We start from the raw sequence: 57,671 nt of genomic DNA on the forward strand, positions 1-57,671 counted from the left end.
CCGCTACGAACGCAAGGCCGAGCATTTCCTCGCCTTCACCAGCATCGCCTGCACCCTCATCTGCTACCGAAGACTCACCAAATGAGATGACGTCTAAGCGGTCCCACCACCTTGCGGACGAGCAGCGAACGACGCCAGCAACGGGGCGGCCGACTCCGAGAGTTCATCAGGAACCAGACGCTTCGATAGATCAGCACCCACGACCGGCATCATGCCGCACGAACATCACGTCACGTGAGACAACCTCTAAGCCTTGATTGGTGCGGCCGACCTGGCGGCCTGCTCGATCTTCGCGCAGTAGGCTGCACGGGCTTCCTCGTCGATCTGCTTCTCGTGTTCGGCGCGCAAACCGGTCCGGCCGTCGAGGCCCTCGCGCAGGATATCGGCGTGCCCGGCATGCCGGATGGACTCGCCGAGGACATGGACCATGATGGCGAACAGGTTCGTGTCGGCATAAGGCTCCGGCCACCACGGCACGTGGCCGGGGGCGTCGAGGGGAAGCTCGTTGATCGTCGCGTCCGAGTGTTCCCACGTGCGCCGGTAGAACCCGATGATCTGATCGCGGGTCTCGTCCTCGGCCGCCCACAGATCGCTCCCGTCGGAGTCCTGCCACCGGGGCAGCGGTTCCGGGGAAGGGCGGTCGAAGACCTCGCCGAAGTACCTGGCCTCGACGGTGGCCACGTGTTTGACCAGGCCGAGGAGGTTGGTCCCGGTCGCTGTCAAAGGCCGGCGGGCGTCGTATTCGGACAAGCCGTCGAGTTTCCAGAGCAGCGCCTTGCGGTCCCGCCGCAGTCTCCCGTGCAGGTTGTCTTTCGCGAATTCATCGATCATGCGGCATGAGCCTGCCATGGGCTGCTCGTGGTCTCAAGATCCCGTACGTGGTCCGCAACGATGGCACAGCCGAGGCCTGGCCATGGCCGCCGCCCTGACCTGCTACAAGAAGCTCGCGAAACTTGCCACGTGAGACAACCTCGAGGCCGTCTCATTTGGTGCTGGGTAGGCTGCTTGACACGAGCACGGCGAGCTGGTGCAACCGCTGGCAGTACTGGGCTGCTGCAGGGTCATTGATCTCAGGGACGACTCGGTCCAGGTCCTCGATGCAGCTCTGCAGGAGGACGCTGTTCTTCGAGTCGAGAGTGCCGCCGTTGTCGAACCAACGAAGAACGCAGCCGGCGATGTCCAAGTCGAGCAGCCACACGTGTGTACCCCCGAACGTCGCATGTCGAAGGCTGTCGGGGAAGGGCTCGTGGCGGTGTTCCTTCCAGAGACGATCTGCGGTCTGCACCTGCTCAGTCGATTCGCTCATTTGAACCATCTTGCCTGGCTGTCGTGGAGGTTCGCCCCGGAGATTCCGATCGACAGGGGCAGACCGGTCCGCTCAGTGATCAAGTGGACCTTCGACCCGAACTTGCCCCTGTCGACAGGATTCGGACCTGTCGGGTCCCCCTTTTCAGGGCCCGCATGTTCACCGAGTCGATCGCGCAGCGGGACCAATCCAGCTCGCCGCGGGCGCCGAGTTCGTCGAGGAGCAGGCGGTGGAGCCTGGCCCACACCCGGGCCTTCGTCCACTCGGAGAACCGACGGTGGGCTGTCGCCCCCGACGGCCCGAACGACGCCGTAGGCAGCTGCTGCGAGGTACACCCCGACGTAGCCACGAACAGAATCGCCGCCAGCACCTCCCGGTCACCATGCCGACGCCGGCCACCGCCTTGAGGCCGCGATGGCGCCTCCGGCACCACCCGCTGGAACAGCTCCCACAACTCATCCGGCACCAGCCGCTCAACAATCCCCGCCACGATCGGCAGCCTACCCAAGTCGCCAAATGAGATGACTTCTAAGGCAGAGGTGCTCGACCTGTCCCTTCCAGTCAGAGGGGGGCCAGGACGGCGGGATGAGCGCGCACGTCGCTCTCGTGCTCATCGGCGGCGCCATTCCCGCATTCGCCCTCCTGCGCGAAAGCCGCCTGGATGGGGCGTGTCCGGGCAGAGCACGCCGCCGCCCGGGCAGGCCGCCACACACGGCCGGGAGGCGGACCGAGAGCCGTTTCGCCCTCGATCGCCTCCGCTACGACACCGACGCGTAGCGAGCGGTGTCGGGGTGCGGCCCCCGTCGCGGCCCTGATGGCCTGGGCCGCACCCCGTACGGCCGAACGTACCCGCTGCTGTGGGCAGCCGCGTACGCCGACGGGTCAGCCGGTCATGCCGAGCGGGTTCTCGGGGCTGCAGTAGGGGCACGGCTCGACACCCTCGGCGAGCGTTCGGCGGGCTTCCTCGCGAATGTGCAGCTCAGCGCCAGCAGACGTGAGGGAGGGCATCCATTGCGACAGGTGTGGTGCTATCGCCGGTTCGAGTGATGGCCTGAGGCGGCGACGGCAGCGGATGAGCTTGCGGGGTATCTGGCCGCAGTCCGCCTGCGCTGAAGATAAATGCGAGGACGGCGATGGCGCTGACGACCAGCGTGACCGCGCAGTACGAGCTCATCTTCAGCGCGTCGATGGTGGTCATGCCGAGGGCCTTGCCGAGCAGGAAGGCGATCAGGCTGACGAACCCTGACCCGATGATCAACAGGGCGACGACGATGATGGCGAGTTCAAGGCGATGAGACATGGCAAAGCCCTTCGCTGTGCGGATGAAGTCAGAATTGGTGTGGAAGGCGCGGAGCCTTCAGCGCCGTCGCGTGCGGCCCTCGCCGTGACGGCGGTGCAGCCCCAGCGCCAGGCCGCTGGCAATAGAGATCGGCGTCGTGATCAAACCGAACGTGTCGGGTCCGACCCTTCCGAAGCAGATCAGGGACAGGCCGACCGAGACTGCGACAACCGCGAAGAAGGCCGGGACGATCATCACGGCCCCGAGCTGCGGGCGCCGTGTCCTTCGCCGGCGCTCCGGCGGATTGGCGGTCAGCTGATCGGCGCTGCGGAAGATCTTGTCCAGGGTGGCCGACTGGTCGATCGGTTCCTGGGCGAGTTCGCGCTGCTCCCGGGCGAAGGCGTCCTTCATGAGCCCGAGCCGCTCATCCACGTGGTTGCGTGCTGCCCTCGTGGGCTTGGGCGGCATGGAGAGGTCGACGGAGATGGAGATGGAGACGGAGAAGAGTTCTGCGACCCACTGAAGGAGCGCGTGGACCCGGTGGCGGACCGACATGGCCTGCATGCGGGCGGGGCGGTGGGTCATGCCTTGCCTCCCTGGGTGCGGGCCGTGAGGGGGTACTGCTCGGGGTGGATGCTGAACTTCTCGAGCTTCACGCGGGCTCGTTCGATGTTCCGCTGGACGCTTTCCGGCCTGATCCCGTTGAGGATCTCGCCGATCTCCTCGTCCGCGTAGCCGAGAAGATGCAGCTGGAGGCAGTGGCGCTGACGCTCAGACAGATGCTGTTCGATTACCGCCAACGTCTCCTGAACGTCCTGCATGGCCTCAGGCCCCGCGGACACGTGGTGAAGATCGGTGAGGGGAACGAACCGGGGTGCGCGGACGGCCTTGGCCTTCCGGCGCTGGGCGAGCGCTTTGTTGATGCTGACCCGCTGGAGCCAGGCCCTGGGGCTGTCGATGGTCATGCCTTCACGGAGCTCGACGATCATCGTGGCGAGGGCCTCCTGGATGACCTCCTCAGCTTCCCCTCGATCGCAGTGCAGGAGCTGTCGGATCGTGCTCAGGAGCTTGCTCATCAGCCGAACGTTGCTGAGGAGTTCGGCCATCAGGTCCCGGATGCTTCCCTCCGGCATCGGGGGCCCCTGGCGCTTGGAGCGTGTCACCAGGACACCTCCGTGGCATCCGCCGGGCGGGGGTGAAACACCCCGGCGGGGGTGTGGTTCGCGTTGGCGTCTTCCCTCATGCCCCTATGGATGCAGTTAGGGCTCTGCCGCCGACATCGAGATCCGAAGTTTCTCGGATTTCTTTCACGGTCCTGGGGCGCCGGCGGCTCCTATGTGGTGGTTCATCAGGATTGGTTGACAGATGTGGAGTTCAGGGACCTGGTGAGCTCGCGGTTCGCGGCCCGAGCCGCTTCCAGCTCCTCCGTCCGCTCTTCAAGCTCGCCCCGCTTCTCGGCGAGGTCCTGTTCAAGGAGGGTGATGCGTCGCTGGAGCCGGTCGATGTCGACGGGGGCGCCGAGCCCGGACTTGGCCCACACGCTCTCGCCGAGCCGGGCCGACAGGTGCTTCTCCAGCTGCCGGATCCGTGCGGTGAGGCGCTTGTTGGCTTCCGGCGCGTTCGCAGGTCGCTCTGGAGCGACGTCCGGCTGACTGCCGCCATCCGTCCGTCTTGGATGGGCGTCTGGCAGCGACGTGGATGCGTTCGAGCAGGTCAGGATGGCGGTAGAGGAATATCCGGTCGACTCGGGCCGTGCGGGCGAGGCCGGAGACGGTGATGTCCCCGCCGGACTCACCGCGGCGGCATGACCTTGAATCTCGATGGGCTGACTGTGCCCCGGCAGACAATCATGCGCCGCACGGCCCTCCTGGCCGTGCGCGCGGACCGCCGTGGGGAGGGGCTGGGACGGCGGCTCGCCGAGACCTTCCTCGACTGGTACCGGGCGAGGGACTACCGGATTGCCGTGACCAGCATCGCGCCCGGTCGACACGAGCTCGTGTCCCTCTACCAGCACTGGGCTGGCAAGTAGGAGCTACCGCCGCGGGCCTTGGCATCCAGATCGGCAGTGACCCCGTCCTGATCAACGAAAAGCCCGTGCGCACACCTGGCTCCCGCTGGCGCCCGAGGCACGTCCGTCGCTCTCCGTTGTCCCCGGCACCTTGGTGGTCACCGGCATCTTCGACTGACCACGACGAAACCCGGCGCACCGCAGTCGCAACGCCGCTCCGCCGGAGCCCGCACCCGCGCAGACTCGTAGCCGGGTGCCGGGCGGCCGCCGTGGTGAAACGATCGTCCTCGGCCTGGACTGCCCTACCGTTGACGGGATGCGCAATCTCCCAGCAGGCCCGGCGGCTTTCGCCGCCGTGCTGCTCCTCGCTCCGGCCCCGGCGCATGCCGCCGTGCCGGCGCCCTGCATCGCGACGTCGGGGAGCGACGCCACCGAGACGCGTGAGGACAGCTCCGTCGATGACGGCGAGATCCGGTGGACCGCGAGCACGAAGTACAGGGCCGAGTACAGCCACCCCAACAGGGCGTGGTCATACTCCCGGGCGAAGATCAAGATCGCGCCGGATGCGGCGACCACCGTCAACGACCTGAACTACGAGGACTTCTCCGACCCGAAGAACTCCGCGGCCGGCGTATGGTCCCGCCGTCCCGGCCCGGCGGCAACGGACCTGATCCGCTTCAACAAGACGCGCATGGACACCCACGACCCGGCCACCCGCCGGATGGTCGCGGCCCACGAGCTCGGCCACGCGCTCGGGCTGTGCCACAAGTCGGGCAGCGGCAAGAACGCCGTGCACTCCGTGATGTGGCCGGACGTCGCCCAGTACCCCGACGTCCCGACCGACGTCGACCAAGCCAACCTGAAGAAGCTGTGGGGCTGATCATGCACGTGAAGGCATGGGTCGGCGGCTGCCTCGCGGCCGCCATTGCCGCAGCAGGCGCGGCCTGGTTCACCCTCGCCACCCAGGAAGTCGCAACCACGCACGCCGTGTGCGGCCCCGACCTCGCCCGCGACGACATCGTCGCGGCGAAGTCCAAGGCCGTGGCCGTCGTCGAAGCCGTCGAGAACACCCGGTACCGGGAAGACGGCGGCAGCGCCTGCCTGACGACCCGGGTGAAGACCCTGGAAACCCTCAAGGGCGAGTTCGGCGACGTCCTCCACGTCACGCAGGGCGTGAAGAACGGCGGCACCCCGGGCCGGTACGCCACGGAAGACCCGGACCGCTACGCGGTGCTGGAGCCCGGCCACCAGTACGTCATCGCGGTCCAGTCCGGATCGACGGCCGGCACCGCAGGCACCGAGGCATGGGCGTGGTACGCCGAGCCGGCCCAGCGGGGTCTTGCGGGGGAACGGCAGCACTGGCAGGAGGCCCTGGCCAGTCCGCCCGAGACCGCCGTGAACAGCAGCTGCGAAGACGTGGACGCGCCGACGGCCTGACGGGCGCTCACCGCGCCCGCGTACGACTGGAACCTGTCCGGCCGAACATGCGACTCCTCCGCGTTCACGTCATCGACGTGGACACGGGACCGGGCGGTCCGAGTGATGTCGGGCGGGAGCGGCCGTGGCCATCTCTGCCGGTCGGCAACAGCCGTTGTGCCAGGTGGCGGGACTGTCAGTGCCCGCGCCTAGGGTCCTCGACATGACCACGCTCACCGTCGATCAATCCTGGGCCCGCATCGAGACCTGGCTCGCGCAGCACGCTGCCGTCAGCCACGGGCTGCTCCGACCCCCGGCCCGCCCGCAGGACATAGCGGCGGCCGAACTCCGTCTCGGCGTGACCTTCCCGTCCGACCTGAAGGACTCGCTGCTGCGCCACGACGGCGTACAGCTCCAGGACGGAACAGCGACGCTGGGCTACTACGGACCGCTGTCCGGCGTCGAGGACATCGTCCGCAGCACCGAGTTCCTGCGGGACATCGGCGCGGACCTCGCCGAGTACGAGGCCGAACTCGACGAGGAGGAACGCGACCAGCACGCGTACTGGCCCCACGAACGGCTGCTGATCACCCTGGGCATCGGCTGGCAGTCCTCCGACGGACTCTTCCTCGTCTCCCGCCCCGGCCCGCACCACGGGCGCATCGGCCGGTACTTCGACGAGGACGGCCCGTCCTTCACCGAGTGGCCCGGCGTGCGCCACGTCCTTGCCGACTTCGCCACGGCCCTCGAGAACGGCACACCCTTCAACGGGCGGACACCGCTCGCCTTCGAGGGCCGGCTGATCTGGGACGACGGCGCAACGATCGCCCCCGATCCGCTCTCCCCGCTCGGCCTCGCCGCCGAGGCCACCGAGCCACTGGTCCCGCCCGCGCCCGCGCCCGTCCCGCCCGCCCCGCGGCCCGACGGGGCGTACGCCGTCATCACGTTCGAAGCCCCGGCCGCACAAGCACCGCCACGGCAGCCGGACATCGTGTTCGTGGCCGGTATCCCGCCAGAGGAACTGCTGGACAGGTTGGGCTGCATACCTGCGACCGTCCGGCCGCGCAGCCGGGAGCAGACGCGGCTGTCGGCCGCCGCACCCTGGGCGGCGTACCGTCCGATGGCCCGGGCCGGTCTGTGCGGTGACGGGTGGTCGTACGCCACCCAGGAGAGCGGCGACGCCCAGTTCGGCCGTCCGGAGGTGCTGCGCCGGCTGTCCCGTGGGACTCGGGTCGTGAGGCTCTCGAAGCAGGGGCCCGAGGTGCACGTCACCGTCTTCGACGACGGTGTGGAGCGGCCCGAGGCGGCCCGCCGGGTCGACTCACCCCGCGAGGACTACGTGACCGACGCCGACGGACAGCCGGTCATGGGATCGGACGGGCAGCAGTGGCAGCGGATCGGCGTCGATCCCTGGCCCGGCTCCACGGCCGCGTACGCCCGGCTGCTGGCCGGCCTGGCGCAGGAGTACGGCATCACGTGGAATCCGGAAGGCGACGGCGACGAGCCGCTGGCGAGTGCCCTGCTCCTGCCGGTCCTCGACGACCTGCCGCCGACACGGCACCCGGTCTCCTCGGTACGCGACTTCGACCTCGGCGAGCTCATCCACCGGACACCACCGGAGCGGTTGCGCTCCGCGATGGCGGCGCAGCTCGCCCGGCTGGCGTCCGAGACCGGCATCGACACCCACCCGGAGATCGCGCAGACGCTGGAGCGGATCCGCCGGGACGAGCCGGTGGACCTCCCGCCCGACGGGCCCCTCGACCTGCGTATGAGGACCCTCTCGGCGGAGGCCCGGGCGGCACGGGGACTGCTGGACGCGGCCCGACACCAAACGGACCTGGCGCCGGTCACCGCGGCCGACCACGCCGCGTGGGCCGTTCGGGATTCTGCGGCCGGCGCAATGCGCGAGTTCCTGCTGCTGCCCCTGCCGGCCGCTGCCGCGACGATCCTGAGCCAGCGTCTGTCCGTACGCTGGCGCGACGACCTCGCCGCGGACCTGGCCGGCTAGGACCTGTCCGGGCGATCTCTGAGACAACGGTGCCTGACGCCTGTGAACGAAGGCCTCGCCGCGAGATCCGCTGGCCGGATTGATGGTCTGCGGGGGAGTGCCGTCACCTGAATCCTGGTAGTTGGCGCTGACGGATAGTGCTCACCTGATGCGTTTCGTCTGGCGGGACACTGGCCGATCCGCTTCCCAGACCTTGACACGCTGCGTGCCTGGGGCAGCCCTACTGGAACGCGAATCGAACAAGGGTGCTTCAATTGAAGCGCCCGTTGCCGACGAAGGCGTCCAGGGCGCTGTCCCCGGCTCTCAGTGCCTGGTCGTGCTCAAGGAAGCGCTCAGAGCGCTTAACGCCGTCGACCGGAGCACCGACTCACCAGGCATCCGCCGCGACGTCATCCAGCGCGCCGACCACACAGAAGAAACTCCTACGCCTCTTCCGCCACCGGCGGGTTCGACGCACAGGAGTTCGCCCGGCGTACCGACGATGCAGGCGGGGACATCACTGCGGCGATTCACCAGTGGCTCGTGGACACCGAACGCATCCATCCCGACGCACGCATCCTCCACCTTGAGATCCGCACCTGGCGCCCCCGACACCGAGACCAACCCGCCGGCCACGCGGAGATCGCACCGCCTGCTTCGCGCGGCCCCCGCCCCGGCCATCCGGACGCCTTGTCAGTGGCGCGTGCAAGGCTGCCTCGGTGATCACCCAGAAGGTAGCCGTCCGGTATCTGGCCGATGAGACGAGCACCTGTGACGTGCCCATGGCTCCCGAGCGCTTCCACCGCAACCGCTTCACCCAGCACGACTTCGTCTTCTTCGGGCACGTACCCGTGCGCTCCTACAAGCACGCCGGCCAGTGGAAGTTCATGGAGCCGGACGTCCGCAACGCCGGACGCGCGATCGCCTCACTTCCCTGGGACCCCGAAGACCTCGTCACCCCACGCCAGGATGGCCCCCTCCTGCTCGACCCGTCGGCCACCGTGCGCTCCGGCTGGCGCGGCGAACTCAATCGCCTGATCGACACCGCGGCCCGCGCCCAGAACAACTGCCAGTGCAAGCCACCCCTATCCCCCTGCCGCAGGGAGGAGAACGACTGGGCCAAGCGTGCCGGCCTGCGGCATCTGCTGCGCTGCGACCGCTGCCGCACCCAGCGCACCCTCCCGCCGCACCATCGGCTCGCCGCGCTCCGCCTCCACCTGCACCAAGAGTGGGGTGCCGAAGGATGCGACTGGCCCATGCACTTCTGCGTGAGCATCGAGGCAAGCGGTGGCGCGTACGACTGCAGGGTCCGCTGCGCGAAGCAGGGCTTCGACGGTGCGCGCATTCTGAGCCTGCCAACGGGGGAAGCCGAGCGCATCCTGTCGCTGACGATGGAGAGGGGGATGGCGGAAACCGACTGACAACACGGGACCTGGCGAGCCTTGGCGAGTCCGGTGCTCCCAACTGCCTCACGCCTGCCGTAACCCCGGCAGACCTTCCTCTGCCGTGCCGGGCAGCACGCTCATCGCGCCCGGCCAGTACGTGCCGTGACCGCTGCCGAACCGACACCGGCCAACTCCCCACATCCGGCGCGCGTTGCGAGGAGTACGGGTTCCGTCCGCTGGTCTACCCTTCAGACCCCTGGCCCCGGAGGAGCGGCAGATGACCGATACGACGACTCCCGACCTCGGACCACAAGCCCGGATCGTGGCCCGTCTCGTGGCGGGCGTCCCGGACGCCCGCCTCACCGACCCGACGCCCTGCCCCAAGTACGCGGTCAGCGACCTGCTGGGCCACCTCGCAGGCCTCGCCGTCGCTTTCCGCGACGCCGCCCGCAAGGACCTGGGCTCCACGACGGACACGGCCCCCGACGCAGCCGCGCTCTCCCTGCCCGCCGACTGGCGCGACGAACTGCCCCGGGTCCTGGGCGAACTGGCCGAGGCCTGGAGCGATCCTGCCGCGTGGACCGGCATGACCCGCGCAGGCGGCGTGGACCTGCCCGGCGAAATCGCGGGTGCGGTGGCTGTCAACGAACTGGTGATCCACGGCTGGGACCTGGCCCGGGCCACCGGCCAGGAGTACGCACCCGATCAGGCCGCCCTGCGCGCCTCGCATGCGTTCCTCCTGGCGGCCGCAGAGGACGAGAGCCGCGGCGGGGGCATTTTCGGCGCCGTCGTGCCTGTACCGGACGACGCCCCGCTGCTGGACCGGGCAGTCGGGCTGAGCGGGCGCGATCCGCGCTGGACAATCGGTACGGGTTCCCGTATTTGAGCTGATGCTCGACAGACGGGTCCTCGGTCTGAACATGCGGCCAGAGGTTAGTGCTGAGGCCGGAGGCCCGGACCGAGAAGCCGGTGTGGAGGTGGCAGTTCGGGCACAGGCCGGGGGGACGAGGCCGTTCTGGTCAACGGTGAGGCTGGTCATGGTCCAGGGATAGCGGACCGCCGGGGTATCCGGCCGCGAGTTTTCCCGTCCCGGTTCACCACCCCGCTCTGAGCTGGGCGGTCAAACTCACCTGGCAACGGTCAAGATCGCCTGTCAGAGGACAGACGGAGTGTCTTCGGCGAGGCGTCTCACAGCCTCACAGGTTCACCCCGTCTACCTGGGGAAATGGGTTGTGAGCCTCACAGACCTCACAGGCTGGGGCTGACGTGAGAACAGGTGCGTGACACCTGCGGCGTTCAGGTCTGGCAGGCTGTGGTGCGCGGTGAGCTGTCGCGTCTGGCCGCAGGATGGGGGCCCGGGTGGGAGGGATCGAGCGTGAGCCGGCGGAGGTGCGGATACCTCGCGCGGCCGTCGATGCCATGGCCGCGGCCCTGAGCGTGCGCACGGTGGCGATGCGCACCTGGCCCGACGGCATCGAGTGGATGTACCCGGTGGGGACGTGGGAGGAGCCGCACCTGGAGGTGGCGCTCATGCCCGGCGGTGACGAGGTGTGGCTGCGGATGTCCACCGATCGCTCCAGCGTCGCCGTGTGGTCCATCCAGCAGTGGTGGGACTTCACCGGAGACTTGCCCGGGGCGACACCGCCGTAGGAACGCCTCATGAGCACGGCGAACACCTGGGCGCAGTGCCTCCTCGTACTGATCACCACCGACATCTACTGGAACGGCGCCTGGCAGAAACTCCGCTCCCCGCAAGTCCGCACCGGCCTCTACCTCGCCCAGTGGATTCATACCTACACCCAGGTCAGGGACCAGCTCCCTTACCGGCGCCAGCCGTCCCCGGCCTTGGCTTTATTCACGGGTAGTGAAGCCCGTTCGTCATGACTTCGGGAGGCACCCGCCGAGGCAGGATATCGATGTTCACGAGAACGGGAGGCAGCAAGCCACAGGGGGCCGTGAGACGCCTAGTGCTGTGGCCGGAAAGGTTCACCGGGTCACGGCCCCCGGCACGGCACCTCGCCGCGTTGTCGGACCGCGCCGGTACGTCCAGTACGAGCCGCGGCCCTCCGCCTTGCGATGCACCGCACCGGACGCCGCGACCCGGCAAACCTTTCCGGCCACAGCACCAGCGCGCAGGCGGCACGGAAGACTGCCTCGGTGGCGACCCTCGGGCGGCCGCCGATCCGGCCGCGCTCGCGGGCGGCGGCCAGGCCGGCCGCCGGGGGTGATGGCATCCAGGTTCTCGTGCAACGAGGTGAAGCCGATTCTGCTCACGCGGCTCGCCATCCTCGGGGGCCAGCTGCTCGACGCCACACACCCGGGCCGGCCGCTGGTGGAGCGGGCAGCCCGGGTGGACCTGCCCGGCGTCAGCCGGGCGCGTCGTGCGACCTGGTGGTGCGGGGGCCGTAAGCCCGTCTTAGTTGCCGATGCCGGAGCTGCCGATGCCTGAATTACCGATGCCGTGGCTGCCGATGCCCGTGTTGCCGATGCCCGCGTTGCCCAGACCCCAGTTGGCGATGCCCGCGTTGCCGATGCCGTCGTTGAAAGCACCCGCGTTGCCGATGCCGTCGTTGAAAGCACCTGCGTTGCCGACTCCTGCGTTGCCGACTCCTGCGTTGCCCACGCCGTCGGCGCTGGCCGCGCCGGCGCCGCAGATAGCCAGCACTGCCGCGGCACCCATCGCGGCCGTCACACGGAGAAGAGTTGTGCGCATCGTCGCATACCTCCTACTTTGGGACTATTTCCCCCTATCTCTAGCACGCGGCCGTACCGGATACGGGGATAAATGTCCGAAGCTGCCGTGTCGCCCTGATGCTTCGCCCGACGGCGTGCGGGTCAGGTCGGCGGCCCAGAAGACCCGCCCACCGCCGAGGCAGCCGTTGTCCCGGAGCAGCGCTGTACCGATGCTCCCCGAAGGCCGGACCCAGCCTGGGGGACGCCCAGACCGTCGGTACGACTTTCCAGCGGTGGGCGGTGCCTCCCGTCGTCATGGACAACGGCTCGGCGCCGACGGCCAGGGTGACTCCCGAACTGCTGTCGAAACGCTGCTCTTCGGCGTGTACAAAGCCACCGGCCTCGTCCGCCGCTACATGGGCAACCTTACGGACCGGGACGTCTGCCTCTGGCGCCTGGTCGCGGCCACCGTCATCGCAGCGGAGATCGCACTGCCCCCGCGCTTCTCATCCCGCAGACGATGCCGTACGCCGTCCTTGCCGGCATCGGGATGCACGCGGCCTTCACCTGCCTCACGCCCCGCCAGCTCCTCACCTTCTCCGGCCTCACGCTCGGCACCTACTTCGCCTTCGCCGCCTAACCCTCCCTCTCCCTCCGGGGCTAAGCGCCTTCAGCCAGCGAGGGGCCGCCATGTCGCATCGGGTCCTCTCGAACCTGTCACGCGCGGCCGGAGAGCCGCGGCAGCGATGCTTCGTGGTCAACAGAACATCCGTACGCGATCCGTACGGTGAACGTACGCTATTCGTACGCTTCATGGGGGTAGGGTGTCGGTCAGGAGGTGTTTCCATGTCCGAGTTGTTCGACGCGGTCGACGCGCTGGTCGCGTCCCGTGCACCGCTCCCGCCGCCGGAGGAGCGTAAGCGCCTGCGCCAGGCGCACGGCCTGACCCTGGACGAGGTGGCCGCCGCGCTGCGGGTGCGGCGGGCGACCGTCAGCGGCTGGGAGTCCAAGACCGAGCCGCGGGGACCGGAGCGCGAGGCGTACGCCCGGCTGCTCAACCAGCTCGCGGAGCTCTACCCCGCCCCGGCCAACACGGCCGCACCCGCCAAGGACACGGTGCCGGCCACGTTCACCGGGACGCCCGCTTCGGCCCCGGAAGCCGAGACTCTCTCCGCAGGCCCGGCGGCCGAAGCTGCGGCCATGGCTGCTTCCGAGAACACTCAGACCCGTTCCGCCGCCGCTTCGGTGGCCGTGCCCCGTCCGGCGCGCACTGCTGCGCCGCCTGCGACATCGCGCCGCCCGGCGTCGAAGAAGGCCGCCCCGGCCAACACCCCGGCCGGCGGCGCCGACCCGCGCTTCGAGAACGGGCCCCTCGCGGTGGTCGACGTCACCGACGAGGGCCAGGTCCTCGCGTACTGCACCGGCGGCCTGGTCCTGGACGTGCCCGCCAAGTCGATCCCGGCGCTGGTGGACTGGACCCTCAAGGCGGCGAAGCTCGGGCAGCCGAAGCTGTCCTGGCCGGGCAAGGACGGCGATCCGCTGCTCGTGCTGACCGAGGCCGCGCTGGAGCGCTACGGCCTCCCGATGACCCTCACGGAGGAGGAGCGGCTCGCCGGACGGCTCCCGGAGGGCCACAAGGTCATCAAGCAGCTGGTCCGTGCGGAGTGGAAGCTGACGAAGCGCGGTTTCGGGCCGTGGGCGCGGATCTACCGGCCCGCGCAGGGCTCGGAGCGCGCCTGCGTCCAGCTGTGCATCCCATCGTGGGACGCGCTCGACACCCGCCACTGGGGCGAGGCCGGGCAGCTTCCGCCGGCGGAACTCGCCCGGGTCTTGGGCGTGTACGCCGCCCGGGTGATGACGCCGCGCGGCTCCACAGCCGTGACTGGCCTGGAGCTGATGACCGCGCTGCACCCGGCGACCCGCGCCTCCGAGCCGGACGCCGACGGCAAGCGGCACTCCGAGCACAACCCCGGCAGCCTGGGGAAGGACCCGGTCGACTGCGCGCCGTGCGAGGCCCCCGACGGCCACCCGCTCCTGGCGGACCTGCCCCGCTTCCACGTCCGCGGCCCGGCGGAGAAGCTGTTCGAGGAGGCGTACGACTGGGCGCGGCCGATGACGGACGCCGAATGCATGCGCCGCCACCTGGTCGGCGTCGACGTGAACATGGCGTTCGCGGCGGGCGCCAACGGCCTGCCCGTCGGCCTCGGAGCGCCGGCGCACGTCACGAACCCGGCGTTCGACCCGAAGCTGCCCGGCAGCTGGCTGGTGGACCTCTCCCACGTCGACCTGTCGAAGGTGAAGGTCGGCAAGGAGCGGGTGGAGCTGGACGGCTCGCTGCTGCCCTCCCCGTTCACGGCGAAGGGCGAGCGGCCGCAGGGGCCGGCCTGGTACGCGACCCCGACGGTGGCGTACGCGGTGGAGCTCGGCTACGAGGTGCGGCCGCTGGAGGCGTGGGTGCGGCGCGAGAACGGCCGCTACCTGGACGGCTGGTACAACCGCCTGCGCGACGCCTACCTCGTCACGATGGCCGACCTCGGCGTCGCCGCCGACCTGTCGCCGGAGGACTTCCTTGCGGCGATGGACGGCTACAAGGGCCGTGACCCTCAGCTGGCGATCGTCGCATCGGCCATCAAGGCGACGGTGAAGGGCGGCCTGGGCAAGCTGCGCGAGCGGCCCCGGGGCGAGGGCTGGCGGCCCGGCGAGCCGTGGCGCGCCCTGTCCCGCCCGACGTGGCGGCCGGACATCCGTGCGGCGGTCATCTCCCGCACCCGGATCAACCTGCACCGCAAGATCGTCAAGCACGCGGCGTTCACCGGGCAGTACCCGGTCGCGATCCTGTCCGACTGCGTCGTCTACGCCGCCGACGGGCCCTCGCCGCTGGACTTCCTGCCGTACCGGGAGGGCAAGCCGCTGCCCGGCGGGTTCAAGCTCGGCATCAACCCGGGCCTGGTCAAGCACGAGGGCACCCAGAGCGTGCTGTGGGGCGAAGAGGTCCGCGAGCGGTTCAACGCGCCGGAGCTCAACCTCGCCCGGTACATCAAGGACGGCACCGTCACCGACTGTCAATTACCTGTGTAGTTGCAACATGGTCAGGCCTCTGACCTCGGGTGCTGCAGGTCTAACGGCAGGAACTGTGAGAGGCCGTGACCTGTAGAAATGGGTTCTGACTCGCTCGCAGAATCTTTCTGAACTGCGGTGCGGTAGATCGAGTGAGAGATGTTGCAACTGCACTGGTAATTCCCCGGAGAGTTGCCCAGATGGGCAGTCTCCGTCCTGGGCAGATCAAGCCTGGTTTCTGGGGGAGAGGGACTTTCGGGTGAGAGCCCTCCGCTGTGGCGGGGCCTGCCTGAGTGTCAGAGCTCAATGCCATACTCGCGCTCTGCGGAACTCGACCATGCAGGGACGTCTGTCGATCTGGTTCCGCCAGCCCGATGGTTTGAGAGGACACAGCTTCGTGCGTGGGTACGCCTGGACCACTGACTTCAGCATCGATGACCATGAGTTCCGGGACGTTCTTCTGACCGTGAGCTACCCCCGTAAGCGGCACCGTGAAGCCGCTACCCCAGGGTCTCGCATCGACATAGACATGCGCGCGGTCATGGAGATGCTCCAGCTGGTTGATCAAGACGTCATTAGCGCCACCGCGGCCCTCGCGACCCTTCAGCGCCTCCTGGACGAGGTGGAGAACGAGGGTGAACGCGAAGAAGAGGAGACGGCGGTGACCGTGATGGAGGCTCCGCCGCGCAGGACTCCTGCCGACCTGGTCCGCAGTGACTCACGGCTGGTGTATGCCGTGTCGTCGGAGGCGGAACCGAAAGTCATCAAGATCGGAGTGTCGAAGGACGTCCGCGTGCGTCACCGGACTCTGCAGGCTGGGTCCGGGTTTCCCTTGGTCGTGCGGTGGACGTCCGCCGGCGGGGGCTACCTGGAGGAACGTCTGCACGAATGCTTCGCCCCCAGAGCGGTGGGGCGCGAGTGGTTCGACTTCCGGGATGTCGAGAACCCGATCCGAGACATCGCCCAGGCAGCTGGGGCGGTACTGCGGGACGTAGGCCACTCCGACCTCGGAGTTGATGAGACCTTCACCCCTGAGGTCACGGCCTGATTGACCCCTTCGGCCGCTGGACACGCAGTCGGGTGGTGATGACGCCTGCTGGGCGGGTAGGGGGCATGCCACGTGTGATCATGAGATCGATGGGCGGAGAGGTGAGGTGGCTCTGCCGACGCGCAGAGCTACTACAGCACTTGAGGCTTCGTCGCCGGCGGATCCAGCTGCGTGGATGCACGCCCCGTGGTGACGGGACTGCTGCGCTGCCCCCTCGCTCGGCCACCAGGGACGTCGCTTTCCGCAGCTGGCGCGCCCGCTGCCCCGCCACGCACGTACGCGCACCATTGCAGCACGTGATGCGTGTCCTTGAGGTGTGCCCCATCCGTACAGTCCTCCGGCAGGAGGACGGCGCGGATGCGCGGTCGGCGGCCGCAGCGGCGGGCGCAGGGACAGGGTGCGCCCCTGCTGATGGGGGTGGCAGTCCGAAGCCGACTGTGTCCTGGTCGAGGGCAGGGTCGGGAGCGGGACGACAGTTGTCGAACACAAGAGCGGTCAGCTTGCTGGCCTGCGTCAAAGAGCAGACCCGCGGCGCGGCCACCTGCAGCTTCTGCGGCTGTTGGCTGAATGGCGTGACGTCGATCCAAGGCTGCTCGTTAGGAAGGGCGAGCTATGCGGCGCGGGCCGGGTGGGCGAATCAGAGGAAGGTCGTCCCGATCTCTGTCGCCAGCAAATGTGTCCGAAGGCAGGCGGCGGTACCTGTGTAGAAGGTCGGCGAGATGCTGGGGGTCAACCTCGACTGCCGACACCAGGGCGGCCAACAGCTCCGCGCGGGACGTGCGTTCGCCGGCTGCAGCGGCCGCGCGGACGAGGACGTTGACCCGGGTGTCGACGTCGGCGGGCCAGCTCACCGACGTCACATGACGCTGCTGCTGACACAGCAAGTCCAACGGTCCCCCTCGGTGACAGCCGACACATATCGAATATATATTGCTCCTCATGGTGATGCTGCTGCAAGACCGTCCTACGCCCAACCCCAACGGCACCGCTCCTGGGGTGGTGCGGGTGGCGGGGCGGACGCTGCAGCCGACGCCGGTGTTCGACAGCTACTGGCGATTTGCCTCCGCCCGGCAGGCGGTCTACGAAGCCCGTCTGGCCGGCCGGCCTCAGCCGTGGACACGGGATCCGATCCTGACGCAGTACCGCTTCACTAACTGCTACCGCGCGGCCGACCGCGTAAGCCAGAGCCTGATCTCCGGGGTGATCTACCAGGGTTGCCAGGAGTGGGACGAGGTGTTCTTCCGGACCCTGCTGTTCAAGATCTTCAACAAGGACTCGACCTGGCAGCTGCTGAACAGGGAACTCGGAGAGGTCCGCTGGGACACCTACGACTACCGCGCCTACGACAAGGTCCTGTCCGCGGCGTTCGCCAAGGGCGAGAGACTGTACTCGGCTGCCTACATCGTCCCGCCGCCGCAGCTGGGGGAGGGACGCAAGCACCGCAACCACCTGCGGCTGCTGGAGATGCTGATGACTACGGGCGCGCCTGACCGTGTCACGGACGCCGCTACCATGCGCGAAGCGTACGAGGTGCTGCTCAGCTACCCGGCGCTCGGGCCATTCCTGGCGTATCAGTTCACCATCGACCTGAACTACGCCTCTCAGATGCCGTTCTCCGAGATGGACTTCGTCATGCCCGGCCCCGGCGCCCGCGACGGCATTCGTAAGTGCTTCGGACGCAGGGCAGACGGCATCGAGGCAGAAGTCATCCGCTACATGGCCGACACACAGGAGCAGCACTTCACGCGCCTCGAACTCCCCTTTCACGGGCTCAAGGGACGCCCCCTCCAGCTGATCGACTGCCAGAACCTCTTCTGTGAAGTCGACAAGTACGCCAGGGTCGCGCACCCCGAGATTGCCGGGATCAGCGGGCGCAGCCGCATCAAGCAGTCCTATCGCCTTGATACCAAGCCGGTCAGTGCATGGTTCCCGCCCAAGTGGGGCCTGAACGCCTGACCTCGTCTGGCACAGGCGCGGCTGCCCTTCCTCTCACGAGAGAGGGCAGCGAAGCTCCCTGCGCACACGCAGCCTGGGCGAATCCGCGCAATGCCATGGAGTGAGGCGCACGTGATGACGCTCGACGGCTCCGAAGCAGCGAGATTTCCCCGTTGATGGCGAGCAGCGTGTCTGCGGATCCGTGCAGGTACGGCGCGCCACGGGAACGCCCGAGTTACGCCCTGGAGAGAGGCGGCAGGACCGTCACTCGCCGAGGCCGAACAGGGGAGGGTGGGCCACAGCATTTTGGATACGACTGAGCTCGGCTTTCGTGCAGTCCAGCCGTGCGCTGCCGGCCATGACGGTCAGAGTGCCCGGCTTCAGGCCCGCCTGCTGGGCTACCCAAGCGCACAGGTGCCCCAGTGCCAGATAGTTGCCGTAGGCGCGGTCGAACATGTAATGGCTGCGGTAGTAGGCCACAAGATGCACGGACCCCGCGGCGGCGTCGAACTGGAACGAGCAGTGACTCAGGCAGGGGAAGTCCCGCGGCCTGGTGTCCAGCGCGGCCGCACGAACCACGGCCTCCGTGTCCTCGGCCGTGTCCGGCTCTTCCTCAACGACTCTCTCGCAATCCAGGATGTGCGCGGTGCCAGCCTCGTAGACCGCGCTCCACTTGGCGCTGGTACGCAGCTTGTCCATGCGGCTGATGACCCGGGCGATCTGGTCGACGGGCTCGGTCTTCGCGCCGGCGCCGGGGTAGGCGATGAGACGACCGAAATAGGTTCCGTGCGCGTTGCGCCGGACTTTGCGAAGCCTGGGGTACATGGACCGGTAGCGCTCGGCGAGTTCCGCGTGGCTCTGGCAGGTCTTCGCGAGCCCCACGGGGAAGAGGGTGTTGACGACGGTGTCGATGGGGTAGAGCGGCGCGGTGCGGGCCGAGCGCAGCCGGTCGAGTTCGCCGCGCAGCTGCGAATCCTCCCGCAGCGGCTGCGCAATGCGGACCACGGTGTGGAAGGCCCTGGTTCCGGGGAGCTTCGCGAGCTGCTCGCAGGCTTCGAGCCATGCACGCGAGATGCTGGGGGCGTCGACGGTGAACGTCTGCAACGGATCACTCCTTGTGCGGCCAGGTGCGCGGACTCGGGCGTGGGGGAGGCAGGTCCATCAGGCAATGCGGCGCTTCAGTAGCGGTAGTGGTCGGCGCCTTTGCGGTCCGGTGTGCGCCGGACCGTGACACGGAACAGGCCCGTAGTGCCGGGCACCTCTGCAGTGAGGGTGCAGGCGTCGGCCAGGTCCTCACCCACCCAGACGGCCTGTGCCTGAGCGGGCTCGTGTGGACTGTCCGGCAGTGACATCTGGCCGCCGAACTCGGGGGCTGTGGATCTCAGGCCTGCTGGTACATGGTCGAAGCGACCGCCGGGGATCTGTAGTAGGAGACAGTCGCCGGCCTCTGCGTGCACCGTGGCCCGGTGCGCGGCACCTGTGAGCACATGCACGTGGTTCCGGGGCCCGACCGGCATCCCGTCGGCGAGTTCGCCCTTCAGCGCGCCGGGGGAGTGCTTGAGCCAGAGTGTCTCCATCGACCGGTCGATCATCTTCAGCCGCACCAGATGACGCACGGTGGTGGCATAGGGCGTTCCCATCCAGCGAGCTATCCGGTACACGTCGGGCGGGGAATCGGGCCGAACCAGCCCGCAGCGTGCCAGCGCAGCCCGCGCGGCGGGCCTGGGCATCAGGAACCAGGACGCGAACGCCTCGGCGTCCCGTTCGTGCTGCGGCCACCCCTCACCCCACCGGCCGTGCGCCTGCTGATGGTCGTAACTGGTCTTGTGGCCCAGTCGGTGATGCCCCAGCTCGTGAGCGGCAGTGTGTCGCATGCTCACCTCTTCCAGGCCCGCGTTGAGCAGACATGCCGGCCCGTTGTCCTCCGGTCCCACGTACAGGCCCAGCAGCCCGCCAAGTAACTGCCCCATGACTTCGACGCCTTCGGTGCGCAGGGCGCCGAAGACATCGACATATCCGTCGTCATGAGCGATCGCAAGGTCCTCGTGCGCCTGGGCGGCCGCGATCATCGCCGTGCCATGGGCGTTGTTCCAGCTCACCGCACCCGGCCGGGCCGCCGCCGCGGAGCCTGGCCGTCCTGCTGCTCGGCTTCCCGCTTGGCCTGCAGATACTGGATGAACTTCGCAACCTCGATGCGGTCACCCTCGCTCAGTGGCTGCTTGGTGCGGGGCAGGCCCGCAAACGCGTGCTCTCCGGCGTCGGCAGCCTCGTCCTCGTCGAGGAAGTAGGACACCGATAGGCGGTACAGGCGCGCGAGCTTCTGCAGCTCCATCACCTCGACGCGGCGCATGCCCCGCTCGATGTCGCTGATGGCCGACCGCACGATTCCGGTCCTCTCGGCGACCTGTTGCTGGGACAGGCCCAGGTACTCGCGCGTGTCCTTCAGCCGCCGACCGAGCAGGGCGCGCTGCTCCGCTTCGCCCCCGCCGCCGGTTTGTGCCCTGTCGATCATTCTTCCTGCTCCTTTGCCTGCATGGTGTAGTACACGGTCTCCGCGAACGCCCAGACCGATCGCAGCGAACGCCCCGCCTCGGCGTCGGCCGGAATCGACACGTCGAAACGCTGCTCGACCCGCGTCAGGATCTCCATCACCAGAACCGAGTCGACTGGCAACTCTTGTCCACGGGCGGCGAGTTCTTCGTAGACCTCGCCGACAGACCGGTTCTGGTGCTGCGCCAGGAGGCTGATGGTGATGTCGACGATCTCCTGGACGGTGTGCGGCGGCATGCTCTGAATTCAGCCCCTTCGCGCAACTCCCGGACGGATGGCCCGGCATGACCTACTGTAGAGCGTTGTCGGGAAATCCGACAGACTTGCCTGAAGATCCATCAAGGGAGTGTGTGTGCATCTCGCCCGCTACCAGGAAGCCGCGCTCAAGACGCTGCAGCCCTCCGCCGCCGACACTGATCCCGTCCTCGTGCCACTCCTCGGGCTGATCGGAGAGGCCGGCTCCGTCATCACCGCCTACAAGAAACGTCTGCGCGACGGCGCCGATGCCACACCGTCCAAGCAGCAACTACGCGAAGAACTCGGCGACACCCTCTGGTACATCGCCGCCCTCGCCCACCGGCTCGACCTCAACCTCGAAGACATCGCCGCCGCCAGCCTGGAGAAGGCCAAGGACCGCTGGCGCGCCACACCCGCACACGAACGCATGCGATTCGACGCCGACTACCCGGCCCACGAACAGCTTCCCCGCAAAACAACCGTCACCTTCACCCCCACCCCCCAACCCGGCGGGCGAACCGTCATCGTCGTCACCCGCGAGGACGGCAAAAACGCCGGCGACCCACTCACCAGCGCCAGCCACATCGAGGACGACTACCGCTTCCACGATGCCCTCCACCTCGGCCACGCAGCAGTCCTCGGCTGGTCGCCCGTCACCCGCTTCCTCCTCGACTGCAAGCGCCGCAGCCGCCCCGGCGTCGACGAAGCCGAAGACGGCGGCCGCGCCATCGCCATCGAGGAAGGCATCAGCGCCCTGGTGTTCTCCTACGCCAGCCGCCACCGCTACTTCGAAGAGGTCCGCCACGTCGACCACGAACTGCTCACGACCATTGATCACATGACGGCTCACCTGGAAGTCAACGTGCTGCGCACCGCAGACTGGGAGAAAGCCATCATGACTGGTTACGACGCGTGGCGACAGCTGCGCAAACATGGCGGCGGCAGCCTTGAACTCAACCTCGATGCACAGACTTTGACCTTCAGTAAACCCTGACCAGCCCCCAACGCCCGGCCATGACCGACTCAGCGGCGAAGCCCAACGAGGTCACCATGCCCTGTACGCCGACAGCCCGCGGCCCATGCCGACGCCGCTCCAGGAACTGTCCTGATGTGATCGTCGAGCCGCCGGTCCCACGGTAAGTCTGTGAGACCCCATTCACGGAAAGGAGGCCGAAGACACGATGCGAAACGGCTCCCGCTCGGCACCACTCACACCGGAGGAACGCTGGGGCGATCTGGGCTTGTACGGAGCACGCGGCATGTCCGGCGCCGAAGCACTGGCCCGACGGCTCGACTACCAGGCCGGCAGCCAACTTCCCTCGGTGAACACCTCGTACGGACTGGCCATCAGGCTGCGCTACCTCACCTGGGACACCCGAGGGGCCCAGCCGTTACGCAGCGCCGGGATCACCGCCACAGACCGGACCATCGCCCGATGGAAGAACGGACAACAGCGCCCCCGACCGGACAACCTGAAGAAGATTGATAGGGCGTTCTGGACCTGCCGCCGCACAAATCTCGCCGAGTACTACAAGCGGCGCCTTTGGGATGACGGCCGCGGCACACGCATCGAGATCTACCCGGTCGACCAGAAGCAGGTCGAGTCCAGCCGGCGCCGGGAACTCCGCATGCGCCACATCAACGTACGGTGGCAATGGGCGGCCATCGTGGATGCCTGGCACAGTAACGACTACGCCGCACTCGATGGCCTGTGGCAGTCGATCGTTCGCGACCTCGGATCCGACCACAGCGCGTACAGCTATGTATCCCACCTTGGGTTCGCCGCCTGATCCTTTCGCACTTCGCCGTACGCTTCCGGCAAGCCGCCAGACACATCTCCCTAAACGATCTAGATGCCGTAGTTGTCAGGGACGCGCTGGCAGCCCACCTTCAGTTCACCGATCACATGAACTCCGTCGGGAACGCAGCGCGGCGGCTTGAGGATACGTACGAGGAGTTCGGCCCCAGCTGATTCCGCTGGATCTCAACGGACCGCCCGCTGCGCGGGCACGCCGAGGCCGTCGCCCGCACCCTACGCACTCCGTAGGAGGGAATCCGTCAATGTCCGCTTCCAGGGCCCCCGGGGCGGGTACCGGGAGGTGACTACCCGCCGGGAGGACCAGGCGCGCAGCCCGACCACGCCCCCGTCACGCCGTACGCCCCCACGCCTGGGGCGCCAGCCGAACTCCTCGCCCAGCTGCGAATCGACCCGCGCGTCGGCACCTCGGTGCCGGCTTTGAGCAGCAGTGGGCAGCCGCCCTTGAGGAATCGCGCCGCACATTCTCCCTCGGCGGGCTGTCCGCGGTCGTCCAGGAGTGGCAGGGCCTCATCGCCTTCGGCTACGACGACAGCGACTTCATCGACATGGCGGAGCTCCGGAGAAGGCGCCGGCTACCGCGCAGCCCTACGCTGTCCGCCTCTCCGCCCAGCCGCCAAGGTTCTCGACGTCCTGCCCGAGCACGTCGCAGACACCGTGTGGGACGTCCCGGACGCCGCCTCGGCGGCCCCGTGGGGCTTTTGGCAACCCGCTGCTCGACCGGAAGGTCAAGAGGAATGGGGGAGGTCAGACGGGCCACGAAAGCCCTGACTATCCCGGATTGCTTACCAGGGGATGCCCGGCGGTCAAGGGATCGGAGCAGGTGGGGTCCGTCGGAGATGATCAGAAGCGCGGCGGTGGTCAGTCGGTGAAGAATGGGCCCGACGGCACCACTGCGATTGTGCGAAGGCGGCATGGATTCTTTCGACTTGGGACGCCTGACGGATCACGACTTCGAGGTCGTCTGCCGGGATCTTTTCGGTGAGATTCTTGGCGTGCCGCTTGAGCTCTTTCCACGTGGCCGGGACCGGGGGATCGATCTGCGCCACATGGCGGCGGACGGGACCATCACGGTCGTGCAGTGCAAGCACTGGCCCAAGGCAGCGCAGGCGACGCTGACGAAGCGCCTGATCAAGGATGAGCTGCCCAAGGTCCTGGCGCTGAAGCCGGACCGGTACCTCATCGCCACGAGCGTGGGCCTGACCGTGGACGGCAAGGACACGATCCGCGACGCGTTCGCTCCTTACGTGCACACCACCGGCGACCTCTACGGCGTGGACGAGATCGTCGCCGAACTGAAGAGCAGACCCGAGTTGGTCCGGCGCCACTTCCGTCTCTGGCTGAGCGGCACCGCTGTACTGCAGACGGTGCTCAACCAGGAGAAGTACGTGCGCTCGTCCTGGCTGCGCAAGCGCATCCCGCGTACGGCGGACACCTTCGTCCCGCACGAGGGCTTCGACCGGGCGAAGGCCATCCTGGACGAGCAGCACGTCTGCGTCATCGCGGGGATTCCGGGGGTGGGCAAGACAACGGTTGCCCTGATGCTCGCTGCGTGGCTCATGGGCAATGGGTATGAGGTGCATGAGATCTCGCAGGATGCCGAGGAGATCACGGCACTGTGGCGCGAGGATACGCCCCAGCTTTTCCTCTACGACGACTTCCTGGGCCAGACGACGCTGGAGTCCCCTCTCAACAAGAACGAGGACGCCCGCCTCATCGACATCATCCGGGAAATCCAGGAGGCTCCGGACAAGGCACTGGTGATGACGACCCGTGACTACATCCTGGAGCACGCCCTGTTGAAGCATGACAGGCTCGGCGCCCCGGACGTCTCACAGGCGACCAGCGTCGTCCACCTCACTGACCTGAGCCTCGGTGTCAGGGGCCAGATCCTTTACAACCACGTCCACCACGCGCAGCTGCCCGCCGAGCAGAAGTGGCCTTTCGCCGACCGGGCGGTGTGGCAGCCGATCGTCGAGCACCGCAACTTCAGCCCCCGGCTGATCGAGGAGACGCTCCGACTCGCCGCGCGGCGGGAACAAGACGTCGCCGCCGCCGTGGGGAAGAACCTCGACGATCCGCGGCGCATCTGGGAACGGATCGTGGAGAACGATCTGACCGACGAAGCGGTCCATCTGCTCGAAGTCCTCTTCACCCTGCGCACGGCCTCCCTGGAGACGCTCAACGACTCCTGGTCCTGGTACCGGAAGGAGCGTGGGCTTGAGGCAGACGTCAGGACCTTTCGCAGGGCGCTGCAGGTGCTGGACGGCACGATGGTCGCCGTCGAGCAACACACGGTTTCCTTCCACAATCCGTCGATCGCGGACTACCTCCGCTTCCACCTCGACGCCGGGCGGGCCCCGATGGCCGCACTGCTGGGCGCGCTGGTCGATCCGGTGCAGATTCACAGTCTGATCGACGCGGCCGGAATGGCGGACGGGGCGGGCATCCTCGCGCAGCTCAAGGCGGAAGCCGCACGGACTGAGTCCGCGGTGCTGGAAACGGCGGAATTCGTCACGTGGTCCCTCGAGGTCGCGTACGAGAGCGAGACGTCTAACCTCCAGTGGATCCTGGAGGCAGCCGAACTGCTGGACTCCGCCCCGCTGGCGGCGCATATCGTCAAGGAAACGGGCCCGGACCACTGGCACGGCGAGCACGTCGAGCACCTTGTCAGTCTGGTGCACACCATGGAAGGCAGCCCGCTCATCGCCCAGGAGGACGTGACGCGCATCGCGGGTGAGGTAGCGGACGCAATCCGGCTGGAGCTGGCGCAGCAAGTGGAGCACGGCGACTGGTACGGGGCCATCAGCCTCTACGAACATCTGAAGGAGATTCCAGGCGACTCGCTGAGCGGCCCCTCTCTGGAAGCCCTCGTCGAGTGCGCGCTCGAGGCGCTTCACTTGGTCGCCAGCGAGGGTGTGGCACTCGATGCTCATCCGCTCGAAACGCTGATGCAGTTTCTATTCGAGCAAGGCTACGAAGGCGGCGCCGACGACGAGTCCGCTGAGGACCTCGCCACCATCCAAAAAATGGTCGACCGGTTCCCCAAGCTTGGTAAGGCGCCACGTTTCGAGCCCCGTCACGAGACCGCCGCACCAGGCCCGTACAGCAACGAGGAACGGGACCGCGAGGTCATCACCGAGCTGATGAAGGGGCTGAGAGACCCGGACATCACCTCCGGCGTATAAGGGAGGCAGCCGACGGAGTCGCTGGCCTGCGCTCTCGTCCTGTTCGTTGGCGAGAGTGCCGCCCGCGACATGGGCATCTTCAATGCCGCTCAACACCCTGGTCAGCCCAGCCCAGCCCAGCCCAGCGAACGGCGGCCCGGTGATCAGTTGACGGGCACTCCGACAGGGTGACAGCGACGTGCTTTGCGTCCTGAACCACACGGACATGCCGCGTTCTTGACAACGCCACGCCCAGGTCCCTTCGGTCGGTCAGGTGTGCTGCGCCTGACCATGGACTCACCCCGCTTGCGCCACCGCTGAAGAGGTGTCGGGAGGGCACCAGCGTTCTCGAGTACCCACGGGCCCACCGCACCGAACGCCTCGTCCCGCGAGCCGGAGGAGAATTCGAGGATCTCCCCCTCGGTTCCTTTCAGTAGCAAGCCTGCGACGATGGGGTAGTTCTTGCCGGCGAAACTCTGCATGCCCTGCACTTGGAAGACGTCCTTGGCGAACGCAGCACCAGCGGCCAGCGCGGCCCCGGTGACCACGTCTCCCTCGCCCTCGTCGTCGAGCCGGTTGAACAGACGGATAAGAGTCCCTCAGCGTCGCTCACAGGAAGATCCCGCTCGCACGCGAGAGCATCGGCAAACCGCCCCTGGATCTCGTCGGGAACGCGGTAGGAAAATTCATCCGCAGGCCCGCGGTGCTCAAAGTGCAGAGTGTGGACGCCTGGCTGCAGTCCTGATTCATGAGCAATCACCGCGCTGGTGGCCTCAAAGCCTACAAACCGCACCACGGCGTCCCGCACGGCTCCCTTGCGGAATTCGTCCCCCAGCCGAGACTGCGGGGAGAACAGGTAAGGGCAGACCTGAGCCGCGTACAGCGCGCACACTTCATGTACAGGGGCTTCTCCAGCGATGGCCGTAAGCAAAGGGCCTTCCTCGAAGACCATCTGCCAGCGCAGCTCGTCAGCGAAAGGCATACCGCACACAGCGCACCAGTCGAACGTGGCCAGAGCCAGCTTGCGCCTCTCGTTGATCGATCCGAAGTGCACCTCTTGCGGGCTGCGCTCGACCGTCGCGATCACCGGATAGCCGCGGCTGTCGAACGCCAAGTGCTCCATGCGACGCGGCAACTCGACCTGGTTTTGCGGTGTACGCCTCATCCCAACCCCTTTGCAACCGACACCTGTTCACTGTGTCGCCCCTCCAACAAGCATCATGATGCCCCAGCACCTGCCATCGGCACGCCGAGGAGAACAAACCACCCCTACGTGCCTGGCTGCTACCCTCATGCCGCTGGAGAGAGCCTGAAGCTGGCCCGGTGCGCAACGAGCCGATCCTGATACCTCTCCCGAGCAGACGCTGAGCAGCTCCGCCCCTACACTCGAAGCTTCTTGCCGATCGCCTCGTGGGGACCGTGGATGAAACGCGCGCGTGCAACGCAGTTGCTGACAGACATGCTCGACCGCCTCGAGGCTGGAGGCTGGCCGTTGAACCTGGTTGACGAGGTGTACGTCTTTGGCTCCTACGCCCGCGGAGCATTAGAGCCGGCCGACGTTGACGTGGTCGTCGAGCACCGGACGGACGATCGGCTGACCTCTGAGTTCGTCCAGGCTCTGTCCTACGGGCGTGACCCCTCAGCCTCGATGAAGCGTGCTTTGAAAGGCCGCTCGCGTGGTCTCCAGCTCCAACTGAGGCAGCGAAATCCTCTGGAGGAGGACGGCATTGCGCTGACTCTCCTGTGGCGTGGGGGAGAGCCGATCGATACGGCACGGAAACGCCTGGCCGCTATCACCCCCGACCCCGCAGCCGGCAGGGCTCCACGTGACCACATGATCGACGCCTTCGAAGGCATTGATCGATGGATTCCCCTTCCGGTCCGTGCCGACCTCGCTGCAATGGTTGATGCCAAAGCAGTGACCATCAGCCCGCTGGAACTCTCCGGATGCGACCCTACGCACCCGCTGGCTGAGCGCGCACTCACCCGTTGGAGTGCGACCAGCCCTCTGCGCAGAGCCGCTGCCGCAGCCCTTACCCATGCCGAGACACACGGCTTCGACATGCACGCCGTACACCTCCACGGCGAACCCCTGGACGGCCGCTGGGACACCGCCCCCACCCCGATTTTAGGGATCGGTTTGGGCTGGCAGCGCTACGATCGGCTTGCCTATCTCCTCGAAGACGTCACTGAGTGGATCGAAGTCATCCGCCCCACCCGAACCCAGCCGTTGCACGCCCTGCACATCACTGTCACCGACCGCAGTGCTGTACCACGCCCCTGACCGGCCGACGGTGATGCCGCCGGCGGGCCGGGGCTGGTTCTCATCCGTTGACGGGTTCCTCGATCAACGGTGCGTGGTCGAAGTATCGGTGCTCGGGGCTGAGCCGGATCTCGCGAACCCCGGGGTATGCCTGCGGCAGAGGGTCGTTGGTGACGGTGATGATCTGGCAGGCGAAGCCATCGGGGGAGGGGTCGTCGGCTGCGGTGATCAGGGCCTCCAGGAGGCGGGTGCTGGTCTGCTCATCCAGACCCTGGGCGCCGAATCCGCTCAGCGGTGAGTCGATCAGCAGGAATGGCGGCACGGTGACGGTGGGTACCTCACGCGCGAGGTCCCGCAAGGACAGCAGGACCGCAATGTTGGTGACCGTTTTCGGTCCGCCGGCGACCGAGCTGTCCTCGAACGCCTTGCCGTCCACCTGTGTGGTGAAGTCCGCGGCGTCGATGGCCGCAATGTTCTTGCTCGGGTCGATCTCCTGTACGCGGGACAGGAACAGCTCCGACCAGCGATGCAGCAGCTCCTTGCGACGCTGCTCCCGCGCCGCGCGGGCCGCATCCCGGTCGTGAACGGCAGCCTTTCGTTCCTCCTCGCGCGCCTTCACCTCGTGCTCCTGCACCGCGATGTAGCCGGCTTCCTCCAAGCGCACCGCGAGCTGTTCGATCTCTTTGGCGATGCCGTGAGCTGTCTTCTCTAGCTCGTGGACCTTGGTCCGCTGCGGGGCAAGGGTGTTCTTGTCGTAGGTGTCGCGTGCCGTCAGCGCATCCCGCGTCACAGCCTCCGCCCGCGCTGCCGCACTGGCAGCAGCGCGCGCCGTCTCCTCGCGCTTCGCACGGATCATGACCGCTCGATCGAGCTCTGCCTGAGCCCGAGCGAGCTGTTCCTGACGCCGCTCGTTGTTGCCGTCTCCTGGCACGCACGCCTGACCGCATACGACGCACAGACTGGCATCCCGCTCGGGCAAGGCCTGCCCGCAGTCCGGACAGCCCTTGGGGTCCTTCTTCGCGACAGCGTCGTTGAGACCGTTGAGTCGTCCCTGCGCCCTGCCCTGCTCCTCAGCTGCGGCCCGCAACAACGCTGCGGCCTCGTCCGCCCTCCGCCGCGCCGTGGTCCGCTCCTTGTCCGCAACCTCGAACACGGCATTCAGACGCCCGTATTCACCAGCCGCGAGGCCGTAGACAGTGTTCGCCTCATCCCACTGGCGGACGGTGTCCTGATGCTCCCTTGTCTTCGCGGCAAGCTGAGCCCGCACGGCCTCCGGGTCGGTGAGCACACCGGTCTCGCACAGCTTGTTGTACTGATTCAGCAGCCGTTTGGCCTTGCCATAGCGGCTATCGGCGTCATCGGCAGCGTTCTCCAGACGGTCGAGCTCGGCATCACGCAGCCCCAGAAGCACCTCGAACAACAGGACACGTTCCGCCTTGCTCAGACCACCCAGGTATTCGGTGGCGATCGTCGCCTGCCCCAGCGACATGACCCGGTAGACGTGCGACAGGCTCAGGGTCACCGCTCCGCGACGCATCGGCTGAATTCCGAAGAGCTCCAGGACGAAGTCGCTCGCTGACGTTTCACCCGCCTTCGAGCTCTGGACAGGAAAGGACCGCTCCGGTTCTTCGGACCTGCTCAGGTTCTGGAAGATCACCTGGCCGCCTGAGGAGCGACCGCTGCGACTGGCCCGCCACCGGGTGCCGGCCACACGGAAGACGAGCCGCACGACGTCGCACTGCCGTACCTCGGGCATGACCGTGCCCCCGGTCAGCCCCAGCGCGTACAGGAGCGACTCCGCTCCGGTGGACTTTCCCGAGCCGGCCGACCCGGTCAGGAACGTCACCAGTCCCGTGAAGGCACGGCAGCGCCACTCCTTCTTGTACAGGAACTCAAAGCGCTCGATCACGAACGATGGACCCACAAGTCCCCCTCTCCACGCGGGCCGATGTGACCCGCCGGAGAGCAACGACCCGCAGCACGCCGGAGTGACGCATGCTTTGAGTCACGTTCATGCCGGAAAGCGACGCTTGTATACCCAGACGACTCCGTGGTTGTCCCCCGAAATTAGGCGCGGCCAGCTTGAGACCATGTCACTGTGTCGTCCGGTTCGGCGAGGTCGTCACCGAACCGCCACGGGAGACAGGTGAGCCGTTCCAGGTGAGTGTCTGAAGGGGCCTCTTGATGGGGGAACGGCGTGGGCATCCGGCGCCACTTGCCCTGGGCCGGACGGTCGGCTCCACGGGGGAGCGGCAGCGTGCTGTGCCGCTGCATCCAGATGCTCACCGGCAGCAGCGCCAGGTCAGCGGGTATCTGCAAGTCAGCCAGCATCCCCCCTACCGCGTCGAGCCACGCGCTGTCGTGCTCAACGCTCCAGGTACCGCGCATGCGGCGGCGTTCCCGAGCAGCGAGCATCCACGTCAGGCGAACGCACTCGGGGTAGGACACGAGCGGCGCCAGGCGAAGGTCACCGCCTACCTCCTCGCCCAGGAGCCGCATCCGTGCCTCCCACACCGGAGGACTAAGCGAGGGGATATTCCACCAGAACGCTGCGATGTGCAGGGCGTCGGAGAACAGGGCACGCCCGCCCGCACCGAGTCTGCGCTCCAGCCCGATCCGGTCGCGATGCGCCTGGACCACCTCCGGGACGTCGTGCAGCGGCAGCCAGGTCGCACCGTCCTCACGGAGGTTGTCCAGCCAGCGGTGGTGCCGGGCGCACACGCTCCAGCGGGTCACCGACACCAGATACACATCCGAGGGGTGCCGCTTGGCCGCGGCGCACAGATCGCACGCGCGTACGAGGAAGACGTCCTTCGCCTCCCACTGGGGCCACCTCCACACCGGCCCCGGCCCCGCGTCGAGCAGGTGATGAGGCCGGAGGCTGGGCAGGGCCCGCTGCAGCACCTGTGGGGTGCGTGCGGTCAGCGCCGCCAGCCTCTCGAGCGCGCCGGCGTTGAGGTACACCTCGGTGTACCGCGGCTGCATCGCTTTGCCGCCCTCGCCGACGAGGCCCATCAGGTCGTCCAGCGGCAGATGGTTGAGCTGCGCGAGCCGGCCGAGGAACGATCCCGTCGACTCACCCGCGATCAGCCGCGCCTGCCGCGGCAGACGCTCCGGCACCCTCCATGCCTTGCGCCGCGCCGAGCTCTTCCTTGCCGCCACCCGTCTCAGCCCCCTCACCCGCTCCAGTTCGGCTGGAGACAACCGCAGAATGTCTCAGACTCCCTGCGCCACCGGTGATATCCAGCCGGATTCCCAAGATCCCCAAATCCCCGCTGGGCCCGCCTCGTACGGTGCATCGCCAAGACCACAACGGTGCCCGTGAAGGGCGCCTGCCAGTGACCCCGAGGGAAGACGTGAAACCCGCTCTGCCGCTCCTGCGTCCGCATCAAGCTGAAGCCGTCGACGCGGCCCTGGCCGCTTTCGCATCCGGTGAGCGCCGTGCCACCGTGGTGTCGGCCTGCGGAACAGGGAAAACGCTCACCGCCGCCCACATAGCCGACCGAGCCGCCGGAGAGGGCAACGTTCTGGTGGTCGTCCCCACCTTGGAGCTTCTCGCTCAGACCATCCAAAGGTGGCGCCAGGCAGGCCGGGACGGCACGGCGATCGGCGTCTCGTCGATGAAACAGAGGACAAGCGGCCTGAGCACCGAGCAGGCGATCATGACCACTCATACGGACGCCGCCGCCCAACTGATCGAGCGGGCCCGCGGACCGGTGACCGTCTTCGTCACCTACGGCTCCCTGCCCCGCATTCGTCACATACACGATGAGCACCGGATACCGGCATGGGACCTGGCGGTGGTCGACGAGGCCCACCGCGCAACAAGACGCTCAGACGAAGGATGGGGCGTCATCCACGACGACGCCCAGATCCCGGCGAAACTCCGCCTCTACATGACCGCCACCCCGCGCATCTTCCGCACCCCGGCACCGGCGAACGGGCTCTCCTCGCTATTCGAGTCCATGCCCGACGCCACCATGGACCGCGTCGACATCTTCGGCCCCACCGTCTACCGCCTCGGCCTGGCCGACGCCATCGAACGAGGAATCCTCGCCGACTACCGCGTCGTCATGCCCGTCATCGAAGACACAGACCTGCGCACCATCCTCACCGCACCACCCGCCGGCACCAGCCACCACAACGGACTGCGCACCGCAGCCCTCCACATCGCGGTACTGCGCGCCATAGCCGACCACGACCTGCGGCGCGTCCTGGTCTTCCACAACCGCATCGCCGCCGCCCACGCCTTCGCCAGGACCCTTCCCGGCACCGCCGGCCAAGTGACCGGCGACCTGAACATTCCCGACCTGTGGTCCCACGCCGTGGACAGCACGCAGAGGCCCTGGCAACGCCGTCGACTGCTCGAGGACTTCGACGCGACCAGCCGCCGCGCGGTCCTGAGCAACGTGCGCGTCCTCAACGAAGGCGTCGACATCCCCGCCATCGACGCCGTCGTCTTCGCCGCCGCCCGCAGAAGCGTCATCGACGCCATCCAGTCCATCGGCCGCGCCCTGCGCCAGCAGCCCGGCGAGGGCAAGAAAGCCACCCTCGTCATCCCCGTCTACCTGCCCGACGGCGCGAGCGCCCACGACATCCTGGCCGGCACCAGCTTCGGCGGACTGTGGAACATCCTGCAGGCCCTGCGCGCCCACGACGACACCTTCCTCGACCGCGTCGCCATGCCCCACTCCAGCGGCCACTCGGCTAGAACCGTCCGTAAGGTCCACTACCACCTGCCCGAACGAGCCCGCGAGATCGCCCAAGCCCTCGGCCTGGAGATCACCCTTCCCCCCACAGGCGACTGGGACCACGCCCACGCCAGCGCCACCGCCTACCGCGACACCTACGGCCACCTGGACGTGCCCGCCGACTACGGCAGCCCCGACGGCTTCGCGCTGGGGGAATGGATCGGACACCAGCGCACCCGGCACACCATCGGCCGTCTCAGCCCCGAGCACCGAGCCGCCCTCGACGACCTCGGCATGCTGTGGAACCCTCCCGGCGAAAACTTCCCTCGCATGCTGGACCACGCCCGGGCCTGGGCCGCCCAGCACGGACACCTCGCACCACCCCACCACGCCACACACGGCGGCCACCGCGTGGGCCGCTGGATCGCAGAATGCCGACACAAAGCAAAAGCCGGCACCCTCGCCCCCGGCTACGGACAAGCCCTCACCGACATCGATCCCTGGTGGAACCCGCCCTTCACCGTCACCTGGCGCCGCTTCTACGCGCACGCCAAAGCCCACGTCGAACAACACGGCACTGGCCACCTCTCCAACGCCTACAAGACCGAAGACGGCATCCCTCTGGGGCAGTGGATCAACCGGCAGCGAAACCGGTTCACCACACTGCACCCCGCCCAGGCGCAGCTCCTGCTCGCCATCCACCTCGGCCCCAACGAGTACAGCGTCTACGACGGCGAACGCCGCACGGCCCGGTACGAGAAGTTCCGCCCCTACCTAATCGCTTCAGCGGCCTATCTGAACCGTGAGGGTGACCTCAGGGTTCCCCGCGGACACGTAGAGACCATCTGGAACGGTCAGGAAGTCCGCCTCGGGACCTGGATCCGCAAGATCCGCAAAGCCCCCGAGAAACTGACCGAAGAAGAACGCACGGCCATGGAAAGCCTGTACATGGTCTGGGATCCCACCCTCGGGACACGAAGGACGCTGCGCCCGCCTGGCGCTGAACAGGCCGGCACTTCGTGACCGGCATCCGGCGACGCCCGCGCACCGAGGCTGCGGCGGTGCCGCGATGCCGCAGGGGGAGAAGGCGGTCAGATGTTGATCACCCTGCCGACCATGATGCCTTCCAGGAGCTCTTCCGTGATGCATTCCTCCCCGGACAGCATGGCGTGCTGGGCCGCCTGGCAGATCAGCTGGGACAGGGCGCGCAGGTAGCCCTTGCTGCGCAGATGCAGGACAGGGGAGAGGGCGGTCAGGGCGCCGGGCTTGTGATGGTAGAGCCGCAGGTCCTTGTCGAATTCGTTGACGATGCGGCGGAAGCGGTCCTTGCCGATTTGGTCGTAGCCCAGGCGGCTGGTCATGAGGACGGGGTGATCTCCCCAGGGGTTCTCGTTCTTCTCCGGCCGGGTTTCACGGTCGCGCAGCTGGGGGTCGACGATGGCGCGGCTGTTACGGCCGCAGTAGACGAACGTCACCCCGGTCTCGTCGCTGATGTGCTCAAGGAAGCTGAAACTCTGCTCGACGTCGGCGCCGGGCTGAAGACGCTGGATGCCGTCGATGAGGACGAGCTGCGTATGACAGCTGCGCATCACGTAGCAGATCGACTCGGTCGGATCGCTGCCCAGCGACCCTTCCAGACCGAGGAAGCGGGCGAAGGCACCGGCCCAGTTCCGTGAGCCTCCGCGGCCCTTGTCCGGCACACTGAGCGCGACGACGGGGATCCGGTCGTCATTGCGGCCGTAGCGGTTGTTCAGCCGCGCCTCCAGGTCGCGCCCGACGTACTGCATCAGCGTGGTCTTGCCCGTACTGGACGGACCCTGGATGATCACGCCGATCCGGCCCGATGTCCTCTTGGCGTTGGCGTATAGCTGACGCTGCACCACGAGCATCGCGGCCGCGACGGCGGGCGTCCGCACCGGACGCATACTGCCGTGAAAGACGAACCGAGGATCATCCGGGCCGATCTCGGTTCCCAGCGGAGCGCAGTCGGCCAGATCGGGGGGATCCAGGACACGGTCGACCGAGGCCCGCCAGTTCGTCAGCGTGTTGCACCATTCCGGCGCCGGCGGACGGAGCAGATCCGGCCCCTCGCTCAGGTCCCGCAACTCACCGCTGTCGATACGCGGGCGTTTCACCCTCAGCCCTCCAGATCCGTGTCAAGGAAGTCGAACAGCCCGCCGTCACCGGCCGCTGGCGGCGTTACCGCAGGCGAATCGGCGTGTCCTTCCGCCAAGGGAGCCAGGTCATCGAAGTAGGAGTCCTTGAAGGCGGCCTCGGCTTCCTTGGTCCACCGGCCGCCGGCACCAGCAGTCGTGGGGGAGAGGAACAGCGGGTCAGCACCCAGGGAGCGCCGCGACAGGTCGGACGGGCCGGGCAGCCCGTACATGCCCGCATCCGGCAGATCGAGATCCCCCAGCCCTGGCCCCGAAGAAGGCACCTCCTGGTCTCCGTACGGGTTGAACACCGGCGCCGACGCGGCTGCGGGAAGCTGCATGCCCCACCCGTCCGGCACGCTGGCAGCGGACGCTTCATCGGGGCCCCGGCCGGCCCGTTCCAGGAGCTCCGCCAGCGCCTGGGCGATGGCCTCGTCGTCGTCCTTGCGTCCCCCGCGCGCCAGATGCTCGGTCGTGGCGATGTCCCACAGGTGCTGCGTCCACGGCGCGCCGATGAGGTGCTGATGGCGGAACGAGGCCTCGACCCACACCCGCTTCTCGTGGTCGTACAGCCACACGTGCTCGGGGGCGTAGGGGTTGTAGCGCAGCTGCCAGCCGCCGCGCCGCTTGCCTCCCAGGCCGGAGCGGCGCCGCCGGTACGGGTCGAGTTCGCCCTTGGCGTTGTCGTAGACGCGGTTCATGAACCGGATGCCCTCGTCGCTGACGCCGACCCAGGCCGTGGGGAGCAGCCTCAGATAGTCCTCCCGTTCCAACGGGATCGGCAGATACCCCGCCACCTGCACGCCTGCGGCATACATCTGGTTGGGGGTGAGCGTCGGAAGGTTCGCATCATAGGGATTGCGCAGCTCGTCGTGCCGCCGGTTCTGCCATCCCAGGACGATCCACTCCTGCAGCAGGTCGTCGAGCTGGGCGAGGTTGAACAGGATCTCCCCGTCCATCGTGCGGGCCCGGCGGCTGATGTCGTTGCCGGTGTAGGTGTTCACGTACTGGCTGAACAGCGACTTGATCGCGCCGAACGTGCGCTCCACGATCGCCTTGTCGGTCGGTGTGCGCCGCCGGGCGGGACGCACCGAGATCCCCAGGTGGGCACAGGCGTCGAAGAATACCCACCCGGCGAACACGGACCCGTGGTCGATAACGATCATGTCCGGCACGATCACCGGCCGGCTCGCCGCCAGGGCCATGCGTGCGTCGGCTGCCACCAGCTCCTCGTAGGGAAGGTCGGAAGCCGAAGCATGCGCAGCAGGGGAGAAGCCCGGCCGCATCGGCAGAGGGATCAGCCCCTGAGCCAGCAGCAGCGAGGCGTCGACCGCCTTCGTCGCACGCCCCGGGCTACGGCTCGAGGCAACCAGCGCCAGACGCTGCGAGCGTTCACTCGCCCTGCGTCGCCGGGAGGTCTTGGGCCGCAACACCGCTGCGATGATGGTGCGGGTGGCCACATCCACCATCGCCGTCAGCTCGACCGACGTCGGCAGACCGTCATCGCCCAAGACCTTCACATCCAGGTCCGTGGAATCGATCTGCACCAGCTCACCCGGCGCCACAGCGGTCGTCGTCCCGAACGGCGGCCCCGGCCGGTTACCCGCATCCAGCCGCCTGCGGGTAGCCGCACGCAGATCCGTCACCTTGATCCCGATCCGATCCAGCAGTTTGTACAGCGTGGTATCCGGTGGAACCACGACCGCACTCTTGTACTCCCGGCGCACCATGCGGCGCACCAGCACGAACAGCGCCGACGCGGTGATCGCCGTCTTGCCCTCCCGTTCCTCGACCAGCCTCAACAGGACATCGACCACGCGCGGATCACAGCGCCCGTACAGGGACGGCATACGCGTGCGCCGTTTGTCGACCAGACCCCAGACCCCCTGCTTCTCGTACTGCAGTCGCTTGCGCTGAACGGTGTGCCACGACACGTCGAAGTCCAGAACCGCATTGAGCTCGGCCGCCTTTGTCTTGTACCGCTCGATCAGCGTGAACTCATCCGGCGAGTAGCCCGGCCGGGGCGTGGCGTCCTCAGGCTGCCCTGGCAGCAGCCCGGTCGCGACCTCGACGACGTGCCGCTCCCAGATGCGGGCCTCGCGAGCAGCAGCGGGACTGACCCCGCCCATGAGACCGAAGTCGGCGATCGGCGCATGCGTTACCGGTCTGCCTGTGGCGTCCAGGACGGCAAAATCACGAGCCGCAGCAAGAAGCCCGACGGGAAGGGCCACCAGGGGCAGGCCACTGCCCGGCCGCGGCGCCAGATGCACCGTTACCCCGTCGAGCAGCACCACCGTGTACGGCTCACCCCGCCAGCGCACCATGTCCCCACGGGACAGCAGGCCATGGTGCGCACGGGACGCGGCAAGAACTCCGTCCGCCATTCCGGTCACGAGGGCTCGCTGACATGGAAAGGCTGCATCGACGGCGCGATACGCCCACCACGGCGGATCACCGACGCCGGCCCCAGAGGAACGCTCCAGTCCATGGCCAGCTCGCGGCGCCACATCAGGTGGTACAGACGCGGTAGAGCCAGCAGCCGCGGCACTCCCGTGGCCTCGATCCCCTCCATGAGCCCGGCCGGCTCCCTGAACGCCTTACGCAGTGCCCGTTCCACCGCGACGTCGGCGCATCGGGGATGCCGGTAGCGGGAGACCCAGCGAAGATTGGCCAGCGCCGCAGGCTGAGGCAGCTGGGGCGAGCCGAGCTGCCAGCCGGCCTCGGCACATGCCTGCTTCAGTACCTCATGCTGCCGCTGCCACCTGCCGCTGGAGCCCGACGCAGGCGGACATGCCACGACCACGGTCGCACCCGCTGCCGTACGGACGAAGAAGTCCGGCACAAAACGGCAGATCCGGCTCCGCTCACGCCACTCCAGACGGGCCGTCCACGCCGAGAACTCGGCAACCTTCGGATGGAAGTCCAGCAGCATGGCCACCGACAACCGATCAAGCGACCGGCAGCCCACGTGCTTGCCGGTCGTCGCCGACCACCAGTACGTGACAATGCTGCGCTCGGAGGGGTGTCGCATCGGAACCCAGACCGGTTCTCCGTCGGTCACCCTGATCCCTGCCGCCTGTGCGGCAGGCAGAGTGATCTCCCGTCCCCGGTCGTCGCGATGGACGATCTGCAGGCTCCGTGACGCCATCCAAGCACTCCCGCATCTGCACATGTCGTCCCGCGCGCTTGCTCCTGCCGTGAATCCGAGCCGCAGCACGGCCGTCCGGAAGACGGACTTCGGCGCGAACTCAAACAATGAGGCAGGAGTAAATGCGCGGCATGCAATTCCCGTCAATCTCATGAGAGTTGAAGAGTCCCGTACCGGGAGAGAATGTCCCTGTGTGGGCACTCCCGCGTACCGCTCCACCCCCCTGTGCAGCATTCGGACGATGACGCGAACTCGCGTACCAAGTGGACAGACCTGGAAGATTCCGGGCCGTGAGAGACGACCACCAAAACGCACTGTTCGCCCGCGTCGATGCCCTGCTGGAATCCCTTCAGACCCCTCTCCCTCCCCTCGACGAGCGTGCCAGTCTCAGGCAGCGCGCTCACCTCACACCGCAACAGCTGGCAAAGGCACTGCAGTGCGAGCCGGGGGACGTCGAAGCGTGGGAAACCGGCGCCAGAGAACCGCAGGGCATGCAGCGAGCCGGCTACGCCCGTCTTCTCAACGGCCTTCGGGACATCGGCGCGCAAGCCCACCAGGAACCCGCGGCGAACGGCACCACCACACCCCCGCAGAACCCTCCCCAGCCCCAGCCTCGGACCAGGCTCTGGGCCCGTGGCGTTCCGGCCCAGCACGGCGCAGCGCCGCAGTCGCGCTTCCCACGAGGACCGCTGGCCGTCATCGACCAGGCGGGCGAGGGACTCACCGCCCACTTCGCAGACCAGACCCGCACCGACGTCGAAGCCGACCATCTTGTCGACCTGGTGCAGTGGGCGCTCGGCGCAGGAATCGGGCGCGAACGCCTCCACAGACACGGCAAGAATGACGCAGATCCCCTCCTCGTCCTGACCCCGCCGGCCATGCAGTACCTCGGCCTCCCCACTGCCCTTGAGGACCGCACCCAACTGAGGCTGCCTGACAGCCACCCGCAGATCAGCCAGCTGCGCGCCGCCGGTTTCCAGCTCACCAGAAGCGGATTCGGACCGTGGACGCGCACCTATCTGCCCGTCAAAGACGGCAAACGATCTTGCGTCCAGCTCGCCCTGACTGGGTGGGGAGCACTGTCCGACCGCGACGGATGGAACCTGCCCACGCTCCCGCCCGGGCCGCTCGCCAGACTTCTGGGCACCTACGCCGACCGTGTCATCACCCCCACCGGTTCCACGGCCGTGTGCGGTCAGGAACTCATGACCGCACTGCGCCCCCCGACACGCGCAGAACGCTCGGAGGTCAGCGGACAATGGGTCTCTGGACAGAAGCCCGATGCACTGTGGCAGCCGATCGACCCGGCACCACCGGAGGCGCACGACGCCCACCCTCTCGCCCAGGGGCGCCGGCCCGAGGACGCAATGAACGAGGAGGCCTGGGACTGGAGCCGACCTCTCACCGACAACGAGACCACTGAGTTCGCTCATGTCGTCGGCATTGACATCAATCTCGCCTTTGTCTCCGCCGCCTCCAGCCTCAGCGTGGGGCTGAACTCTCCGCCCCGACACGTGACCAACCCCCAATTCGACCCCAAGGTCCCGGGCGCCTGGCTGTGCGACTTCTCCCGAACCCCGCACGACCCGCTCCTGCCTTCCCCCTTCACTCCCACCGGCCAGCCACCCACTGGCCCCGCCTGGTACGCCACCCCCACACTGAACTACGCAAAGAACGAACTGGACATCTCGGTCCAGCCGCTCGAGGCGTACCTCCGCGACGACCAAGGCCGATACCTGGATCCCTGGTACAAGCGGCTGCGCAATGCCTACATGGACACCATGGCCGAGGCTGGCGTCCATCACGACACGACTCAGGAAGAGTTCCTACGCGCCATGCAGACCCTGCCCGACGCCGGCCCGGAACTGCTCGGCTTGCTTGCAGCCATCAAGGCCACAGGAAAGGGAGGCATCGGCAAGCTGAGGGAAGGACCCCGCGGCACCACCGCTTCCTACCAGCGTTGGGTTGCGCTGGACACACCCACCTGGCGACCCGACATCCGCGCCGCCGTCATCTCCATGGCCCGAACCCGCATGCACGGAAAAATGCGCAAGCTCGCCGAACGTACCGGCCGCTACCCCCTCGCCGTTCTCTCCGACTGCGTCGTCTACCCAGCCCACAAGCCCACCGCACTCGACGTCGTTCCCTCGGCTCCCGACGGTGGGCGACTCCCCGGCATGTTCCGGCTCGGAGTCAATCCCGGCTACGCCAAACAAGAAGGCACCCAGACCATGAGCTGGTACCACCACCAGCACGGCCAGGGCCTCAACCCCGCCCGCTACATCAAGAACGACTGACCTCCGCGGGGGGACTGAAGCCGCAGCGATTCAGCCCCCGAAACTGACGCTCGTCATCGGCGACCCCAGCCGCCATGGCAGACACGACACCTTCTCCAACGGCCCGCCCGAAGGAATCACCCGATGCGGCTCCAGCAGCTCCAACGACACACTCCGAGCCGCAGGCCGCACATCCTGCGCCAGCCGCTGCACCACCGGCACCGTGTTGCGGTGCGCCACCAGCCATGCCTCCAGAGCACGATGGCCACCCTCGGCCATCTCACCGCCCATGCCCAGACGCTCACCCACCCACTCGACCCACCGGCCCGTCGTCCAACCGACCGGCCCCCCGGCGAAACTCCGCCCCACAGCCTGCTGGCGCTCCCGAACCGCCATAGACTCCGCCACCACCACCGCCTCCGGATACACCACCAGCGGAACCGCCCACAGCGCCGACCGGTCCACCCCCAGCGCCTCCTGTCGCCGGCGCCACACCTCCCGCGAACCCATCTGACGGCACTGCCACCAATACACCGCCACCTGCTGCGCATCAGCCATCAGAGCCCGCCCGTACGGGCCCACCCTGCGCTCCAGGCGAGCCCTGCGCTCATGCGCCTCCACAACCTCCGAAAGCCCCGAAAGCCCCACCTGAAAACGCCCCCCAGCCCAGCCCGTCCACCGTCCGTGCCGCACACAAACAACCCACTGCTCCCCATGCACCCGCCACACCGGGCGCTCACTGCGTCCCGCCACGCACAACGCACACGCCTGTATCGGACCCTCATCCACCGGCCACGTCTCAACCTGCACCTGAAGGCGCGCCCGCGCACTGATCCGATTCCCCGACCACGATGGCAAAGCCCGCGCCAGATCCGTCGCCGAACGCCCACACGCCACAGACAGAAGCTGTTGAGCCACCGGCCCCAAACGCACCTCCTGGAGCGCGGCATCCACCTGCCCCAGCGACTGTGACCCGCCGATTCTTAGGACCAACGCCTCGAACGTCATCCCATTGCGATCCGCCAGCCGCCATAGGAACGACGAGACGGTCTCACCACGGATCAACTGCACCCGCCGCGGCAAAGACTCCGCCGCAACCACATCCATCCCTCTCTCTCTGCTCTGCCCATCACGGATCCGACAAAGAAACGCCATGCCACCCCTGAGGCTCAACGCCGATACCGTCCAAGAAGCCCTCGACAGGGCAGACGCCCGACACTGGACACGCAACCCGCCCCGCTCACCCCGAGCAAGGCTGAATTACCTCCTACGCCACCACGATGGCGACCTGGCAGCCCTCGCCGCACGCCTCACGACCACACCCCAGGAGCTCGACCGACTGCGAGGACGACAACGACCAGACAACACCCCTTTGCAGCAGGTGGTGGAACGAGAAGTCATTCGCCTGTGGCAACCCCGGATCCGTCGGCGTGCTCACGACACCATCCTGCACAACGACGGGCAGGTGATGGTCAGTTTCCGGGCATGGATCGGCTTCACCGCCGCAGCCGGATCATCGGACGATCCCCGGCTGCGGACACTCACCCTCTGCCTTACGGCCCCTTACCCCGAGCGGCTCTTCGCGGCCCGCCACCGCAATGTGCCGGAAGAAGAACTTCTCAAGATTCTCAGCGATGCCCTCAGCACCTGCTACTTCCACCGAAACAGACCACATGCAACCGGCGAAAGCACCAGCATTCAGAAGCTTGACTATCTCGAGTTCTACTACTGAACCCACACAGCAGGACCGCCGACTGGCCAGCTGTGACTGGGTCCCAGTGATGCTTGTCAAGCAGCGGTCCCGTAGGTGCGGCTCATGCGTTCATCGCTCCTGTCCGCGAACAGGATGAATCAGCCCATGCTCTTGCTTGGCCGGGTGACTTCGGCGTCCAAGTATGCCGCGGATTTCGGCAGAGCCCACGGCACGCACCGCACCAGACAACCACACCCTCCGACTTCCGGCCGCCGCGGCACACACCATCCTGGACACCCCATTCGACTACTCAATTGACTGGGTTCTTGCAGCCATGAGAGCTGTCGAGGAGGAGGCTCAAAGGCGTGAAGCAGCCGATATGGAGGACGTGGCCCGAGAAGGCAGATGGTTCACCCTGTGACCTGCTGGATGCTTCACAGCGTCCGTGCGTGCATTGCCGCCTTCATCACAGTTTGCCTGGTACCCGGGCATAGCTTGCGTGAACGCGATCGCGTCGATCACCTGCCGGGGATGCCCGGCGCTGGGCCACAGGCGGCGACGGCGGCCAACAGGCCGACAGCAGCGCCTATGTGAGAGCGGACTCTGATATTAGAGTTGGCTTGCATCGGCTGGAAGGAGTCGTTAGTGTCGAGCATCCGATTTCGTGTCACGGGAGTGGAGCGGTGGTGAGGGGATGCTGCTGACCACTGGCCAGGCAGCTGACGAACTGGGCTGCGCGGTCACCACCTTCCGCCGCCTTGTCCAGGCCGGCTTGGTGCCGGGCCTGTCCCGTCGGGGCAACCGCGTGATGGTCCCGCTGGAAGCGGTCCAGACGCTGCGGGACCGAGAGCAGGCGCCGCTGGAACTGCTGCCCGCACCAGAAATCGCGGTGCTCCGTGTCGATGTGGCCAAGCCAGACCCGGAAGACGACAGCCGGGATTGGATCGGCTACGCCGCGCACCTGGAACCGAAGGACCTGCTGCAAGCCCTCCGGGGCTGGTGGCGCTGTGACCCGGTAAGCGTGGCGGCTGGGGGAGTGCTGCCTGTGACTCTGTCCGGCTATGTGGTTGCGGTCCTCACCCAACTGGGCAACCCAGAATACGAAGGCGGACGTTACGCCTTTACCAACGCTGTGCTGGCGGGCCATGTCACCGATCTGGTCCGGCCCGTTATCAACCTGCACCCTGACGACGTCGAAGCACGCGAGGCTGCAGAGCCGCTCCTCGGAACCCGCCTGATTTCCCACTCGGGCGGCGCGATCGCCTACGCCCGCACCCCCAAGGGACTGTGATGGACGGCAAGACCTACACCGCCGCTCTCGGTGAACTGCGCGCGCTGCGGGACGACATCAAGAAGGCGCAAGCGGTGCTGACCCGCCTCGAAGCCGAACGCGAGAAGAAGATCACCACGCTGGCCGAATACGAGAAGGCGAAGGCCGAGCGGATCGCGCCGGCCGCGGGGCTGAGTCTGGCCGAGGTCGTCGCCCTGGTTCCGGCGTTGGCCCCGGCCGCCCTCACCGCCGAGCCCGCGCACACCGAGCCGCAGGGCATCCCGCAGCCCGCCCGGTCCGCACCCCCCTCCGCTCAGGCGGCAGCTCCGGCCGAGGAGGACGAGGCCCCCGGCGCCCTCGCTCCCGCCCTGACACCCCGCATCCCGGCCACCCCGCAACGACAGCCAACCCCTGGGCAGGCAGAACCCCGCTCCCTTGCCCTCATTGCCGCCGCCCCTGCACCGGCGATTGCGGAGCGAGAGCGCCCCCTGCCCTCAATCCCCGAAGGCCCCGACGGCGACAGCTGGTTCACTCACACCCCGAACCTTGCCTCCACCCACCCCAACTTCACCCAGCAGGCCCGCTCCACCGTCTTCCTCGACGCCGCCACCGGCACCCTGGTCCACCGCGACCGGACCCTCCAACTCGCCCTGGGTCACGCATCAGTGGGGGAGATCCTCACCGCCGTCTTCCACGCCGTACCCGAAGGCGTCGAGCGGATTTACATCACCGCCGGCGACCCCTGGCACCGTGATACCGACCGCCACCCCTACCTCAAGGACGCGGTGGCCGCCTGGCTGAACGCCCCCGCCCCCGGCTGGCGCACCGACACCGGCCGAGGCAAGGACCGCCTGGCCGGCCACTTCGTCCACCCCCGCAACCCCGTCGGCCGCTACCAGCGCGACAACGGCGAACAGCACGTCGAAATCCGCTCCGCGGGGGAGTGGTTCGACACCACCGACATCGCGCCCGCCATCGTCCGCGACGCGTTCGTCCTGCTGTGGACCACCCTGCGCGCCCACTGGCCCGACGCCGTCATCATGGGATCCCCCTCCCAGACCGGCCGCGACCTGTGGACCCGCACCATCCCCGAACGCGGCCAGTACGCCGACGGCTACCCCGTCCTGTCAGAGGAACTCCGCGGTCTGCTCCACGCCACTGCCGGGCAGGGCCGCACCGAACTGATCACCCCGCCCCGCGTCCCCGACCAGCTGCCCGCCCTGGTCGAATACGACCGCACCTTCGCCTACGCCAAACACACCTGGAAGTCCGGCGTCGGCGCCCCCCGCCGCGTCACCGCAACCACCTTCGCCACCTGGTCCGAGAAAGACCAGACGAAAGCCCTCTTCGGCTGCGGACACTGGCACGTCCGCGTCACCGTCCCCACCGGCTGGAACCACGTCGGGATCCTCCCCGCACCCGCTCCCGGCGACCGCGCATGGCACTACCCCTCCACCCCCGGCGCCACCTTCACCACCTGGGCCGGCGGCCCCGAGATCTACACCGCCCTCGCCAACCCCATCCAGCCGTGGAAGATCGAAATCCTCGACGGACTGCTGTTCGACGACGGCAAACCCCTCGACGACTGGTCGAAGAAACTTAAAGAAGCCTGGTCTCGCCTCGCAGCCCAAGCTCAACTCCACGGCGACCCCGCCCAGCGCACCGCAGCCCACCTCGCTTCCCGCGCCGTCCGAGCCGTCCTCCTCTACGGCATCGGCTCCTTCGCTCAACGCCCCCGCATGGTCACCGGAACCACCCCCCGCAGCATGGAACGCGACGTCCCCGCGGACGCCGAGATCATCGCCTTCGACGACGACCACATCACCTGGCAGCGCCCCACCGGCTTCGCCCGCGACCCCTACGCCCACCCCGAATGGGCCGCCGGCATCTGGTCCGGAGCCCGAGCCGCACTGCTGTCCCAGCGCATGCGCGCCGACAACACCTTCGTCGGCGCACTCCACACCCCACCCGGCAGCGTCGTCGCCTTCCGCACCGACGCCCTCTACCTCACCGCCCCCCAGAACTGGCCCCACCACAACCAGCCCGGCGACTACCTCAACAAAGGCCACCTCACCGGCCCCATGCCCGCCCCCACCACCGAAGACGAACTCCTCACCCTGCGCGACGCCGGACGCACCGCCCTCACCCAAAACCCCAAGCAGGCCTGATGCCACCCCGCCGCCGCACCACCCCACGCCCCACCAACGAAGCCGCCCGTCTCACCGACCAGCTCCAGGCCGCCGGCCTCACCAAACGAGACATCGCCCGCATCATCAACCGAGATCCGTCCCTGGTCTCGCAGTTCTACACACGTGGCAAAGGAGCCGCCTTCATCCCTGCTCTCACCCACACCCTGCACACCATCCAGACCACCGGCATCACCGACATCCCCACCCTCGCCACCCTCGCCGCCCCCCACATCACCCGCCGCACCACCGCATCCGGCACCCGCGCCCGCGTCCGCAGCAAAGCAGTACTCATCACCCCCAGCGGAAGCGGCACCGGACGCGTCGGCAGCCAGGCCATCGCTTCAGGCTCCACCCGCCTGCGTCCCCTGATCGCCGAAGCAGCCCAGCGCGGACTACGCCTGGCCTTCACCGTCCGCCTCCACAAGAGCGACTACGTGCATCCCTCAGGCAGCCGCACCGACTCACCCGGCATCCGCCGCGACGCCATCCAACGGCCCGACCAGAGCGAGGAACGCTCCTACGGCTCCGCAACCACCGGCGGATTCGCCGCCGCCGACTTCGCCCGCCGCGTCGACGCCGCAGGCGGAGATGTCACCGCAGCCATCCACCAATGGCTGGTGGAAACAGGCCGCATCCACCCCGACGCCCGCATCACGCACCTCGAGATCCGCACCTGGCAACCCGCGGCGGCCTCGTGAGCCGGCCGACCAGCGGCACGCTGCATCACGTCGAGCTCTGGGTGCCGGACCTCGACCGCGCGGTCGCCTCCCTCGGATGGCTACTGGAGGAACTGGGGTACACCCGATTCCAGAACTGGGACCGCGGCCGCAGCTGGCGACTGGGGCGGACCTATCTTGTACTCGAGCAGTCCCCGGCACTCGCCGGCGACCGGTACGACCGCTGCCGACCAGGGCTGAATCACCTGGCCTTTCACGTCGAAGACGACACCACGGTCGAGAAACTGACCAGCGACGCGCTGCAGCATGGCTGGCACCTGATGTTCCCCGAGAGGCATCCGTACGCCGGGGGCGAGCAACACCATGCCGCCTATCTGGAGAACGAGGACGGCTTCGAGGTCGAACTTGTCGCGAGCAGCCGAACAAGAACATTTTGATCGACCGATCCACAGGGACGTTGGTGGAGGTCCTGATGCTCTGGGAACCAATGACGCACCCGCTGGGCTGGGGGTCCCGCCCTCGTGCTGCCTCGGGCGAGCCTTCAACACCCCCGAGACCTGATGGAGTTCATGTGGCGGGCGGGGACCCGGGCGGCTTCGACCCCTTGACATCGAGCTCTTTGAGTGGCGCCGCGATGGGACGGAGATTTGGTCCAAGTCCCCGCCGTTGGTCGGCTTGCCCGTTCGAAGGCGAGGTTGGCGTTGGGGCAGTTGGTGGCGTGGCGCAGGAGTGCTTCGCGTTCGGCTTGGTCGACGGCGAGGTTCCAGCGGTGTTTGGTGGCTACCCATTCGCCGATGTACCGGCAGTGGACGGCGGGGGCGGGCATCCAGGTGGCCGGGTCCTGGTCGCTTTTCTGCCGGTTGGAGCGGGCGGTGACGCCGACGAGGGTGACGTCGGAGCCGAGGTCGTTGGCGTAGCGGCGGCGGCGCTCGGTGGTCCAGCCGTAGCCTCCTGAGTCGTGGACTTCGGCGAGCGGGACCATGTGGTCGATGTCCACCCCGGCCGCGCCCTGCACGAGAACGTCGTCGTAATACGAGTGCCAGACGCCCCCGGTGAGGGTGCAGCTGGCACCTACGGTCGGGGCCTGGATCGCTTCGGCGATCAGTACGTCGTTTCGGGCGGTGCAGCCGTTCTTGTCGTCGTCCTTCCAGTGGGGGTAGAGCTCGCGCTTGTAGCCGTCGCGGATCTCCTCGGCGATCGGCAGGGAGGTGATGGCCTCGGTGAGGGTGTACTCGTCGGCGTGCGCGGGGGAGGCGGGGGCGAGGACGGCGAAGGCGAGGGCGGTGGCCATCAGGCCCCGCCGAAAGTGTTTGATCATGGGCCCGATACCCGGTCACACACTCCCCCGGATAGCCCTGTTCAGCGCGTCTCACTCCGTCGGGTGGCCGGATTCACCGAAGAAACGGATCTCTTCATCCGGCTCGGCGTACCCGCCCTCCTCAGGACCTCGCTGGACACCGGCGTGAACGACAGCCTCTCCCTCATCCACGCTGGGGTGTCCGCCGGAGCTGGCAAGGACCGGGACCAGGACCCTTTCCACGCTGCGGGTGCATTGGGGCCGGCCGGGCTGCTGGACAGGAAGCATGCCCTGGCTGCGTTCGGGCGGGTTCGCCGGATAGGCGGCCCTCTGTGGTGTGGCGCTTCGCGGGATGCGGGTCCGTGGGCCGGGTGAGTGTGGCAGGCCGGACCGGTTCGGCCCGTCCCGGCTGACAGGCGTGTTTCGATGTGGGCAGCGGCGGGGACATGCCGTCCTCGACGGCGTCGCACGCCTACGACGGTCGGTTCGGCCGTCCGAAGGCGGCGGTACTGCGGGGCGCGTGCGCGTGCGGTTGGCGTGGGATGGCCGAGCACTCGCTCGACTGGACGGTGCTCGGCGATCAGCGGCCCCTGTACGAGGCGGATGTCGATCTGTCCGGGCCAGCCGCGGACTACCGCGCGCACTTGACGGTGGTGAGGCACGCGGCGGAGCCCCTGCCGGATGCGCTTCTCGCGCTCATGACCAGGTTGAAGGACGATCTGACGGTGGCGGCTGTGGAGGATCCGCTGGTGGCGCTGAAGGCCCTCGCCAACCTCCGGTACCTGATCGCCGAGGTGGGTGTGTGGGAGGAGGAGGAGGACGCGGCCCGAGCGGTGCAGATTGGACAAGTCCCGATCGAGACGGTGGCGACCGCGCTCGGTACCAGCGAGCAGGCTGCCCGCCGGTACGTCGTGTCCTATGTCCGCTCGTGAACCCCTACCCGGATGCATTGCTTTGACCTCTGCTGGTGTGCGACATGCTGGCCGCAAACTGGCTCCTCTGCTGCTTCCACGTGGCCCCTCTCGTGCCCGCGGATCTCGATGGGCACGGCGTGCGCGGGCACAGTGACGCGCGGAACCTGACGGACGTGAGGTCAGTCGGTCAGGACCGTGCGGGCTGGACCTGCGATGAGACGGGCAGGTAGGCACGGATCCGATCGCAGAAGTCCCGGAGATCGGCGCCGGGCTTCTTGAGCAGGGGGGCTGCGCCAGGGCCTGCAGGCCCTTCTGGAAGCGGACGTCAGGGACGTCTTCGCCGGGCTTTGCGGGCCCGTACGGCCTTCTTAATGCCCAACGTTCCGATCCGACGCCGCTGCTCCTCGTTCAGGCGGCCCCAGTCCCGCCGCTGGGAGGCGATCCAGCGCCCGACGGGTGCGGCGATGCCGGGTACGAAGGCGTGGGGGGCGAGTCGATCTACGGAGCGTGTTGAGCGCGGCAGGGTCGGGAGGATGGCAGGGCCGGCCCGGCGGGTGCGGGTCGGCCCTGTCGTGTGCGGCACTCGCCCTGCAACGTGGTGCTGCTGAGTAGTCGCCAGCACGCGAGGGTCCCGTCCGATCGTGAGATCAGGCGGGACCTTTCGGTGTTCGCGGACCTGTTTGGTGGATCAGGTCGTCTGGTAGACGCCGAAGACGTCGATGACCAGGTCGGCGTCCTTCCAGCCCTGGTTCCAGAAGTTGATGACGCCGTGGTCACCGTCGCTGGCCTGCACCAGGTTCGAGGTGGTCTGGCCCGCCTCCCAGTTCAGGGTAGAGGAGCCCGGACGCGGCGGGACCGGCGCGCCCGGCTGGTCGTTCCCCAGCCACGGGAACGGGCTCGGGGCCACGGACAGGAACCCGGAGTCCGTCGTGTTGGTCACGGTGGCGTTCAGCACGTAGGCGTCGGCCACTTCGCGGTCGTTGGGCGTGAACCACTGCGAGATGTAGCCGCGGGCCGGCAGCTTACCGCCGCGCCACCAGCTCGCGCGGGTGTCGATAACCCGGTACGACCCCGTCGCAACGTAGGCGGCCTTGCTGTCCTTGCTGTAGTAGCCGACGACGTCGACCACGACGTCGGTTGCCGCCCAGGCGCCGTTGAACACGCTGATCTTGCCGTCCGGGCCGACCGGCACGATCACCGAGTTGGCGACCGTCTGCCCGGCGGTGAAGTTCAGGTTGGACGCCGTCGGGGTGGCGCTCCCGCCCGGGAAGACAGACAGGTGACCGGCCTCCTTGGGGTTGGTCACGGTCACGTTCAGCGCGACGGCCGTGGCGCCCTGGGGCACCCCGCTCAGGCCGCTGATCTGGGTAGTGAAGGTGCCGCGACCGGCGAGCTGGCCCTTGGCCGTGCCGAGGCCCTCACGGGTGTCGACGAGCCGGGCCGGGTCCATCGTGCTGTAGCCGCTGGACGGGGCATGGGTGAAGTAGCCCGTGATGTCGGCGATCAAGTCCACCGGCTGCCAGCCGCCGTTGAAGAGGTCCACGTAGCCGTCGCTGCCCACCGGCACGATGACCATGTTCGGGACGGACCGACCGGCCGTGTAGTTGAGGTTCGACGTCTCAGGGATTCCGAAGTCGTCACCCTCCCACACCGTGATGTGCCCGGCAGCGGTGGTGTTGGTGACCGTGACGTTGAGGGCGACCGCTTCGACACCAGCGGGAATTCCGGATGTGCCGGCCACCTTGACGCGGGTCGTGCCGCGCCCAGCGACCTTGCCCGCCTTCGTGCCCGTACCGTCGCGGGTGTCCAGCAGCCGGGTCGGGGCGTGCGGGGTGAATTCCGTGCCCTGGGTGAGGTGCGTAAGGTCGTTGACAGCCTGGACACCGTTGACGGCGTCGGTCACCGTCACCTTCACCTGGTACTCGCCGACCTCGGTGTACGTGTGCTTGTTCTTCAGCTTGCCGGAGCCCTTGGTGGTCGACTTGTCCGTCGTGCCGTCGCCCCAGTCGACGACGACCTCAAGTGTGACGTCCGCGCTCGTGATCTCGGACTTGATCTCAAGTCCGAGCGCGGTGCGGGTGGAGCCGCTGATGTTCAGCGCGAGATCCGGGTTGCCCGCGGAGGACTGCGCCTGCACTGTGGCGGTCTTGCCCTTACCGGCGGGCAGCACAGTGCGGACCGTACGGTCGGCAGGGCTATTGTACGTCCGGACCGCGGACGTCTGGGCCTTGGCCGGGCTCGGTACGACGGGCTTGGTCGTCGGCCCCTCGGTTGCCGAGGCAGTGCTCGGGATGAAAGCGAGACCCGCTGCGACGAAGGCAGTGGAAATTACGACTCGGCGATTGCGCACCGGCCCCCCATTTTTCACTTTTGAACGTGATCACAACGAAACATGATCAGCGTACACAGCGATTCGGACGGCGCCTTCATGGGTTTCTGGATGTTGGTTCTTTACACCCCCGCTCAGTGGGTGAAATCGGGCCAAGCCGCAGGCATCACGGCGAAGTCGGTCCCACCACCAGCGGGCAGGGCAGGGGACATGACGTTGTCCTGCAACCTTGGAACAGCACGCCCCGCCCGCCCCCCCGGCTGGGGCCGGAAGCCGTCTACTGCGCCCATTTCACGCCCAGCGCCGCGAGTGCTTGGAGTTGTGCAGGGTTGAGCTTGTCGCGGCGGGCTGCCAGGCTGCCGATCGAGACTCCAGCCAGCTGCAACCCGAACTTCAAACCGGCCTGAGAGCGCTCATCGCCCACCACGAAGCTGATGAGTGGCCTGCAGATAAGCTTTCCCTTGAACGGCTCCGACTTGCGCAGGACTGACCTCTCGCGCTCGTGTCTGGCACCTTTCGAGAGTTGGTGCCAAGCACTGCGCAGTCCTGGCTGCCCGCAGGCCTGTTGGCGCAGCGATGATCCGGACTGAGTTCGATGCCTTGTGCGGTAGGGCTTTCGGGGTGGGTTACGGCTGGGGCTGCTGCTGGTCGGTGTTCGGTTCTGCTGGGGTGGAGCTGGCGGGGGTGTAGTAGACGGATCGGCCCTGCTTGGAGCGTTCGAGGAGGCCGCGGGCGACGCCCTGCTCGAGGGTGTTGCGGATGACCGCCGCCTGGACGGCGCGTTCGGGGTGGGCGGTGCTGATGGTGGTGGTTACCTCGGCGGCGGACTTGGGTTCTGTCTGTCCGGCCATGGCAGCCGTGATGAGTTCGAGCCAGGAGGGGCCGCTGGTTTCCTTCTTCGCTTCGGTCTCGCTCGCGGCCTCAGGGACGCTCGGGGCCGTGGCGGCTGCGGCCTTGGGCTCCGTAGCCTTCTTCGCGCCCCGAGTGGCGCTGCGACGCGCGGGAGGGACTGCGGCCCGCTTCGCGCCGCGCTTGGTGGGCTGCGCGGATGCGGGCTTCGCCGGGATGCCCAAGGCGTCCTGCATCTTCAGAAGGACCTTCTCGCCTTCCTGAAGCTCCTTGAGTTCCTGTTGCAGCCGCTGCAGTTCGGTTCGCCTCTGCTCTTGTGCCGCCTGGTTTGCCGAGAGGTCGCTGGCAATCTGCTGGGTGTAGTCGTCCTTGACGCGAGTGACGTTGGTGGTTGTGGTTGTGGTCATGGGTTCCTCGATGTTGTTGTGAGGGGACGTTGTGCGCGATGGTACGCACTCACGTGTACCCGTGAGCCTGGATCACGTACCAGGCATCGTCCAACAGCAGTCTGGGAGACGGCCTCGCGGACGTTGTGCTATGAAGCAGTCAAGTCCCGTACCCCAGTAACGGTCGAGTCGTCGCCGTGTTTCGGGCGGCCAAGTCATTTGGGCCGTCAGACGGCAACAAGCTCACAGTAGGCCCGGAGCCCAGGAGCCCGACGCTCTTACGAATGACTGTTTCGGACCCTTGCTTGGAAGCTGGGACGGGCTCAGGCGGGGTGGGCTTGTTCCCAAGCTTCGCGGACTTCGCGGGGGATGCGACCACGCGGGGGGACTTGGAAGCCGTTGGCGCGGGCCCAGTTCCGGATGTCTTCGGTGTCGACGGGCTCTCTCATGGGAGGATCTCCGACCTCGAACGGGGGCGGTACGGAGGGGGTGAAGTCGGCCGGGAGCCCGAGAAGGTTGGGAAACGGCGGGATGTCGATTTCACCGCTGAGAACGGCGACGAGGAAGTTGGTGAGGTTTCCGTCGTAGGTGAACCAGCGGGAGCCTTTGTCCTCGTTGATGGCGACGCGCCAGCTGTCGGGTGCATTCTTTGGTTCGGTGATCCAGAACAGTTTCTGGCCGCCTTCGATCCCGCCGATGGCGAACAGGTGCTGGGGGTCGTACGGGACCGGATACGTGCCTTGATCGTAGTCGCGCTGGAGGTATTCACGGATTCGGGAGGGCATTGGCCCCGTTAGGTTGACGTAGAGCGTCACGCCGTGGGGGTGGTAGATGGTGATGTAGTCGCCGCCGTACGAGCCCGGTCCGTAGGCGGACGCAAGCTGCTTGTAATCCTCGGGCAGACGCATGCCGAGCTCGGCCTCGACACGGTCCCAGTCGACGGGGGCCGGCTGGGTCTGCGGCGGTGGGCATAGCCGGATCAGGGCACTTAGATCGGTCACGGGCTTCCTTGTCGGCGGAGCTGCTGATTGGCATGGTCGGGGTTCTGGAAGTCGTCTCTGAGGATGAATCCGTCTCGGCCGTCGGCTTCCATGGTTATCCACCTGGGGACGGAGTCTGCCAGGTTGTCTGTGTACTCGAGATAGACGCTGTACTGGACGGTCTGCCCGGGAACGTTGTTCGTCGGATCGCCGCGTACAGCGTTGTAGATGGATTGTTCCAGGTCACGCATGACTGGACTGTTCGTCGGGTTCTGCGTGATGGTGAACAGGTTGTCCAGGGTGTCACCTGACCCGCCGAGCATCTGCGCAAGCATGTGGCCGCGGCCCTGGTTGTACGTGGTCCCGTGGATGAACCCGGGCGGGCGCAGTGCCTGGCTCGCGTCGGTGCCTTCGTTGAGCATGTCGCGGGTGACGGTGGCGTGCATCTCGTACGGGCGGCCATGTTCGTCGCGTACGAAACGGACACGCCCTCCCCACGTAGGGTCGGCTGTGCAGCCGGCCAGGCCCAGTGGATCCCAGAGGGTGAACGGGTTGGGGACGTAGCTGTAATGGTTGGCGGCCGGCGCGAGCCCGAGGGGGTCCGGGCTGATGTAGCGTCCGGTAGCAGGGTCGTAGTACCGGTTGAAGTTGTAGTGGAGGCCGGTCTCAGGGTCGAACGATTGGCCGGGGTAGCGCAGCGGCGTGTAAGCGGTTGCGTCCCGGTTCCACTGGGTCGCCCCCCACACAGTGCTGCGTCCACGCCAGGCGATTGACCCGTCAGGGCCGACCAGAGCGGTGGGCGCCCCGGACAGATCGGCGACGATCGCGAAAAACCGGCGGTCGACCTCCTCCTGGCTGTCGTTCTTCTTCACTTCCCGCTGGGCAAGGGGGAACAGGCCGGTGTAGTCCCACGTCAGGATGGTGTGGCCATCCTCCTGTTCGGCGAGCTGCGCGCCGTCCCAGGTGTAGGTGTACGTCTCTGCGGGGGAGCCGTCGGAGCCGAGGCGCTCTCGGGTGATCCGGCGGCCGAGCGCGTCGTAGCCGTAGCGCCAGATGCTGTGTTCCGGCGTGGTGACCTGGGTGAGGCGGTCTTCAGCGTTCCAAGTGAATGTCCAGGTCAGGGTTTTGCCGCTGAGCGTGGTGGTGGTCCGGGTGGTCAGGCGGCCCTGTGCGTCGTAGGCGTAGCAGGTGCGTCCCGATCGGGTGATGCGTGTGCCGCTGTACGCGCGGGTGCCTGTCTCGTCCTGACCCGGTGTCTGGTTCGGCAGCTTGACCTGGGTCTGGTCTCCGGCGCTGTTGTAGGCGTACTGCTCGCTCCAGCCCTGCGCGTGGACCGCGGTGATGCGGCCGACGGAGTTGAGAGCGTAGCTGCGCCGGCCGATCCCGCTGTCGTCGATGACTGTGGGGGAGCCGTCCGCCTGGTAGGTGAAGGAGCGCCCTAGAAGGGACGTGCCGTCGGCGGCGAGACCCTGGTGGACGAGGCGGCCCACTGGATCCCAGTCCTGGCTCAAGCGCATGCTGTTGTCGAGGGTGCGGGCGCTTTCGCGCCCGATGGCGTCGTATTCGAAGTGGAACACGTGCTCACCGGTGGCATACGCAGCCAGGCCAGCAGCGTTGAAGCGAAGTTGACTCACGGCACCTGAGGGGGTGCGGCGATAGGTACGCCGACCTTGGGCGTCGTAGGCGAAGGTGGTCGTGCGGCCGTTGACGCTCTCCGCCAGGACCCGCCCCGCTGCGTCATGCTCCAAGGTGATGTCGGCGTGGGCATTGCTGATGTGGCTGGCGTGGCCTTGCGGACCGTAGAAGAATTCTGAAGCGCTGCCGTCGTCGTGGACGAGGCGTGTGACACGGCCGAGTACGTCCCGCTCGAAGGTGAGGCTCTGGCCAGCGGCGTTGGTCCGGCGCACCAGGCGGCCGACGGCGTCGTGCCTGTAGGTGAGCGTGCGGCCGTCAAAGTCGGTCTCCGCCACGAGCCGGCCCGCAGGGTCATACTCGTACGTCCACTCGAATCCTTGTGCGTTGGTGACCTTTGCCAGCCGCAGTTCGGTGTCGTGGGTGTACTGGTAGCTGCCGCCGTCCTGGCTTGTCGTGCTGGCGGCACGGTCGAAGTGAGTGACCGTGTGGTGGCTGGTGCGGCCCATGCGGTCGGTGTGGGTCACCAGGTTTCCCTCACCGTCCCACGTCCACTCTTCCCGCGTCCCGTCGGGCAGTGTCCGCCAGGACAGGAGGCCCTCCGGGGTCCACTGCTGGGTGAGCGTGCCGCCGAGGGCGTCGGTCACGTGCGTGATCCGCCCGAAGGCGTCCCGGGTGTAAGAGGCCGTCGCACCGTCCGGTGCGGTGACCTCCACAGGTAGCCCGGCACGGTCGTTGACGACGCGGGTGACGAGTCCGGTCGGACCGGCGATCTGTGTCACGGCGCCCACGTCGTCGAAGGACCGGCGGATGCGGGCGCCGGTGGGGCCGGTGGCGGTGATGCTGCCGACTGAGTCGTAGGTGTAGCTGTGCCGGATCCCGCCGCGTTCTGTGATCTCCGTGGGTCGCCGGGAGAGGTCGTAGGAGGCGGTGGTGCGCTCTCCGTCCGGGGCCACCATGGCGACCACATCCCCGTCGGTGTTGCGCTCCAAGCGGGTGGTGTGCCCGAGCGCGTCGGTGACAGCCACGAGCCGGTCGTGAGCATCGGCTTCGAAGTGCGTGGTGTGCCCGAGCGGGTCGGTCTCGGCCACGACCTGGAGACGGTCGTTGATGTGGAAAGTCGTCGTGGCCCCGGTGGAGTCGGTGTAACGGGTGATGGAGTGAGCGGTCTCGGTGTGAACCGCGCCGTAGGAGAAGGAGGAGGACAAAAAGCCCTGCGGTCCGACAGTCCGCACCACCCTTCCGTCCTCGCCGTACACGTATCCGAACGTCGAGTTGTTGCGGTCCGTCCAGGCGGTGATCCGGCCGCGCTCGTCGTAGGCCAGCCGCAGAGGCAGCCTTGAGCTGTTGAAGACAGCGTCGAGGTTGCCCCGGTCGTCGAAGCCGTACCGCCGCACCTCCACGGGACCGTCAGGCGTCCGCACCCGCAGCGCGCACACCCGCTGCTCCTGGACGTCGACTTCAACGGTGTAGCCGCAGCTGTGGGAGACGGTCCTGGGGGTTCCAGCAGGGCTGCGGGAGATCGTGACACTGCTGCCGAAGCGGTCCTCGATCGCGGTCAGCCAGTACGCACTCGAAGGGTTGTACGGGCTGCCTGTGAACGAACGGGTCAGGCCGGTGCGGGGGTCGGATATGGAGTACGTGGCTTCCCCGAAGGCGTCTCCGTCATGTACGAGGGGAAGCCGTGGTCCCTCCACAGGCAGCACCGGATCACCGGCAGGTTCGGGCAGACGGGGGTAGACAAGCAGCGAACCGTCCTCGCGGGCCCATATAGCGCCGACGCCGATCGGGTCCACTTCGATGCGTTCGTCGAAGGTGGAAGCCCAACTGCGGCCGAACCAACGTCCGAACCGGTAACCCGACAGGTGCGTGCGGATCAGCGCCAGAGGCAGCACCCCAGGAAGCGACAGATCGGTGTGCTGCAGGACCATTTCGCCAGTCGCGACATCGACCGGGTCGCCCTTGCACGTCTTGTTCTTCAAAGGTACCGAGAGCTTCTTGAGGGATCCCATGCCCTTGGAGCCGATCAGCTCGGGGATCAGCTTGCCGATGCCTTCGGAGGGGTCCTTCAAGAACTCGCCAAGCATCTGCTTGCCTGCGCCCCAGGGGTCGTTGACCGTCGTCACCAGACCGGCCGCCGTGGAGTTGAGGTTCGTCAGGAACTCGGCGGGGTGGGTCAGGTTGTACGGGTCCAACGGGTTGAGGGCGCGGGCAGAGTTGACGATGCCGGCGGTGCCCTTGACAACACCGCCCATCAAGTGGGTTGAAGCCAGGTCGAGGTAGTCGAGGCCATCGCCGAATTGCTCGCTGTACGAGGGCTTGGGCGGGGCGGCGTCCCTCGCCGCGCGGACTGCTGCAGCGGCAGCTTCCGCTTGCTCATCGCGCTGCTTGCGGGCCTCGGTGAGCTTCTCCTGAGCGGCCGCCACCATCGCCTTGCCCGGGTCGTCGTAGTGCTCGGACGGCCTGGGCGGCAGGTGTTCCTTCTTCGCCGCCACAGCGTCCTTATAGGTTTCGACGAGCTTCTTCTGCGCGTCGTAGGCGTCCTGGGACGCCTTCTTCCCCTTGTTGTAGTCCTCCAAGGCCTCCTTGGCCTTGCCCTGCGCCCACTCCACGGTTTCAGCGAACCGGCCCAGGGCGTCGGCGGCCTTACCGAAGGCCTCGGCCGCGTTAAACCAGCGCGGAGGCTCCTTGGCCACGGCTTCCCGGAACGCGTCCGCCGACTGGCCCTTCAACCCGTCGGGCTCACCCATGCCCTTGAGTCCCTTGCCGACCTGATCGAAAGACTTCTTGAAGTCATTCAGGTGAGAGACCTGCTCGCGGATCTTGGAGACGCTGCCGTACACCAGCTTCTTCGGATCGTCCGTCTGACCGAGCTCCAACTCGGCCACATCCGCACCGAGCTGGTTCGCAGCCGAACGGCTCTTTTCACGGACCCAGTCGCCCGCATCGTCCAAGCCCACCTTGTCCGCTGCGCCGGCCACCTTGCCGCCGCCCCATTCGACGAGGTCACCGACATTCTTGGCCCGGTCCTCAACCCAGTCCTCCGCCGAGTCCGGAACA

48 protein-coding genes and 3 pseudogenes (1 of these 51 running past the window's edge) are annotated in these 57,671 nt (G+C 67.6%); 24 read left to right on the plus strand and 27 right to left on the minus strand.

Features of this window, described 5'->3' with window-relative positions:
* Window positions 1-246 precede the first annotated feature (246 nt).
* The 8 genes and pseudogenes from ACZ45T_RS27490 to ACZ45T_RS27525 all read right to left on the minus strand — a co-directional run bounded on the left by ACZ45T_RS27490 (window position 247) and on the right by ACZ45T_RS27525 (window position 4,125).
* Window positions 247-831, minus strand: coding sequence for a DinB family protein (locus ACZ45T_RS27490; protein WP_468445818.1), 585 nt, complete (start codon window positions 829-831; stop codon window positions 247-249).
* A 151-nt stretch (window positions 832-982) separates the two neighbouring features.
* Window positions 983-1,306 carry a hypothetical protein gene (locus ACZ45T_RS27495; protein ID WP_468445820.1) on the minus strand — a complete coding sequence of 108 codons (324 nt, stop codon included), beginning with the start codon at window positions 1,304-1,306 and terminating at the stop codon, window positions 983-985.
* 11 nt (window positions 1,307-1,317) lie between these two features.
* Window positions 1,318-1,799: pseudogene (locus ACZ45T_RS27500) on the minus strand (IS5 family transposase); the annotation flags it as partial.
* A 389-nt stretch (window positions 1,800-2,188) separates the two neighbouring features.
* Window positions 2,189-2,314, minus strand: a complete 126-nt coding sequence (locus ACZ45T_RS27505) for a DUF6233 domain-containing protein (protein WP_468445822.1) — start codon at window positions 2,312-2,314, stop codon at window positions 2,189-2,191.
* Window positions 2,286-2,606, minus strand: coding sequence for a hypothetical protein (locus ACZ45T_RS27510; protein WP_468445824.1), 321 nt, complete (start codon window positions 2,604-2,606; stop codon window positions 2,286-2,288). The genes ACZ45T_RS27505 and ACZ45T_RS27510 overlap by 29 nt, the downstream gene beginning before the upstream one ends.
* A 57-nt stretch (window positions 2,607-2,663) precedes the next feature.
* Complete coding sequence (locus ACZ45T_RS27515; protein ID WP_468445826.1) at window positions 2,664-3,170, minus strand: hypothetical protein; 507 nt, start codon at window positions 3,168-3,170, stop codon at window positions 2,664-2,666.
* A complete protein-coding gene (locus ACZ45T_RS27520; RefSeq protein ID WP_468445828.1) occupies window positions 3,167-3,691 on the minus strand; it encodes an RNA polymerase sigma factor in 525 nt (174 codons plus the stop codon). Before ACZ45T_RS27520 ends, ACZ45T_RS27515 begins: the two co-directional genes overlap by 4 nt.
* A 242-nt stretch (window positions 3,692-3,933) precedes the next feature.
* Window positions 3,934-4,125, minus strand: coding sequence for a hypothetical protein (locus ACZ45T_RS27525; protein WP_468445830.1), 192 nt, complete (start codon window positions 4,123-4,125; stop codon window positions 3,934-3,936).
* A gap of 291 nt (window positions 4,126-4,416) precedes the next feature.
* On the opposite strand from ACZ45T_RS27525, the gene ACZ45T_RS27530 reads away from it, so the two are divergent.
* The 8 genes from ACZ45T_RS27530 to ACZ45T_RS27565 all read left to right on the plus strand — a co-directional run bounded on the left by ACZ45T_RS27530 (window position 4,417) and on the right by ACZ45T_RS27565 (window position 11,265).
* Window positions 4,417-4,614, plus strand: a complete 198-nt coding sequence (locus tag ACZ45T_RS27530; RefSeq protein ID WP_468445832.1) for a GNAT family N-acetyltransferase — start codon at window positions 4,417-4,419, stop codon at window positions 4,612-4,614.
* 295 nt (window positions 4,615-4,909) lie between these two features.
* Window positions 4,910-5,473 carry a matrixin family metalloprotease gene (locus ACZ45T_RS27535; protein WP_468445834.1) on the plus strand — a complete coding sequence of 188 codons (564 nt, stop codon included), beginning with the start codon at window positions 4,910-4,912 and terminating at the stop codon, window positions 5,471-5,473.
* Between the two features lie 2 nt (window positions 5,474-5,475).
* Window positions 5,476-6,030: a hypothetical protein gene (locus tag ACZ45T_RS27540; RefSeq protein ID WP_468445836.1), complete on the plus strand. Its 555-nt coding sequence runs from the start codon at window positions 5,476-5,478 to the stop codon at window positions 6,028-6,030.
* Between the two features lie 202 nt (window positions 6,031-6,232).
* Window positions 6,233-8,017 (plus strand): SMI1/KNR4 family protein, encoded by a 1,785-nt coding sequence (locus tag ACZ45T_RS27545; RefSeq protein ID WP_468445838.1) that lies wholly within the window; start codon window positions 6,233-6,235, stop codon window positions 8,015-8,017.
* Window positions 8,018-8,715: 698 nt separating this feature from the next.
* Window positions 8,716-9,417, plus strand: coding sequence for a hypothetical protein (locus tag ACZ45T_RS27550; RefSeq protein ID WP_468445840.1), 702 nt, complete (start codon window positions 8,716-8,718; stop codon window positions 9,415-9,417).
* Window positions 9,418-9,658: 241 nt separating this feature from the next.
* Entirely contained in the window at window positions 9,659-10,267 is a 609-nt protein-coding gene (locus ACZ45T_RS27555) for a TIGR03086 family metal-binding protein (protein WP_468445842.1), read from the plus strand.
* 473 nt (window positions 10,268-10,740) lie between these two features.
* Entirely contained in the window at window positions 10,741-11,031 is a 291-nt protein-coding gene (locus ACZ45T_RS27560; protein ID WP_468445844.1) for a hypothetical protein, read from the plus strand.
* Window positions 11,032-11,040: 9 nt separating this feature from the next.
* Complete coding sequence (locus tag ACZ45T_RS27565; protein ID WP_468445847.1) at window positions 11,041-11,265, plus strand: hypothetical protein; 225 nt, start codon at window positions 11,041-11,043, stop codon at window positions 11,263-11,265.
* A gap of 532 nt (window positions 11,266-11,797) precedes the next feature.
* Here the strand turns inward: ACZ45T_RS27565 and ACZ45T_RS27570 are convergent.
* Window positions 11,798-12,094, minus strand: coding sequence for a hypothetical protein (locus tag ACZ45T_RS27570; protein ID WP_468445849.1), 297 nt, complete (start codon window positions 12,092-12,094; stop codon window positions 11,798-11,800).
* A gap of 806 nt (window positions 12,095-12,900) precedes the next feature.
* On the opposite strand from ACZ45T_RS27570, the gene tap (ACZ45T_RS27575) reads away from it, so the two are divergent.
* The 3 genes from tap (ACZ45T_RS27575) to ACZ45T_RS27585 all read left to right on the plus strand — a co-directional run bounded on the left by tap (ACZ45T_RS27575) (window position 12,901) and on the right by ACZ45T_RS27585 (window position 18,115).
* On the plus strand, window positions 12,901-15,132 hold the full coding sequence (gene tap, locus ACZ45T_RS27575) for a telomere-associated protein Tap (RefSeq protein ID WP_468445851.1): 2,232 nt from the start codon (window positions 12,901-12,903) through the stop codon (window positions 15,130-15,132).
* A 316-nt stretch (window positions 15,133-15,448) separates the two neighbouring features.
* Window positions 15,449-16,159: a GIY-YIG nuclease family protein gene (locus ACZ45T_RS27580; RefSeq protein ID WP_468445853.1), complete on the plus strand. Its 711-nt coding sequence runs from the start codon at window positions 15,449-15,451 to the stop codon at window positions 16,157-16,159.
* A 939-nt stretch (window positions 16,160-17,098) separates the two neighbouring features.
* Window positions 17,099-18,115 carry a nucleotide kinase domain-containing protein gene (locus ACZ45T_RS27585; RefSeq protein ID WP_468445855.1) on the plus strand — a complete coding sequence of 339 codons (1,017 nt, stop codon included), beginning with the start codon at window positions 17,099-17,101 and terminating at the stop codon, window positions 18,113-18,115.
* Between the two features lie 243 nt (window positions 18,116-18,358).
* Here the strand turns inward: ACZ45T_RS27585 and ACZ45T_RS27590 are convergent, their stop codons facing one another.
* The 4 genes from ACZ45T_RS27590 to ACZ45T_RS27605 all read right to left on the minus strand — a co-directional run bounded on the left by ACZ45T_RS27590 (window position 18,359) and on the right by ACZ45T_RS27605 (window position 20,881).
* Window positions 18,359-19,198, minus strand: coding sequence for a thymidylate synthase family protein (locus ACZ45T_RS27590; RefSeq protein WP_468445857.1), 840 nt, complete (start codon window positions 19,196-19,198; stop codon window positions 18,359-18,361).
* A gap of 74 nt (window positions 19,199-19,272) precedes the next feature.
* On the minus strand, window positions 19,273-20,193 hold the full coding sequence (locus ACZ45T_RS27595) for an ImmA/IrrE family metallo-endopeptidase (protein ID WP_468445859.1): 921 nt from the start codon (window positions 20,191-20,193) through the stop codon (window positions 19,273-19,275).
* Window positions 20,190-20,606 (minus strand): helix-turn-helix domain-containing protein, encoded by a 417-nt coding sequence (locus tag ACZ45T_RS27600; protein WP_468445861.1) that lies wholly within the window; start codon window positions 20,604-20,606, stop codon window positions 20,190-20,192. The genes ACZ45T_RS27595 and ACZ45T_RS27600 overlap by 4 nt, the downstream gene beginning before the upstream one ends.
* Window positions 20,603-20,881 (minus strand): acyl carrier protein, encoded by a 279-nt coding sequence (locus ACZ45T_RS27605; protein ID WP_468445863.1) that lies wholly within the window; start codon window positions 20,879-20,881, stop codon window positions 20,603-20,605. The genes ACZ45T_RS27600 and ACZ45T_RS27605 overlap by 4 nt, the downstream gene beginning before the upstream one ends.
* A 115-nt stretch (window positions 20,882-20,996) precedes the next feature.
* On the opposite strand from ACZ45T_RS27605, the gene ACZ45T_RS27610 reads away from it, so the two are divergent.
* The 4 genes and pseudogenes from ACZ45T_RS27610 (at window position 20,997) to ACZ45T_RS27625 (ending at window position 25,885) form a co-directional block, all read left to right on the plus strand.
* Entirely contained in the window at window positions 20,997-21,875 is an 879-nt protein-coding gene (locus ACZ45T_RS27610; protein WP_468445865.1) for a MazG nucleotide pyrophosphohydrolase domain-containing protein, read from the plus strand.
* Window positions 21,876-22,140: 265 nt separating this feature from the next.
* A complete protein-coding gene (locus ACZ45T_RS27615; RefSeq protein ID WP_468445867.1) occupies window positions 22,141-22,671 on the plus strand; it encodes a transcriptional regulator in 531 nt (176 codons plus the stop codon).
* Window positions 22,672-23,170: 499 nt separating this feature from the next.
* Window positions 23,171-23,569 (plus strand): annotated as a pseudogene (locus ACZ45T_RS27620) (hypothetical protein); the annotation flags it as partial.
* A 42-nt stretch (window positions 23,570-23,611) separates the two neighbouring features.
* On the plus strand, window positions 23,612-25,885 hold the full coding sequence (locus ACZ45T_RS27625) for an nSTAND3 domain-containing NTPase (protein WP_468445869.1): 2,274 nt from the start codon (window positions 23,612-23,614) through the stop codon (window positions 25,883-25,885).
* 143 nt (window positions 25,886-26,028) lie between these two features.
* On the opposite strand, the gene ACZ45T_RS27630 is transcribed toward ACZ45T_RS27625, so the two are convergent.
* On the minus strand, window positions 26,029-26,346 hold the full coding sequence (locus ACZ45T_RS27630) for an SEC-C metal-binding domain-containing protein (RefSeq protein ID WP_468446003.1): 318 nt from the start codon (window positions 26,344-26,346) through the stop codon (window positions 26,029-26,031).
* Window positions 26,295-26,978 (minus strand): hypothetical protein, encoded by a 684-nt coding sequence (locus ACZ45T_RS27635; RefSeq protein WP_468446007.1) that lies wholly within the window; start codon window positions 26,976-26,978, stop codon window positions 26,295-26,297. Before ACZ45T_RS27635 ends, ACZ45T_RS27630 begins: the two co-directional genes overlap by 52 nt.
* Window positions 26,979-27,260: 282 nt before the next feature.
* Here ACZ45T_RS27635 and ACZ45T_RS27640 point away from each other — a divergent pair, with 282 nt between their 5' ends.
* Entirely contained in the window at window positions 27,261-28,148 is an 888-nt protein-coding gene (locus ACZ45T_RS27640; RefSeq protein ID WP_468445871.1) for a nucleotidyltransferase domain-containing protein, read from the plus strand.
* Window positions 28,149-28,188: 40 nt separating this feature from the next.
* On the opposite strand, the gene ACZ45T_RS27645 is transcribed toward ACZ45T_RS27640, so the two are convergent.
* Window positions 28,189-30,036, minus strand: coding sequence for a hypothetical protein (locus tag ACZ45T_RS27645; RefSeq protein WP_468445873.1), 1,848 nt, complete (start codon window positions 30,034-30,036; stop codon window positions 28,189-28,191).
* A gap of 158 nt (window positions 30,037-30,194) precedes the next feature.
* Entirely contained in the window at window positions 30,195-31,247 is a 1,053-nt protein-coding gene (locus ACZ45T_RS27650; protein WP_468445875.1) for a TniQ family protein, read from the minus strand.
* Window positions 31,248-31,252: 5 nt separating this feature from the next.
* Here ACZ45T_RS27650 and ACZ45T_RS27655 point away from each other — a divergent pair, with 5 nt between their 5' ends.
* On the plus strand, window positions 31,253-33,841 hold the full coding sequence (locus tag ACZ45T_RS27655; RefSeq protein WP_468445877.1) for a helicase associated domain-containing protein: 2,589 nt from the start codon (window positions 31,253-31,255) through the stop codon (window positions 33,839-33,841).
* A 68-nt stretch (window positions 33,842-33,909) separates the two neighbouring features.
* Here ACZ45T_RS27655 and ACZ45T_RS27660 read toward each other — a convergent pair whose 3' ends face one another.
* From ACZ45T_RS27660 to ACZ45T_RS27670, 3 genes are read right to left on the minus strand one after another with little or no spacing between them, the layout of a single operon-like run.
* Entirely contained in the window at window positions 33,910-34,953 is a 1,044-nt protein-coding gene (locus ACZ45T_RS27660) for an ATP-binding protein (RefSeq protein WP_468445879.1), read from the minus strand.
* 2 nt (window positions 34,954-34,955) lie between these two features.
* Window positions 34,956-37,364, minus strand: a complete 2,409-nt coding sequence (locus ACZ45T_RS27665; protein WP_468445881.1) for a hypothetical protein — start codon at window positions 37,362-37,364, stop codon at window positions 34,956-34,958.
* Window positions 37,361-38,119, minus strand: coding sequence for a TnsA-like heteromeric transposase endonuclease subunit (locus tag ACZ45T_RS27670; protein WP_468445883.1), 759 nt, complete (start codon window positions 38,117-38,119; stop codon window positions 37,361-37,363). The genes ACZ45T_RS27665 and ACZ45T_RS27670 overlap by 4 nt, the downstream gene beginning before the upstream one ends.
* A 290-nt stretch (window positions 38,120-38,409) precedes the next feature.
* Between ACZ45T_RS27670 and tap (ACZ45T_RS27675) the strand changes: the two genes are divergently transcribed.
* On the plus strand, window positions 38,410-40,416 hold the full coding sequence (tap, locus tag ACZ45T_RS27675) for a telomere-associated protein Tap (protein WP_468445885.1): 2,007 nt from the start codon (window positions 38,410-38,412) through the stop codon (window positions 40,414-40,416).
* Between the two features lie 30 nt (window positions 40,417-40,446).
* Here tap (ACZ45T_RS27675) and ACZ45T_RS27680 read toward each other — a convergent pair whose 3' ends face one another.
* Window positions 40,447-40,953 (minus strand): hypothetical protein, encoded by a 507-nt coding sequence (locus tag ACZ45T_RS27680; protein WP_468446009.1) that lies wholly within the window; start codon window positions 40,951-40,953, stop codon window positions 40,447-40,449.
* Between the two features lie 135 nt (window positions 40,954-41,088).
* Window positions 41,089-41,550: pseudogene (locus tag ACZ45T_RS27685) on the minus strand (TniQ family protein); the annotation flags it as partial.
* Here ACZ45T_RS27685 and tpg point away from each other — a divergent pair.
* The 5 genes from tpg (at window position 41,549) to ACZ45T_RS27710 (ending at window position 46,661) form a co-directional block, all read left to right on the plus strand.
* Complete coding sequence (tpg, locus tag ACZ45T_RS27690) at window positions 41,549-42,127, plus strand: telomere-protecting terminal protein Tpg (protein ID WP_468445887.1); 579 nt, start codon at window positions 41,549-41,551, stop codon at window positions 42,125-42,127. The pseudogene ACZ45T_RS27685 and the gene tpg sit on opposite strands and share 2 nt — an antisense overlap.
* 655 nt (window positions 42,128-42,782) lie before the next feature.
* Window positions 42,783-43,379, plus strand: a complete 597-nt coding sequence (locus ACZ45T_RS27695; protein WP_468445889.1) for a helix-turn-helix domain-containing protein — start codon at window positions 42,783-42,785, stop codon at window positions 43,377-43,379.
* Window positions 43,379-45,526 (plus strand): hypothetical protein, encoded by a 2,148-nt coding sequence (locus ACZ45T_RS27700; RefSeq protein WP_468445891.1) that lies wholly within the window; start codon window positions 43,379-43,381, stop codon window positions 45,524-45,526. Before ACZ45T_RS27695 ends, ACZ45T_RS27700 begins: the two co-directional genes overlap by 1 nt.
* Window positions 45,526-46,245 carry a helix-turn-helix domain containing protein gene (locus tag ACZ45T_RS27705; RefSeq protein WP_468445893.1) on the plus strand — a complete coding sequence of 240 codons (720 nt, stop codon included), beginning with the start codon at window positions 45,526-45,528 and terminating at the stop codon, window positions 46,243-46,245. The genes ACZ45T_RS27700 and ACZ45T_RS27705 overlap by 1 nt, the downstream gene beginning before the upstream one ends.
* A complete protein-coding gene (locus tag ACZ45T_RS27710) occupies window positions 46,242-46,661 on the plus strand; it encodes a VOC family protein (protein ID WP_468445895.1) in 420 nt (139 codons plus the stop codon). Before ACZ45T_RS27705 ends, ACZ45T_RS27710 begins: the two co-directional genes overlap by 4 nt.
* A 104-nt stretch (window positions 46,662-46,765) precedes the next feature.
* On the opposite strand, the gene ACZ45T_RS27715 is transcribed toward ACZ45T_RS27710, so the two are convergent.
* Window positions 46,766-47,542 carry an HNH endonuclease family protein gene (locus tag ACZ45T_RS27715; protein ID WP_468445897.1) on the minus strand — a complete coding sequence of 259 codons (777 nt, stop codon included), beginning with the start codon at window positions 47,540-47,542 and terminating at the stop codon, window positions 46,766-46,768.
* 521 nt (window positions 47,543-48,063) lie between these two features.
* Between ACZ45T_RS27715 and ACZ45T_RS27720 the strand changes: the two genes are divergently transcribed.
* On the plus strand, window positions 48,064-48,453 hold the full coding sequence (locus ACZ45T_RS27720) for a hypothetical protein (RefSeq protein WP_468445899.1): 390 nt from the start codon (window positions 48,064-48,066) through the stop codon (window positions 48,451-48,453).
* Between the two features lie 670 nt (window positions 48,454-49,123).
* Here ACZ45T_RS27720 and ACZ45T_RS27725 read toward each other — a convergent pair.
* From ACZ45T_RS27725 to ACZ45T_RS27740, 4 genes are all read right to left on the minus strand, one after another.
* Window positions 49,124-50,605: a PKD domain-containing protein gene (locus ACZ45T_RS27725; RefSeq protein ID WP_468445901.1), complete on the minus strand. Its 1,482-nt coding sequence runs from the start codon at window positions 50,603-50,605 to the stop codon at window positions 49,124-49,126.
* A gap of 785 nt (window positions 50,606-51,390) precedes the next feature.
* Window positions 51,391-52,020 (minus strand): hypothetical protein, encoded by a 630-nt coding sequence (locus ACZ45T_RS27730; protein ID WP_468445903.1) that lies wholly within the window; start codon window positions 52,018-52,020, stop codon window positions 51,391-51,393.
* Window positions 52,021-52,322: 302 nt separating this feature from the next.
* Window positions 52,323-53,000 carry an SMI1/KNR4 family protein gene (locus ACZ45T_RS27735; RefSeq protein ID WP_468445905.1) on the minus strand — a complete coding sequence of 226 codons (678 nt, stop codon included), beginning with the start codon at window positions 52,998-53,000 and terminating at the stop codon, window positions 52,323-52,325.
* Window positions 52,997-57,671, minus strand: the 3' portion of a protein-coding gene (locus tag ACZ45T_RS27740; RefSeq protein WP_468445907.1) for a putative T7SS-secreted protein. The gene runs 17 nt beyond the window's last position; only the last 4,675 of its 4,692 coding nucleotides appear in the window; its start codon lies off the right edge, out of view — the gene reads right to left on this strand; it ends in the stop codon at window positions 52,997-52,999. The genes ACZ45T_RS27735 and ACZ45T_RS27740 overlap by 4 nt, the downstream gene beginning before the upstream one ends.

It is taken from the genome of Streptomyces sp. NPDC030995 (genome assembly GCF_055571215.1).

What these genes read in the sequence shown, in the direction of transcription:
- ACZ45T_RS27490 (WP_468445818.1), bottom strand. Translation starts at nt 831, where the DNA reads ATGATCGATGAATTCGCGAAAGACAACCTGCACGGGAGACTGCGGCGG.
- ACZ45T_RS27495 (WP_468445820.1), bottom strand. Translation starts at nt 1,306, where the DNA reads ATGAGCGAATCGACTGAGCAGGTGCAGACCGCAGATCGTCTCTGGAAG.
- ACZ45T_RS27505 (WP_468445822.1), bottom strand. Translation starts at nt 2,314, where the DNA reads ATGCCCTCCCTCACGTCTGCTGGCGCTGAGCTGCACATTCGCGAGGAA.
- ACZ45T_RS27510 (WP_468445824.1), bottom strand. Translation starts at nt 2,606, where the DNA reads ATGTCTCATCGCCTTGAACTCGCCATCATCGTCGTCGCCCTGTTGATC.
- ACZ45T_RS27515 (WP_468445826.1), bottom strand. Translation starts at nt 3,170, where the DNA reads ATGACCCACCGCCCCGCCCGCATGCAGGCCATGTCGGTCCGCCACCGG.
- ACZ45T_RS27520 (WP_468445828.1), bottom strand. Translation starts at nt 3,691, where the DNA reads ATGGCCGAACTCCTCAGCAACGTTCGGCTGATGAGCAAGCTCCTGAGC.
- ACZ45T_RS27535 (WP_468445834.1), top strand. Translation starts at nt 4,910, where the DNA reads ATGCGCAATCTCCCAGCAGGCCCGGCGGCTTTCGCCGCCGTGCTGCTC.
- ACZ45T_RS27540 (WP_468445836.1), top strand. Translation starts at nt 5,476, where the DNA reads ATGCACGTGAAGGCATGGGTCGGCGGCTGCCTCGCGGCCGCCATTGCC.
- ACZ45T_RS27545 (WP_468445838.1), top strand. Translation starts at nt 6,233, where the DNA reads ATGACCACGCTCACCGTCGATCAATCCTGGGCCCGCATCGAGACCTGG.
- ACZ45T_RS27555 (WP_468445842.1), top strand. Translation starts at nt 9,659, where the DNA reads ATGACCGATACGACGACTCCCGACCTCGGACCACAAGCCCGGATCGTG.
- ACZ45T_RS27565 (WP_468445847.1), top strand. Translation starts at nt 11,041, where the DNA reads ATGAGCACGGCGAACACCTGGGCGCAGTGCCTCCTCGTACTGATCACC.
- ACZ45T_RS27570 (WP_468445849.1), bottom strand. Translation starts at nt 12,094, where the DNA reads ATGCGCACAACTCTTCTCCGTGTGACGGCCGCGATGGGTGCCGCGGCA.
- tap (WP_468445851.1), top strand. Translation starts at nt 12,901, where the DNA reads ATGTCCGAGTTGTTCGACGCGGTCGACGCGCTGGTCGCGTCCCGTGCA.
- ACZ45T_RS27580 (WP_468445853.1), top strand. Translation starts at nt 15,449, where the DNA reads ATGCAGGGACGTCTGTCGATCTGGTTCCGCCAGCCCGATGGTTTGAGA.
- ACZ45T_RS27585 (WP_468445855.1), top strand. Translation starts at nt 17,099, where the DNA reads ATGGTGATGCTGCTGCAAGACCGTCCTACGCCCAACCCCAACGGCACC.
- ACZ45T_RS27600 (WP_468445861.1), bottom strand. Translation starts at nt 20,606, where the DNA reads ATGATCGACAGGGCACAAACCGGCGGCGGGGGCGAAGCGGAGCAGCGC.
- ACZ45T_RS27605 (WP_468445863.1), bottom strand. Translation starts at nt 20,881, where the DNA reads ATGCCGCCGCACACCGTCCAGGAGATCGTCGACATCACCATCAGCCTC.
- ACZ45T_RS27615 (WP_468445867.1), top strand. Translation starts at nt 22,141, where the DNA reads ATGTCCGGCGCCGAAGCACTGGCCCGACGGCTCGACTACCAGGCCGGC.
- ACZ45T_RS27625 (WP_468445869.1), top strand. Translation starts at nt 23,612, where the DNA reads ATGGATTCTTTCGACTTGGGACGCCTGACGGATCACGACTTCGAGGTC.
- ACZ45T_RS27630 (WP_468446003.1), bottom strand. Translation starts at nt 26,346, where the DNA reads ATGCAGAGTTTCGCCGGCAAGAACTACCCCATCGTCGCAGGCTTGCTA.
- ACZ45T_RS27655 (WP_468445877.1), top strand. Translation starts at nt 31,253, where the DNA reads ATGCCTTGCGCCGCGCCGAGCTCTTCCTTGCCGCCACCCGTCTCAGCC.
- ACZ45T_RS27670 (WP_468445883.1), bottom strand. Translation starts at nt 38,119, where the DNA reads ATGGCGTCACGGAGCCTGCAGATCGTCCATCGCGACGACCGGGGACGG.
- ACZ45T_RS27680 (WP_468446009.1), bottom strand. Translation starts at nt 40,953, where the DNA reads ATGGCTGATGCGCAGCAGGTGGCGGTGTATTGGTGGCAGTGCCGTCAG.
- tpg (WP_468445887.1), top strand. Translation starts at nt 41,549, where the DNA reads ATGCCACCCCTGAGGCTCAACGCCGATACCGTCCAAGAAGCCCTCGAC.
- ACZ45T_RS27695 (WP_468445889.1), top strand. Translation starts at nt 42,783, where the DNA reads ATGCTGCTGACCACTGGCCAGGCAGCTGACGAACTGGGCTGCGCGGTC.
- ACZ45T_RS27700 (WP_468445891.1), top strand. Translation starts at nt 43,379, where the DNA reads ATGGACGGCAAGACCTACACCGCCGCTCTCGGTGAACTGCGCGCGCTG.
- ACZ45T_RS27705 (WP_468445893.1), top strand. Translation starts at nt 45,526, where the DNA reads ATGCCACCCCGCCGCCGCACCACCCCACGCCCCACCAACGAAGCCGCC.
- ACZ45T_RS27715 (WP_468445897.1), bottom strand. Translation starts at nt 47,542, where the DNA reads ATGATCAAACACTTTCGGCGGGGCCTGATGGCCACCGCCCTCGCCTTC.
- ACZ45T_RS27720 (WP_468445899.1), top strand. Translation starts at nt 48,064, where the DNA reads ATGGCCGAGCACTCGCTCGACTGGACGGTGCTCGGCGATCAGCGGCCC.
- ACZ45T_RS27730 (WP_468445903.1), bottom strand. Translation starts at nt 52,020, where the DNA reads ATGACCACAACCACAACCACCAACGTCACTCGCGTCAAGGACGACTAC.